The sequence below is a fragment of the Bariatricus sp. HCP28S3_A7 genome, assembly GCF_052066375.1.
Classification (GTDB): domain Bacteria; phylum Bacillota; class Clostridia; order Lachnospirales; family Lachnospiraceae; genus Allocoprococcus.
The window spans coordinates 1-56,005 of record NZ_JBQHSG010000013.1 but is presented as its reverse complement, the minus strand read 5'-3'; the positions used below and the strand labels follow the sequence as shown (position 1 = coordinate 56,005).

67 protein-coding genes (1 of these 67 cut by a window edge) are annotated in these 56,005 nt (G+C 44.1%); 52 read left to right on the top strand and 15 right to left on the bottom strand.

The annotated features are described in order from the left end of the window. From ACTNA4_RS10225 to ACTNA4_RS10185, 9 genes are all read left to right on the top strand, one after another. Window positions 1-387: the final stretch of an amidohydrolase family protein gene (locus ACTNA4_RS10225; protein WP_427806913.1), read on the top strand. It extends 912 nt beyond the left edge of the window; only the last 387 of its 1,299 coding nucleotides appear in the window; its start codon lies beyond the left edge, outside the window; it ends in the stop codon at window positions 385-387. A gap of 374 nt (window positions 388-761) precedes the next feature. After that, complete coding sequence (locus ACTNA4_RS10220) at window positions 762-1,319, top strand: CDP-alcohol phosphatidyltransferase family protein (RefSeq protein WP_441029902.1); 558 nt, start codon at window positions 762-764, stop codon at window positions 1,317-1,319. Window positions 1,320-1,373: 54 nt separating this feature from the next. Then, window positions 1,374-1,772 (top strand): hypothetical protein, encoded by a 399-nt coding sequence (locus ACTNA4_RS10215; RefSeq protein WP_427806910.1) that lies wholly within the window; start codon window positions 1,374-1,376, stop codon window positions 1,770-1,772. A 66-nt stretch (window positions 1,773-1,838) separates the two neighbouring features. Further along, window positions 1,839-2,378: a hypothetical protein gene (locus tag ACTNA4_RS10210; protein ID WP_427806909.1), complete on the top strand. Its 540-nt coding sequence runs from the start codon at window positions 1,839-1,841 to the stop codon at window positions 2,376-2,378. A gap of 33 nt (window positions 2,379-2,411) precedes the next feature. Then, window positions 2,412-2,648, top strand: a complete 237-nt coding sequence (locus tag ACTNA4_RS10205; protein WP_441025513.1) for a DUF2871 family protein — start codon at window positions 2,412-2,414, stop codon at window positions 2,646-2,648. Window positions 2,649-2,785: 137 nt separating this feature from the next. Continuing rightward, entirely contained in the window at window positions 2,786-4,366 is a 1,581-nt protein-coding gene (locus tag ACTNA4_RS10200) for a glucose-6-phosphate isomerase (protein WP_441029901.1), read from the top strand. A 195-nt stretch (window positions 4,367-4,561) separates the two neighbouring features. After that, complete coding sequence (locus ACTNA4_RS10195; RefSeq protein ID WP_441029899.1) at window positions 4,562-5,839, top strand: sugar ABC transporter substrate-binding protein; 1,278 nt, start codon at window positions 4,562-4,564, stop codon at window positions 5,837-5,839. A gap of 14 nt (window positions 5,840-5,853) precedes the next feature. Next, complete coding sequence (locus ACTNA4_RS10190) at window positions 5,854-6,720, top strand: carbohydrate ABC transporter permease (protein WP_427819943.1); 867 nt, start codon at window positions 5,854-5,856, stop codon at window positions 6,718-6,720. Beyond that, a complete protein-coding gene (locus ACTNA4_RS10185; RefSeq protein WP_441029898.1) occupies window positions 6,720-7,556 on the top strand; it encodes a carbohydrate ABC transporter permease in 837 nt (278 codons plus the stop codon). Before ACTNA4_RS10190 ends, ACTNA4_RS10185 begins: the two co-directional genes overlap by 1 nt. Before the next feature lie 45 nt (window positions 7,557-7,601). On the opposite strand, the gene ACTNA4_RS10180 is transcribed toward ACTNA4_RS10185, so the two are convergent. The 9 genes from ACTNA4_RS10180 to ACTNA4_RS10140 form a co-directional block, all read right to left on the bottom strand. Beyond that, the gene (locus tag ACTNA4_RS10180; protein ID WP_441029897.1) at window positions 7,602-8,954 is read right to left on the bottom strand and encodes a putative ABC transporter permease; all 1,353 of its coding nucleotides are present in this window, start codon (window positions 8,952-8,954) and stop codon (window positions 7,602-7,604) included. 65 nt (window positions 8,955-9,019) lie between these two features. Next, on the bottom strand, window positions 9,020-9,316 hold the full coding sequence (locus ACTNA4_RS10175) for a hypothetical protein (RefSeq protein ID WP_427806896.1): 297 nt from the start codon (window positions 9,314-9,316) through the stop codon (window positions 9,020-9,022). A gap of 83 nt (window positions 9,317-9,399) precedes the next feature. Beyond that, window positions 9,400-9,684 (bottom strand): alpha-E domain-containing protein, encoded by a 285-nt coding sequence (locus ACTNA4_RS10170; protein ID WP_427819946.1) that lies wholly within the window; start codon window positions 9,682-9,684, stop codon window positions 9,400-9,402. Window positions 9,685-9,909: 225 nt separating this feature from the next. Continuing rightward, window positions 9,910-11,388, bottom strand: a complete 1,479-nt coding sequence (locus ACTNA4_RS10165; RefSeq protein WP_441029896.1) for a hypothetical protein — start codon at window positions 11,386-11,388, stop codon at window positions 9,910-9,912. Between the two features lie 182 nt (window positions 11,389-11,570). Next, a complete protein-coding gene (locus tag ACTNA4_RS10160) occupies window positions 11,571-13,829 on the bottom strand; it encodes a glycogen/starch/alpha-glucan phosphorylase (protein WP_441029895.1) in 2,259 nt (752 codons plus the stop codon). Window positions 13,830-13,924: 95 nt separating this feature from the next. Beyond that, on the bottom strand, window positions 13,925-14,815 hold the full coding sequence (locus ACTNA4_RS10155) for an AraC family transcriptional regulator (RefSeq protein WP_427806890.1): 891 nt from the start codon (window positions 14,813-14,815) through the stop codon (window positions 13,925-13,927). Next, on the bottom strand, window positions 14,788-15,717 hold the full coding sequence (locus ACTNA4_RS10150; protein WP_441029894.1) for an AraC family transcriptional regulator: 930 nt from the start codon (window positions 15,715-15,717) through the stop codon (window positions 14,788-14,790). Before ACTNA4_RS10150 ends, ACTNA4_RS10155 begins: the two co-directional genes overlap by 28 nt. A gap of 90 nt (window positions 15,718-15,807) precedes the next feature. Then, a complete protein-coding gene (locus ACTNA4_RS10145; protein WP_427806888.1) occupies window positions 15,808-16,668 on the bottom strand; it encodes a phosphoribosylaminoimidazolesuccinocarboxamide synthase in 861 nt (286 codons plus the stop codon). Between the two features lie 102 nt (window positions 16,669-16,770). Beyond that, window positions 16,771-18,087, bottom strand: coding sequence for a Na+/H+ antiporter NhaC family protein (locus tag ACTNA4_RS10140; protein WP_441029893.1), 1,317 nt, complete (start codon window positions 18,085-18,087; stop codon window positions 16,771-16,773). A 346-nt stretch (window positions 18,088-18,433) separates the two neighbouring features. On the opposite strand from ACTNA4_RS10140, the gene ACTNA4_RS10135 reads away from it, so the two are divergent. The 6 genes from ACTNA4_RS10135 to rpsR all read left to right on the top strand — a co-directional run bounded on the left by ACTNA4_RS10135 (window position 18,434) and on the right by rpsR (window position 21,332). After that, complete coding sequence (locus ACTNA4_RS10135; RefSeq protein ID WP_427819949.1) at window positions 18,434-18,727, top strand: hypothetical protein; 294 nt, start codon at window positions 18,434-18,436, stop codon at window positions 18,725-18,727. A gap of 144 nt (window positions 18,728-18,871) precedes the next feature. After that, on the top strand, window positions 18,872-19,990 hold the full coding sequence (srtB, locus tag ACTNA4_RS10130; protein WP_441025480.1) for a class B sortase: 1,119 nt from the start codon (window positions 18,872-18,874) through the stop codon (window positions 19,988-19,990). Window positions 19,991-20,019: 29 nt separating this feature from the next. Next, complete coding sequence (locus ACTNA4_RS10125; protein WP_427806882.1) at window positions 20,020-20,214, top strand: DUF951 domain-containing protein; 195 nt, start codon at window positions 20,020-20,022, stop codon at window positions 20,212-20,214. A gap of 101 nt (window positions 20,215-20,315) precedes the next feature. After that, window positions 20,316-20,603 (top strand): 30S ribosomal protein S6, encoded by a 288-nt coding sequence (gene rpsF, locus ACTNA4_RS10120; protein WP_427806881.1) that lies wholly within the window; start codon window positions 20,316-20,318, stop codon window positions 20,601-20,603. 13 nt (window positions 20,604-20,616) lie between these two features. Continuing rightward, the gene (locus ACTNA4_RS10115) at window positions 20,617-21,051 is read left to right on the top strand and encodes a single-stranded DNA-binding protein (protein ID WP_427806880.1); all 435 of its coding nucleotides are present in this window, start codon (window positions 20,617-20,619) and stop codon (window positions 21,049-21,051) included. Between the two features lie 17 nt (window positions 21,052-21,068). Beyond that, window positions 21,069-21,332, top strand: a complete 264-nt coding sequence (rpsR, locus tag ACTNA4_RS10110) for a 30S ribosomal protein S18 (RefSeq protein WP_178037364.1) — start codon at window positions 21,069-21,071, stop codon at window positions 21,330-21,332. Window positions 21,333-21,401: 69 nt separating this feature from the next. On the opposite strand, the gene ACTNA4_RS10105 is transcribed toward rpsR, so the two are convergent. Beyond that, window positions 21,402-22,319: an AraC family transcriptional regulator gene (locus tag ACTNA4_RS10105; protein WP_427806879.1), complete on the bottom strand. Its 918-nt coding sequence runs from the start codon at window positions 22,317-22,319 to the stop codon at window positions 21,402-21,404. Between the two features lie 311 nt (window positions 22,320-22,630). On the opposite strand from ACTNA4_RS10105, the gene ACTNA4_RS10100 reads away from it, so the two are divergent. The 7 genes from ACTNA4_RS10100 to dnaB all read left to right on the top strand — a co-directional run bounded on the left by ACTNA4_RS10100 (window position 22,631) and on the right by dnaB (window position 30,549). Next, entirely contained in the window at window positions 22,631-23,557 is a 927-nt protein-coding gene (locus tag ACTNA4_RS10100; RefSeq protein ID WP_441029892.1) for a nucleotidyltransferase family protein, read from the top strand. Beyond that, entirely contained in the window at window positions 23,557-24,660 is a 1,104-nt protein-coding gene (locus ACTNA4_RS10095; protein ID WP_427819951.1) for a phosphotransferase enzyme family protein, read from the top strand. The genes ACTNA4_RS10100 and ACTNA4_RS10095 overlap by 1 nt, the downstream gene beginning before the upstream one ends. 186 nt (window positions 24,661-24,846) lie before the next feature. After that, the gene (gene galE / locus ACTNA4_RS10090) at window positions 24,847-25,866 is read left to right on the top strand and encodes a UDP-glucose 4-epimerase GalE (protein ID WP_427819952.1); all 1,020 of its coding nucleotides are present in this window, start codon (window positions 24,847-24,849) and stop codon (window positions 25,864-25,866) included. A gap of 644 nt (window positions 25,867-26,510) precedes the next feature. Further along, complete coding sequence (locus tag ACTNA4_RS10085) at window positions 26,511-26,798, top strand: hypothetical protein (protein WP_427819953.1); 288 nt, start codon at window positions 26,511-26,513, stop codon at window positions 26,796-26,798. Beyond that, window positions 26,689-28,737 carry a DHH family phosphoesterase gene (locus ACTNA4_RS10080; protein ID WP_441029891.1) on the top strand — a complete coding sequence of 683 codons (2,049 nt, stop codon included), beginning with the start codon at window positions 26,689-26,691 and terminating at the stop codon, window positions 28,735-28,737. The genes ACTNA4_RS10085 and ACTNA4_RS10080 overlap by 110 nt, the downstream gene beginning before the upstream one ends. Further along, complete coding sequence (gene rplI, locus ACTNA4_RS10075) at window positions 28,738-29,184, top strand: 50S ribosomal protein L9 (protein WP_427819954.1); 447 nt, start codon at window positions 28,738-28,740, stop codon at window positions 29,182-29,184. A 12-nt stretch (window positions 29,185-29,196) separates the two neighbouring features. Then, window positions 29,197-30,549, top strand: a complete 1,353-nt coding sequence (gene dnaB / locus ACTNA4_RS10070; RefSeq protein WP_427806872.1) for a replicative DNA helicase — start codon at window positions 29,197-29,199, stop codon at window positions 30,547-30,549. A gap of 56 nt (window positions 30,550-30,605) precedes the next feature. On the opposite strand, the gene ACTNA4_RS10065 is transcribed toward dnaB, so the two are convergent. Continuing rightward, the gene (locus ACTNA4_RS10065) at window positions 30,606-31,202 is read right to left on the bottom strand and encodes a helix-turn-helix domain-containing protein (protein WP_427806870.1); all 597 of its coding nucleotides are present in this window, start codon (window positions 31,200-31,202) and stop codon (window positions 30,606-30,608) included. Between the two features lie 193 nt (window positions 31,203-31,395). Continuing rightward, entirely contained in the window at window positions 31,396-31,566 is a 171-nt protein-coding gene (locus tag ACTNA4_RS10060) for a DUF362 domain-containing protein (protein ID WP_427806869.1), read from the bottom strand. Window positions 31,567-31,870: 304 nt separating this feature from the next. Between ACTNA4_RS10060 and ACTNA4_RS10055 the strand changes: the two genes are divergently transcribed. Next, on the top strand, window positions 31,871-33,094 hold the full coding sequence (locus tag ACTNA4_RS10055; RefSeq protein ID WP_427806868.1) for a substrate-binding domain-containing protein: 1,224 nt from the start codon (window positions 31,871-31,873) through the stop codon (window positions 33,092-33,094). 92 nt (window positions 33,095-33,186) lie between these two features. Here the strand turns inward: ACTNA4_RS10055 and ACTNA4_RS10050 are convergent, their stop codons facing one another. Genes ACTNA4_RS10050 through ACTNA4_RS10040 form a run of 3 tightly spaced genes read right to left on the bottom strand, consistent with a single transcriptional unit; the run spans window position 33,187 to window position 37,724 of the window. Further along, entirely contained in the window at window positions 33,187-34,593 is a 1,407-nt protein-coding gene (locus tag ACTNA4_RS10050) for a sensor histidine kinase (protein WP_441029890.1), read from the bottom strand. Beyond that, a complete protein-coding gene (locus tag ACTNA4_RS10045; protein ID WP_427806866.1) occupies window positions 34,590-35,294 on the bottom strand; it encodes a response regulator in 705 nt (234 codons plus the stop codon). Before ACTNA4_RS10045 ends, ACTNA4_RS10050 begins: the two co-directional genes overlap by 4 nt. A gap of 54 nt (window positions 35,295-35,348) precedes the next feature. Continuing rightward, the gene (locus tag ACTNA4_RS10040; protein ID WP_427819956.1) at window positions 35,349-37,724 is read right to left on the bottom strand and encodes an endonuclease MutS2; all 2,376 of its coding nucleotides are present in this window, start codon (window positions 37,722-37,724) and stop codon (window positions 35,349-35,351) included. 158 nt (window positions 37,725-37,882) lie between these two features. Here ACTNA4_RS10040 and ACTNA4_RS10035 point away from each other — a divergent pair, with 158 nt between their 5' ends. The 29 genes from ACTNA4_RS10035 to ACTNA4_RS09895 all read left to right on the top strand — a co-directional run. Then, on the top strand, window positions 37,883-39,217 hold the full coding sequence (locus ACTNA4_RS10035) for a S1C family serine protease (protein WP_441029889.1): 1,335 nt from the start codon (window positions 37,883-37,885) through the stop codon (window positions 39,215-39,217). A gap of 66 nt (window positions 39,218-39,283) precedes the next feature. After that, complete coding sequence (locus ACTNA4_RS10030; protein ID WP_320856181.1) at window positions 39,284-40,225, top strand: 3'-5' exoribonuclease YhaM family protein; 942 nt, start codon at window positions 39,284-39,286, stop codon at window positions 40,223-40,225. Between the two features lie 64 nt (window positions 40,226-40,289). Further along, complete coding sequence (gene rlmD / locus ACTNA4_RS10025; protein ID WP_441029887.1) at window positions 40,290-41,687, top strand: 23S rRNA (uracil(1939)-C(5))-methyltransferase RlmD; 1,398 nt, start codon at window positions 40,290-40,292, stop codon at window positions 41,685-41,687. 252 nt (window positions 41,688-41,939) lie between these two features. Then, window positions 41,940-42,845, top strand: coding sequence for a ParB/RepB/Spo0J family partition protein (locus tag ACTNA4_RS10020; protein WP_441018198.1), 906 nt, complete (start codon window positions 41,940-41,942; stop codon window positions 42,843-42,845). A gap of 97 nt (window positions 42,846-42,942) precedes the next feature. Next, window positions 42,943-43,290: a TnpV protein gene (locus ACTNA4_RS10015; RefSeq protein ID WP_441029885.1), complete on the top strand. Its 348-nt coding sequence runs from the start codon at window positions 42,943-42,945 to the stop codon at window positions 43,288-43,290. A gap of 88 nt (window positions 43,291-43,378) precedes the next feature. Then, window positions 43,379-43,675 carry a helix-turn-helix domain-containing protein gene (locus tag ACTNA4_RS10010; RefSeq protein ID WP_441029883.1) on the top strand — a complete coding sequence of 99 codons (297 nt, stop codon included), beginning with the start codon at window positions 43,379-43,381 and terminating at the stop codon, window positions 43,673-43,675. 13 nt (window positions 43,676-43,688) lie between these two features. Next, entirely contained in the window at window positions 43,689-43,931 is a 243-nt protein-coding gene (locus ACTNA4_RS10005; RefSeq protein WP_441029881.1) for a hypothetical protein, read from the top strand. After that, window positions 43,858-44,265 (top strand): hypothetical protein, encoded by a 408-nt coding sequence (locus tag ACTNA4_RS10000; protein ID WP_441029879.1) that lies wholly within the window; start codon window positions 43,858-43,860, stop codon window positions 44,263-44,265. The genes ACTNA4_RS10005 and ACTNA4_RS10000 overlap by 74 nt, the downstream gene beginning before the upstream one ends. 322 nt (window positions 44,266-44,587) lie before the next feature. After that, window positions 44,588-45,184 (top strand): TetR/AcrR family transcriptional regulator, encoded by a 597-nt coding sequence (locus ACTNA4_RS09995; RefSeq protein WP_154431767.1) that lies wholly within the window; start codon window positions 44,588-44,590, stop codon window positions 45,182-45,184. Window positions 45,185-45,377: 193 nt separating this feature from the next. Then, a complete protein-coding gene (locus ACTNA4_RS09990) occupies window positions 45,378-46,145 on the top strand; it encodes an EFR1 family ferrodoxin (protein WP_441029877.1) in 768 nt (255 codons plus the stop codon). A gap of 26 nt (window positions 46,146-46,171) precedes the next feature. Continuing rightward, the gene (locus ACTNA4_RS09985) at window positions 46,172-46,381 is read left to right on the top strand and encodes a hypothetical protein (RefSeq protein WP_441029875.1); all 210 of its coding nucleotides are present in this window, start codon (window positions 46,172-46,174) and stop codon (window positions 46,379-46,381) included. 86 nt (window positions 46,382-46,467) lie between these two features. Next, complete coding sequence (locus tag ACTNA4_RS09980) at window positions 46,468-47,595, top strand: linear amide C-N hydrolase (protein WP_441029873.1); 1,128 nt, start codon at window positions 46,468-46,470, stop codon at window positions 47,593-47,595. Window positions 47,596-47,635: 40 nt separating this feature from the next. Beyond that, window positions 47,636-48,535 carry an alpha/beta fold hydrolase gene (locus tag ACTNA4_RS09975; protein WP_441029872.1) on the top strand — a complete coding sequence of 300 codons (900 nt, stop codon included), beginning with the start codon at window positions 47,636-47,638 and terminating at the stop codon, window positions 48,533-48,535. Between the two features lie 48 nt (window positions 48,536-48,583). Beyond that, window positions 48,584-49,339 (top strand): lysostaphin resistance A-like protein, encoded by a 756-nt coding sequence (locus ACTNA4_RS09970; RefSeq protein WP_441029870.1) that lies wholly within the window; start codon window positions 48,584-48,586, stop codon window positions 49,337-49,339. Between the two features lie 6 nt (window positions 49,340-49,345). Beyond that, entirely contained in the window at window positions 49,346-49,486 is a 141-nt protein-coding gene (locus ACTNA4_RS09965) for a hypothetical protein (RefSeq protein WP_441029868.1), read from the top strand. A 62-nt stretch (window positions 49,487-49,548) separates the two neighbouring features. Beyond that, window positions 49,549-49,761: a hypothetical protein gene (locus tag ACTNA4_RS09960; RefSeq protein ID WP_441029866.1), complete on the top strand. Its 213-nt coding sequence runs from the start codon at window positions 49,549-49,551 to the stop codon at window positions 49,759-49,761. A gap of 57 nt (window positions 49,762-49,818) precedes the next feature. Beyond that, entirely contained in the window at window positions 49,819-50,139 is a 321-nt protein-coding gene (locus ACTNA4_RS09955; protein WP_441029864.1) for a hypothetical protein, read from the top strand. A gap of 49 nt (window positions 50,140-50,188) precedes the next feature. Next, the gene (locus ACTNA4_RS09950; protein ID WP_427819981.1) at window positions 50,189-50,803 is read left to right on the top strand and encodes a tyrosine-protein phosphatase; all 615 of its coding nucleotides are present in this window, start codon (window positions 50,189-50,191) and stop codon (window positions 50,801-50,803) included. A 41-nt stretch (window positions 50,804-50,844) separates the two neighbouring features. After that, window positions 50,845-51,360, top strand: a complete 516-nt coding sequence (locus ACTNA4_RS09945; protein ID WP_427819996.1) for a GNAT family N-acetyltransferase — start codon at window positions 50,845-50,847, stop codon at window positions 51,358-51,360. Between the two features lie 40 nt (window positions 51,361-51,400). Continuing rightward, complete coding sequence (locus tag ACTNA4_RS09940) at window positions 51,401-51,586, top strand: hypothetical protein (protein ID WP_441029862.1); 186 nt, start codon at window positions 51,401-51,403, stop codon at window positions 51,584-51,586. A 52-nt stretch (window positions 51,587-51,638) separates the two neighbouring features. After that, a complete protein-coding gene (locus tag ACTNA4_RS09935) occupies window positions 51,639-51,815 on the top strand; it encodes a hypothetical protein (RefSeq protein WP_427819982.1) in 177 nt (58 codons plus the stop codon). A gap of 48 nt (window positions 51,816-51,863) precedes the next feature. Further along, window positions 51,864-52,196: a hypothetical protein gene (locus ACTNA4_RS09930; RefSeq protein WP_427819983.1), complete on the top strand. Its 333-nt coding sequence runs from the start codon at window positions 51,864-51,866 to the stop codon at window positions 52,194-52,196. A 56-nt stretch (window positions 52,197-52,252) separates the two neighbouring features. Next, complete coding sequence (locus tag ACTNA4_RS09925) at window positions 52,253-52,549, top strand: hypothetical protein (protein WP_441029860.1); 297 nt, start codon at window positions 52,253-52,255, stop codon at window positions 52,547-52,549. Between the two features lie 111 nt (window positions 52,550-52,660). Next, window positions 52,661-53,851, top strand: coding sequence for an erythromycin esterase family protein (locus tag ACTNA4_RS09920; protein ID WP_441029859.1), 1,191 nt, complete (start codon window positions 52,661-52,663; stop codon window positions 53,849-53,851). Between the two features lie 33 nt (window positions 53,852-53,884). Beyond that, a complete protein-coding gene (locus tag ACTNA4_RS09915) occupies window positions 53,885-54,094 on the top strand; it encodes a DUF1697 domain-containing protein (protein WP_427819986.1) in 210 nt (69 codons plus the stop codon). Between the two features lie 19 nt (window positions 54,095-54,113). Then, complete coding sequence (locus ACTNA4_RS09910; RefSeq protein ID WP_015535374.1) at window positions 54,114-54,284, top strand: hypothetical protein; 171 nt, start codon at window positions 54,114-54,116, stop codon at window positions 54,282-54,284. Window positions 54,285-54,308: 24 nt separating this feature from the next. Beyond that, entirely contained in the window at window positions 54,309-54,776 is a 468-nt protein-coding gene (locus tag ACTNA4_RS09905) for a hypothetical protein (protein WP_427806821.1), read from the top strand. A gap of 34 nt (window positions 54,777-54,810) precedes the next feature. Beyond that, window positions 54,811-55,413: an alpha/beta hydrolase gene (locus tag ACTNA4_RS09900; protein ID WP_005337276.1), complete on the top strand. Its 603-nt coding sequence runs from the start codon at window positions 54,811-54,813 to the stop codon at window positions 55,411-55,413. Between the two features lie 115 nt (window positions 55,414-55,528). After that, window positions 55,529-56,005, top strand: a 477-nt coding sequence (locus tag ACTNA4_RS09895; protein ID WP_441029857.1) for a flavodoxin family protein, incomplete at its 3' end; no start/stop codon positions are given.

Genomic DNA, 56,005 nt, shown 5'->3' with positions numbered 1-56,005 from the left:
TTCCTGGAGGAAGGAATTCATGTTGGGCTGGGGAGTGACGTGGCTGCCGGTTCATCAGAAAATATTTTTTATGCCATGACACAGGCAATTCAGGTCTCCAAGCTCAGATGGAGAATGCTGGATTCTTCCTTAAAACCACTCACAATTGATGAAGTATTCTATATGGCCACAAAAGGAGGCGGAGCATTCTTTGGAAGAGTAGGAAGTTTTGAACCGGGATATGAATTTGATGCGGTTGTCCTGGATGACAGCCGCCTGGAGCATCCGCAGAAACTAGATGTGGGAAAAAGGCTGGAACGGCTGATTTATTTAGCGGATGACAGAGAAATTAAGGAAAAATATATAAGAGGGAAAAGTGTTTCTTGCCAAAAAATGTGGAGGTCTTAGTAGTTTCAAAATACTTCGTGAAACAACCCTGACCTGGACTTTCCTTCATATTTACTTTTTTCGCCTAAATGCTATAATATAAGTGAAACTCATTAGCTCATAACATGAACATATTTCTAAACACACAAAACATCTATAATGTTTTTAACAACATTATAGATACAAAATTAGAGTGACCAGGGAACCCGTCCCCCTAGTACACCGAATAATAAGTAACTGACACCTTGACTTGTCTGATTTTTCATCTGCAGCGTTGTCGTCAATCGACGTAGCCACCGCTACGCCTCATTCTTCCGCCTTGCATATGAAACAATCATCCTGCGTCAATGTATCAGAAACTTATTTTTCGGTGTACTAGTCACTAGGAGGATACGATGATGAAAGAAAGGAAAAAAGAACTATTTTCAATACCAAATATGCTCGGATATTTTCGTATACTGATGCTGCCGGTGTTTTTGATATGCTATTACCGGGCTAAAACAAGGGAAGAATTTACTATAACGTTTGTGATTCTGGGACTGATCTTTTTGTCAGATGCTCTGGATGGCTTTATCGCGAGAAGATTTAACATGATTACAAATTTTGGAAAAATTTTGGATCCAGTGGCGGACAAATTGGTTCAGGGAACACTTGCCCTTGCGGTTGCGCTCAGACATCCATGGATGAAAGTGTTTTTTATTGTGTTTTTGGTCAAAGAAATCTATATGGCGGTCATGGGGATTTATTTGCTGAAGGTGAAAAAAACGTTAAATGGTGCACAGTGGTACGGAAAAGTGTGTACTGCAGTGGTGGACGTTTGCATTCTGGTTCTCCTGTTTATACCGAATATTCCGGATGCGGTAGGCAATGCGATGATTGTTCTGATGATCGGGCTGGAAGTATTTGCAATCATGATGTACTTGAAATTTCATTCGCAGTTACTTTGTAAGTAAATTTGTTGTGAATCGAGCCCGCGTTTATAGACATGGAAGCAAAATAGTGGCATTATGAACATTGTTCATGTTGGAGGTAAGTGGAATGAATACGAGCATCACATCGAAGGAAGCGATTTTTCGTTTTCCGGATATGTTAGGTATTTGTTTGAATGCGTACAGAAGGGAGTCGGGGAATACCCGGATTTTTTTGCCACCCATTCAATCAGCCTTGCGAATTCGGAAAAAGGGAAAGCAAAACGCACTATGCAGCGTTATTTCACGCATATGAATGCGGGACTTTTGAATGTACTGCACGCAGATCAGGCAGTTGCCAAAGGCGCATTTTCGGAGTCATTTATTGAGGAGACGTTTGTTGGATTTGTGCTCGACAATATATTGCTTTTTCTTATACAAGGAAACGGAAACTGTGACACACTTGTTGAGATCATAAGCAGAGTTCTTTACCGGTAACATAATTCCCGCCAGATGGCGGGATTCTTTATGGAACAAAAATGAACGATGTTCAGGAGGAGATTTATGCAGGCTATTTTTGAAACACTATTTGACATTGTGTATCTGGTATCGGTGGTCACGATTGGTATCATGATGATACGCGGCAGTAAAGGGCGCAGGCAGTATACCCTTTTTGGAATGATGGCGGTCATTCTGGGGTGTGGCGATGCGTTTCACCTCGTACCGAGAGCGATTGCACTTTGCACGACGGGGCTGGAAAATTATACGACAGCGCTCGGCAGAATTGTGTTGTGTCTCATGCCGCAAAATGAATGGACCAGTGCCGAGGCACCACTGTCCTGGGGAATTTACCGGAATATTCCGTTTACCATTCTTGGTATATTAATTGTGATTTTGTTCTGTCAAAGTGCAGAGAAGACGAAGGATGAAGCGTTCCGGTTTTTGTATCTTGCTGTGATCTTTAGTTTCGCTTGTTATATTCCGGTTGTGCTGTTTGCGGATACAGTGCCGCCTGTAGGGATGCTGATGATTCCGAAGACATGCGCCTATGTCTGGGTTGTTCTGATTGGTTACAAAGCGATGAAAGGAAGCGAGAATTATTGAAAAAATATTTGAATTTTTCACTGGGATACGCGATTGCTGCTATGGCAGGAGCTGCAGAAAGTGAAAAGTTTCCGGGTATTTATGTGGATTTATAATATCGGAGTTCCGCTCACAGCGGTAATGATGTTGGTGCGCGGTGTGACACAGGTACTCGGTTTGTCACTTTCATCTGCGCTTAGCGCCTCCATTTCAGGGATTGCTGGAATTGGGCATATTTTGACCGGAGTGGGAATTGTTTTATTATTGATTTCGTTAAAGAAGACAGTATAAGGGGGAATAATATATGCATCTTGTACCTGTTAAGAAACTTGCGGCCCGCAGTCTTGAATTCAGAGCCTATTAATAGTATAATTATAAGAGTTCATGAGAATTTATAAGTCAATATCTTTATTAAGGAGGAAACTATTATGGTTACCTGGAAGAACTTAGATACCCTTGCTTCCTATCAGGAATTGGAAAATGTGGATCGTGTGAATCTGGCGGAAGTGATGAGTGGTGAAAATGGTGCAGAACGTGTAAGAAATTATAGTATACCGATGGCTGCAGGGCTTACTTATAATTATGCGGCGAAGCAGGTAGATGATGATGTATTAAACGCTCTTGCTAAACTGGCCAAGGAGGCACAGCTTACGGAGAAATTCAAAGCTCTTTATAATGGTGAAGTGATCAATACAGGGGAAAAACGTCTTGTGCTTCATCAGTTGACACGCGGACAGTTGGGTGATCCGGTAGTGGCAGACGGCGTTGACAAACGTGCATTTTATGTAGAGCAGCAGGATAAGATTGCTGATTTTGCAAATAAAGTACATGCGGGAGAGATTACGAACGCAGCAGGAGAAAAATTTACAACGGTTGTACAGATTGGTATCGGCGGAAGTGACCTTGGTCCGCGTGCGATGTACCTGGCACTTGAGAACTGGGCAAAGAAGAACGGCAAGTTCAAGATGGAAGCGAAATTCATCAGCAACGTAGACCCGGACGACGCGGCAGCAGTTCTGAATTCTATTGATGTTGCACATTCTATTTTCGTACTGGTTTCTAAGTCAGGTACAACTCTTGAAACTCTGACAAATGAATCCTTTGTGAAGGATGCTCTGAAAAATGCAGGACTGGATGCTTCAAAGCATATGATTGCTGTTACCAGTGAAACATCTCCGCTTGCAAAGAGTGATGATTACCTCGCAGCATTCTTTATGGATGACTATATCGGCGGACGTTTTTCTTCTACATCCGCAGTTGGTGGCGCTGTATTATCTTTGGCATTTGGACCGGAAGTATTTGCAGAGTTCCTGGAAGGCGCGGCAGAAGAAGACAAGCTTTCTATGAATGAAGATGTATTGAAGAATCCGGAAATGCTGGATGCACTTATTGGTGTTTATGAGCGTAATGTTCTTGGATATCCGGCAACAACTGTCCTTCCATACTCTCAGGCACTGAGCCGTTTCCCGGCACATCTGCAGCAGCTTGATATGGAATCCAACGGTAAATCCGTAAACCGTTTTGGAGAACCTGTAAACTATCCGACCGGTCCGGTGATCTTCGGAGAACCGGGAACGAACGGACAGCATTCTTTCTATCAGCTCCTTCATCAGGGAACTGATATTGTACCGCTTCAGTTCGTGGGATTTAAGAACAGCCAGATCGGTACAGATGTTGTGATCCAGGACAGCACAAGCCAGCAGAAGCTCTGCGCTAACGTAGTGGCTCAGATCGTTGCATTTGCATGTGGAAAAGCAGATGAGAACCGTAATAAGAACTTTGAAGGCGGCCGTCCGTCAAGCATTATCATCGGTGATCAGCTTGACCCGAAGGCGTTGGGCGCACTTCTGGCACACTTTGAAAATAAGATCATGTTCCAGGGATTCGTATGGAATGTGAACAGCTTCGACCAGGAAGGCGTACAGCTTGGTAAAGTGCTGGCGAAGAGAGTTCTGGCACATGATACAGATGGTGCATTGAAGGAATATAGTGATCTGCTGAATATTTAAGCATATTTTACAAAGACTTATACATAGAAGGGGGCTTTCTTAATGAAGGCTCCCTTTTGGTATTTTGCTCATTCTGATGGGAATTATGAATAGATAAAATCTATAAATAATTGGTATATAGATTTTATCTATTTGATATACGGTAAATATATTGATAGTATATATAAAAGAGATAGTCTATGGGAGGATGAAATTATGAAAAAAAGACTAATGAGCATACTGTTGATCACTTCGATGATTGGTGTCATGCTTACCGGATGTGGCGGAAAGAGCGGAAGTGGTGACAGTGAACAAAAAGAAGAGGAAGGAACAGCCAAAGAAACGATTACCTTTATGGCACCGGATTGGGCAATCCCGACGGACGATCAGCTTGCGGCTTTCACAGAGGAAACCGGAATTGAAGTTGAGATTTCTGAAGTGGGATGGGATGATATCCGCGAAAAACTGGCGACTGCATCATCAGCAGGACAATGCGCAGCGGATGTAGTAGAGGTTGATTGGTCCTGGGTAGGAGAGTTCTATGCGGCAGACTGGCTGGAACCATTGGAAGTATCAGATGCGGACAAAGCAGACATGCCTACTCTTGAGACATTTACAAAAGACGGACAAGTCCTGGCGATACCATATGCAAATGACTATCGTCTTTCATACTACAACACGAAACAGTTTGAAGAGGCCGGTATCACTGAGGAGCCGCAGACATGGGATGACGTATTGGAAGCCTGCAGAACTTTGAAATCTACCGGAACGGCAGAGTATCCGTTTGCAATCGCTTTAAATGCGGAAGAAAAGACATCAACATGCCTGATGTGGCTTGCCTATACCATGAACGGCGTTGTATGGAACGAAGACGGAACCTTCAACGAAGAATCCGTAATGGAAGCTCTTAAGTATATGGAAACGCTTGTAAAGGAAGAACTGGTTGCACCGGAAGACAAGACATCTTCAGGAATGGATGCTTACAAACGTATTTGCTCCGGAAGCGCAAGCTTTCTGACCGGACCGACTTCTTTTGTATCCAGAACAAATAATGAAGAAGAGTGCAGCGTTGTCGGTGAGATCGCGCCGATTCTTGTCCCGGGAAAAGATGCAAAAGCAACGCAGACAATGGCATTGCCGGAGGCTATTGGTGTAACAAAAACTTCAGAACACAAAGAAGCTGCAAAGAAATTTGTGGAATGGTATACCTCTGCTGATATGCAGAAGCAGTTAAATGAAACAAATAGTGCAATTCCAACACGTAATTCGGTTTTGGAAGAACTGATCAATGACGGAACGATTCAGAATGCGGGAGCAATGCTGGAACAGGCACAGTTGATCGCTTCTCCGTTCCCGAACGGTGTACCTTCTTACTATGCAGAAATGAGCAGTGCAATGTATAATGCAATCAACAAAATGGCACTCGGCGAACTTACATCAGAAGAAGCTTTCAATGAAATGGAAACAGCGCTGGAAAAGTTAATTAACGAATAGTTAGGAAATAAATAATGAAAAAAAAGATATTACCTTATCTTTTACTAACACCCATGATTCTCATCATGGGTGTATTAGTATTTTATCCGATTATTGCGACATTTTCATATAGTTTAAAGAAATGGAAACTGACGGCCCCGGGAGATATCCATTTTGTGGGAATCAAGAATTATCTTGATATAATTCAGTCGGACTCATTCTGGTACAGTATGCAGAATACGATATTTATTCTGGTCTTTGTTGTGGTCTTTACTACTTTGATCGGATATCTTGTGGCATCATTTTTGAATGTAGATGTGAAATGGTCAGGCATTTTGCTATCATTGTCTATATTGCCATGGGCGTTGCCGCCGTATGTAAATGGAGTATTGTGGAAGTTTGTATTTTTCTCCGGATATGGATTCTTGAATAAACTTTTGATAGGCCTTGGGACCACTAGTAAACCAATCGAATTTCTTGGATCGAGATGGACGCTTCTGCTGGTGATTTCCATTGTGGTGGTCTGGAGGAGCATTCCTTTTATGGCCTTGGTTTGTCTGGCGGGAAGACAGTCGATTCCGGTGGACTTTTATGAGGCGGCTAAGATGGACGGCGGAACACCGGGAATGATTTTCAGATATATTACTATGCCTCTCATGAGACCGTTTATTGCGGTGGGTATCACATCGACATCCGTAACAGCGATCAATGTATTTGATGAAATTGTTGCACTTTCAGGATATAGCGATCTGGGAAAAAATATATTGATGGAGAGCTATCTTACGACATTTACGTTCCTGAATTTTGGAAAAGGAAGTGCCATGACCTATATCGTCATGTTTTTTGCGTTGATTCTTGGAGTATTCTACTTGCGCAGCCTGAATAAGGAGGTGGAATACTAGTGAAATATGTAAAAAGAGCAGGGTACTTTCTGGAAACGATTCTGTTTCTGATATTTACAGTCGGCCCATTCGTCTGGACATTCATGATATCTGTTACACCGGATTATGCGATTTTTGCTCCGACTTCTAAAATGCTGCCGGAGAGTATTACATTTGCTAATTATGTAGAATTGTTTTCAGGAAGTCGAAGAGGAAATGCGTTTTTTAAAGGAATGTATAATTCGATGAGGGCAGTAGGTATTACACTCGTTATTGGAATCCCGATTGCAATGATGAGTGCCTATGCTTTAAGCAGGATGGAGTTCAAGGGGAGAAAGGTGATCAAGAATCTTTTCCTGATCACGATGGTGATTCCGGTAATGGCAACGATCATTCCCCTTTATCGTATGTTTACAGCAGGAAAAATGCTGGATCATATTTTCTGGCTCAGCATGGTGTATGTCAGTTCCTATCTGCCGATGGCTTCATGGCTGATATCCAACTATTTTGCGACGATTCCAAAAGAGCTGGAAGAGGCAGCTATGATAGATGGATGTGGAAGAGGAGCGGCATTTTCCCGGATCATCTTACCTCTTTCCCGCCCGATTATTCTTTCCGTGACATTGATTATGTTTTTGAATACATGGAGTCAGTTTCAGATACCGCTTATTCTGGCTTCATCCATGGGGACAAAGCCGATGGCGATTGTTGTGTCGGAATTTATGACGAAAGACTCTATTCAATATGGATTGATTGCCGCGGCCGGAATGACCGCATTGATTCCGCCGGCGCTCACAGCTATGCTGTTCAGGAAATATCTGATTTCCGGAATGATGGGAGGGTCTGTGAAGGGATAAGCGAATATGATACATGCAAAAGGCTGCCGTTTGGCAGCCTTAATTCTATTCAACAATAATTGCATTTGGATAAATCCGTTCCATTCGCTCATCTGGGAAATGTTCATCCAGAAAATATTCGAGCCCTGTCGATGCTTTCACACCTTCGGTCTGCCGGATGGAATAGCGCGCCATCGCAAGCCCGGACATGATCATATCAAAAATCATAAAGACAATCATCACCCAAGTCAAAGTTACGCCGATTTTCTTCGGAATCTTTTCAATCCAGCCTGAGAACAGCGGGTAGAGGATTTTCAGCCACACAACGGCGGCGATACCCCAGAAAAAGCAGTACAGCAGGTTGATTCGGCCACCCAGATTGAACGGGATATGGCTGTAGTCCCAGAATACCGTGCCGAAAACAATCTCAGTGAAGACACTGCAGATGTATTCGTAGGCCCCGCCGAGTATAGTGCCGAATACGAAAATATAGCTGTCGCTGCGGGTCCGGTACTGATATAAAATGGCTGTAAGCAGCACGCATCCGAGTCCCCAGACAATGCTGAACGGGCCATAAACCACACTGCTTCGGCTCATTAGTTTCCCGGCAGTGATCAGACAGAAGATGGTTTCGGTGATATCCCCCAGGAAAGCCCCGAGAAAGAACAGGCATACCAGTTTATAGAACGAGCATCCAACGGCAAATACGCCGGCTTTCTCTTTGGCTGCTTCCAGTTCACGTTCTTTCTCAAGTTTCGCCTGCAGCAGAGCTTTTTCGTCCAGATTCGGATAGGCTTTTTTCAGATGCTTCAGTGTCCAGCCGGTCAGATCTTCTCCCAGTGTGTCCGCTGCATTCTGGAGGTCTTCAGAAATCCTGTATACAATAGACGCTTTATTTACACGGGAGCGCACGGTCAGAATGCCGCTGATGGTTCCGATCAGGTCAATGCCGAGAATGATTCCGGCTATGATCAAGATCAGTTCGCCGATGCTTCTTGGGATCAGATGCATCAGATCTGTAAGAAGCGGATTGGCAAATGAAACGCAGAATACAGCGATCAGTCCCCAGAGAACTGTGTAAGGAAGTGTGACGTAGCCTCCGAACTGGAAACGCTTTCTGGAATAGTCCCACCATTTTCTATGGAAAATACGTTCTAAGACAAAACCGGTTCCAATCGTTACGAAGAAAGAAAGGACGGTTCCTCCCAGAAACAGAAAGAACAGATTGCTTTTCAGCTCCGACAGAAAGACCGCAAATAGTAGGGCGCTGATACCGTAGGACGGACAGTAGGGACCGAACAGAAAACCGATATCGACAAACTTCTTCTCTCTTACAGCAGCCGCGGCTGTGCCAAGCGCCCATCCTGCCAGGGAATACAGAATAAAAAACCATAGCAGTTCATACATTGAATAACTCATCTTTTGTGCCTCCATTTCTTCCTATCACTATAGCAGAAGAGAGAAGGAAGTGCAAGAAGCGGTGATTAACGTTCCTCCCGAATCAGTTTAAGAACAGCGGTATGTTCATAAGTCATTGCCTCATCGTGGACAAAAGCGACTGTCCCATGCACCGGAGCGCAAAGTGTGCTGCGCACCGTGCCAAGATATGGATCATGGATCCGTGCAAGAACTTGCCCTTTTTTGATTTCATCACCGGCTTTTACGAAAGACTCAAAGAAACCTGCATCCGCCGCCCGCACCGGTATAAAGTCCTCGCTTTCGATGACCTGTGAGAGATATCCGTTCTTTCCGTTGTAGCGAATGATGTGCTGCTTGGACATAAAGTTCAGGATGCCCTGCAGTGGATCGACGATCTGACCGATTTCGTCTCCCTTCCGGACAAAACCGCCATGAGAGCGTGTCTTTACGAAAATGCCGGATCATCTGCAATACCCCAGAACGCGAGGATATTGTCCATGACTTTTTGAAGCTCGATAAGAGGTGACTGTGAAACGCGCGCCTTGTTCAGCTCATAAACTGCAAGCTGAATATAAGAAAGTGTTTCGCTTCCGATGGATTCGCGCAATGTGATGCCATTGTCGTACGCGCGCATCAGATTGGAATAAATGGAATTCATATCATCTGCGTCAAAGCAGTAACGCTGGATGAAATTCTCGCTCATGGAATACGTTATTTTTATAAATACCAAACTTGACACCATACCGGGCGAGCAGTTCGTTTACCGTATCGGTGTGCCTGTAAAGATCCATTTCCTGCATAATTCTCCTCCTCCTTTGTAATTCCTAATAGAAAAGGCGCTTTGCATAATTATGCAAAACGCCTTTGTTTAATACAACTCTTATAGTACCGGAGAATGCCGGGAGTCAATCTGTTTTTTTCTTTTCTTATAATTTGGCAAAAACTGGTCGTTTCTTTATTCCTGAAGATCATGAATCAGGGCGTTGATCTGCATGCGGGCTTTCGTACGCTGCATGCCGTCGCAGTATTGTTCCGCCATACGCAGAAGATGTTCACGGCAGGCGGTTACGATTTCCGGTCTTTTCAGCTCTATGATCAGCGTCGGAGCAGTATTGCGGACAAGAAGAGCCATTCCTTCTTTTTTGACGAAGAGATTGTAATCATGTCTGGTGTCCGGTTTAGAAGGAATGAAATAGTAATTTTCATAGGTATCCATCAAGCGAAGAATGTTCTTTAAATGAAGCACATAGGTTTCCGGGGTATACATAGACTGCCCGCCGTATGTTTTGTAAGGCGCTGCAATCGGAATCATCCCGGAACGAATATCCTTCGGGTCGGACAGCTCGCATATGTCGATAAAAGGGGTATGCTTCAAATGCTCTTCAAAAGAGGATAGTTCGTTTAAATTCTTTTCATAAGCAGTCTTCCATAATACATGATCGGTCTTATCTCGAAGCTGTTCCAGAATCTCTCTCGGGATTGTAGTTGCTGAAATAGGAAAGACTTTCTGGACGATGGATCCCGGCTGTGAAAAGAAATCCTCAAAACAATCCATAAGTTCTTCCGAAGTGTTGTGTACAGTCAGTGCCGGCTGGCAGAGGGACAGATAATCGTTATACTGTCCGGTGTATGCGTAAACGAGAGACGGATTGGTGGTAAGTAGTGTGATTGGGTTGCTTGTCATCCCGACACACGTAGAGAAGATTGCAAAATGACCGGGCAAAACGATCATGGAATGACGGTACAGATTATCGCGCAGTCGGGGATAATAATATACCTTCGTCTGGCCTGTTACATAAAGCGGAAGCCAGTAACGCAGAGATTCGACATAACGATTCATAAAATTGATAGATGGCATGATCTGGCATATCGTGAAGCCTCTGGTGATAATTTCCATTAAGCTGGACTGAAGTTCAAGGGTGAAGGAATAGTCCTCGAACAGCCATTCCAGATTGTCGTCATAAGCAAACAGAATCGTAGAAGGTTGCTCAAGCGTTTGCATGAGGCCGAGTAATCGATGAATGGCTTCTCTTTTTCCGCTGTTGCCATAAAAATATTCTGTTTCATCATTAGAAGACGAAATGTGGTTCGATGCTGAAATGTTGTGTTTTGGTTCAGGGACAGCCGGAGTGTGAGATATCCTGCTCAGTGTATTTTCAACAATATCGTAATCATCGGAAAGCCATTTAAAGATATATTCAGCCAACGCAGATGAGGGCATGGAAGAACGCAGAATACTCTGCTCCAGCATTTCAGAAAGCGCATGACGCTGAAAGTCAGCTACACAGTGTTTGGAAAAGAAATCAGCCATACGTGAAATGTGCTCGCGGTTTCGAGGCATTCCCCGTTTTCCTGTGCGAAGAAGGCTGATCAAAGAGCGATCCACCGAAATGGCGGCCGCAAGTTCTTTGTTTGAAGTCTGTGTGAGATTCATTAGAAAATTCAATTTATCCGAAAATAGTATAGTAGTACCTTCCGATTATAATTGTATTGTATCAAAATCGGGGATCCTGTGCCAGTGATTTGACGAGAATTTGTCAGATTATTAAAACGAACAATAACAAGCGCGGATCCGTGTAAAACACATTCAGTAGGATCCGCGCTGCTTTGCATTTCTTAGTTCAAATGCCAGATATCTTTGTTATATTGTTCAATTGTTCTGTCAGATGAGAAAAATCCGGCTTTCGCAATATTTACCAACATCATTTTGGCCCATGCAGTTCTGTCGCTGTAATCGGCGAGCATGCGTTCTTTGGTTTCGGTGTAATCGTTGAAATCAAGAAGGGTCATGAACCAGTCTTTGTGAACCAGCTCATCGTGAAGTCTGGTCAGGTTTTCTTCATTTCCAATCTTTTTCATTTCGTCTCCAACGATGAAATCCACACATGTCTTGATGCGTTCGTCAGAAGAGTAGATTGCGTAAGCATTGTAGTCACTCTTTGCATAGTGCTCAATCACAGCCTCGCTTGATTCTCCGAAGATATAAATGTTCTCAGGGCCTACAAGATCGCTGATCTCTACATTTGCACCATCCATGGTTCCGAGTGTGACAGCACCGTTCAGCATGAACTTCATATTTCCGGTTCCGCTCGCTTCTTTTGATGCAAGTGAGATCTGTTCGGAAATATCGCAGGCCGGAATTAATTTTTCGGCAGCGGTTACATTGTAGTTTTCCACCATAACGAGTTTTATGTATGGAGCAACTTCCGGATCGTTTGCAATCAGCTCCTGCAGGCAGAGGAGAAGATGAATAATGTCTTTTGCAATTACATAAGCCGGAGCAGCCTTTGCGCCGAAAATGAAAGTGATTGGCTGTTCGGGTTTGTTGCCTGCCTTAATATCCAGATATTTATTAATGATGTACAGAGCATTCAGCTGCTGGCGTTTGTACTCATGCAGACGTTTGATCTGAATGTCGAAGATGCTGTTTTCGTTAATTTCGACACCGGTATTTTCCAGAATAAAGTCTTTGCATACTTTCTTCGCATTTGTTTTGATTTCAAGAAGTGTATTTAAAACATCTTCGTTTTCTTTGTATTTCAGAAGGTTCTCGAGAGCGGAGGCATCTTTCTTATAATCTGTACCGATCAGGCTGGAAATATAATCGCTCAGTGCATGATTGCAGTGAAGCAGCCAGCGACGGAAAGTGATTCCGTTGGTTTTATTATTGAATTTTTCCGGGTAAATATCATAAAAAGCTTTTAATTCACTGCTTTTCAGGATTTCCGTATGAAGCGCAGCCACACCGTTAATTGAGAATCCATAATGAATATCCATATGTGCCATATGAACCAGATTGTTTTTGTCGATGATGGCAACGGCTTCCTGCGGATACTGCATCTTGACACGTTCATCCAGGCGGCGGATGATCGGCATCAGGTGAGGAACAACTTCTTCCAGATAGCTGATTGGCCATTTCTCCAGTGCTTCGGCCAGAATCGTGTGGTTGGTGTAAGCACATACGTGTGTCACGATATCGCAGGCTTCCTCGAATTCAATTCCCCTTTCGGTAAGGAGACGGATGAATTCCGGAATGATCATACTTGGATGTGTATCATTGATCTGGACAACAGCATAGTCTGCAAGATCGTGCAGGTTACATCCTTTACTTACTGCTTCATCGAGGATCAGCTGTGCAGCGTTGCTGACCATAAAATACTGCTGGTAGATCCGCAGTTTTCTTCCGGCATCGTCGCTGTCATCCGGATAGAGGAATAAGGTCAGATTGTGGAGAATATCATTTTTGTCAAATGTAATTCCATCGTCGACAATACTTTCCTCTGCGATGTCGATATCAAAGAGGCGCAGACGGATGGATTTGTTTTGATATCCGGCTACATCAATGTCATATAAAGATGATTTGAGCATAAAGCCGCGGTAAGGAACCATATAGGAAATGCCGGTCGGTGTTAACCAGCTTTCGTCTGTCAGCCATGGATTTGGAGTTTCTTTCTGCAGGTGGTTCTCGAATACCTGCTTGAAAAGTCCAAGGTGATAATTGAGACCGATTCCTTCACCCGGAAGTCCAAGTGTGGCGATGGAGTCAAGGAAGCATGCCGCCAGTCGTCCAAGGCCACCGTTTCCGAGAGATGGCTCCGGTTCCACTTCTTCGATTTTTGAAATAGATTTGCCATTTTCTTCAAGGAATTTTGCAACCTCATCATAAATACCGAGATTGATCAGGTTATTGGAAAGCAGCTTTCCAATCAGAAATTCTGCAGAAATATAGTAAATTTTCTTTTTGCCATCCTGATAGCCTTTCTCAGAAAGTGCTTTTTTTGTATAAACTAATAATGCATGGTAAATTTCTTCATCTGAACACTGTGAACAGTCTTTTCCAAACATGTCAAAAATTAAATTTTCTAATGATTTCATTGTTGTATCTCCTTTCAGGGGTAAATGTCTGTTTACTGTGTATGTATAGACTATAGCACGCCCTGAAAGGTGAAAAATACAACAAAATTGTTCTGTTATGACATGTTCTTGCGAAATTTGTGGGGAGAGATTCCGTTTGCCTGCTGGAATTTCTTGATGTAGTAGCTTGTGTTGTTAAATCCGCATTCCAGCGCGATTTCTGTGACGGAGTCATCGGAATGCAGAAGAAGCGTCTTTGATTTTTCCAGACGTAGGTCATTGATATATTCAATCAGAGTTTTTCCGGTATACTGGCGGAATAGTTTCATGAAATAGTATTCGCTGTAGTTGGAAAGCCCTGCCAGTTCTTTGGCATTCAACGGTTCATTGTAATGTGAGTTGATGTAGTCCAGCACATTTTTTATAGAAGAAAGACTCTTATTCTGCTCAGCGTGGTCTGAGGTGATGATGTAATTTCCTGCGAGCATTTCATAGAAAAATGCGTAGAATAGTGCCTTGAGACGTACATAATAATAAGGTTCCTTTTTGTCAAGGCAAGAGTGGATTTGACCGAAAATCTCCATAAGGCGGTCGTAGCCGGAGACATCCGGCGTGATACGATGAACAAATTCCGCCTGATTTGCCGCCAGCGGAGCGATTAGACGCTCTTGACATAAGTCCCCGGCGGTTCCTGCAAGATAATTCAGATCAAAAACAATGCTTTTATAGTAGAGGATGTGGCGTGGATCCGTTTTCATGGAATGCAGGACCCCACGGTTCACAATCAGCAGATCACCTTCTCTGACACGGAGTGCCTCTCGGTTTAACCGTACCAGTCCGCTTCCGGATTCGATGAAGATAAATTCCATTTCTTCATGCCAGTGCAGGTAGAGAGAACGGAAGATCTCGCAGTTGTCGGTGTAGGTTTCTACTGGTAGTTCAAAGGATCCATGAGAGCCGAGCTCTTTTAAAGTATTGTCTACCTGCTGAGAGATGGTTCCTGACATAATTGCTCCTTTCTGTCACTTGATCGGCGGTATTTCAAAGGTGTCATCTGATATTGCCTGTGAAATAACCGGATGAAATATGAGTGATTTTCAAAACCGGTATTTTCAGAAATTTCAATCACGCTCAAATCGGTGGTAAGAAGCAGTTCGCACGCTTTTTCCAGACGATAATGGTTCATGTATTCAACCAGAGTCATTCCGGTAAATGACTTGAAGAACTTTGTAAAATAAGAGACACTGTAGCCGCAGAAATCAGCGGCTCCCTTAAGAGACAAGGGACTCGCATAATTCGAGTGGATAAAAAGAAGTAGTTCTTTTATCTTTTTAATCTGGGTGAGCTGTGAATGGTCGGGAGGAGCATGTAATGTTCGCCCTTCCAGTGATTCGAACAGCCAGAAAATCCGGTAAAGCTGAGACTTCACGAATAGTTCGTATCCATGGGAGGACTCGGAGATAGTCTGTGTAAGGGAAGTCAGTATCTCGGAAATCCGGTCGTGCTGTGGATGGTTGGAAGGAATCCGGAAAGGAAGGGAAATCTGCTCGTCCAGATAAGGCTTTATATATGTAGTGTAACAGTAGTCGGAAGGCGAATCTTGTCCCAACATCTTTAGATCAAATAAAATACTGAAGTACTCACAGGTTTCTTCATGGAGTTGTTCAATGGCGTGCAGCATCCCGGGAAGGATTGGCACGATATCCCCTGTGTGGACAGTAAAAGGCACTTTGTTCAGTGTAACGGTACAGCATCCGCTCTGAACAAACATCAATTCCATCTCATCGTGCCAGTGCATAGGGCAGGAATACAGGGAAACCGGAATTTGAAAATGATAGACAACATAAGGGAATTCCAGCGTTCCATGTTGTCTGTATTCATAGAGAGAGGAAATGTGCGTATCTGACATGATTCAAGAACCTCCTTTTATTGGTGTAAAAATACGAGAATCTTCCATATTATGTTACAGTGGGAAGATTCTCGTAATGTTTCTTATATATTAAAGTGTTTTGCCTGTAAGCATTTCGTAGCTCTGCAAATATTTATCGATTGTTTTCTGAACAATCTCATCCGGAAGAGTCCAGTCATTATCCGGATTCGCTTTCAGCCAGTCGCGGGCAAACTGTTTGTCGAAGGAGGGCTGACTATGGCCTGGTTCATATCCTTCAGCAGGCCAGAAACGAGAGCTATCCGGAGTCAGCATCTCATCACCGATCACCAGATTTCCTTCTTCATCCAGACCGAATTCAAACTTGGTGTCTGCAATGATGATTCCGCGGTTTAGTGCATAATCTGCACATTTCTTATAAAGTGCAATAGTGTTGTCACGAAGCTTTGCGGCATATTCTTCCCCTTTTCCCGGGAAATATTTTTCCAGATGAGTAATACTTTGTTCATAAGAAATATTTTCATCATGGTCACCGATCTCGGCTTTGGTAGATGGTGTGTAAATAGGTTCCGGAAGTTTATCGGATTCTTTTAAACCTTCCGGAAGTTTGATTCCGCATACGGTTCCGTTTTCCTGATAGCTTGCCCAGCCACTTCCGGTGATATATCCACGCACGATACATTCAATCGGGAGCATGTTCAGTTTACGGCACATCATGCTGTTACCGTCAAACTGTGGCTGCTGGAAGTATTCCGGCATATCCTTTACATCTACAGAAATCATATGGTTTGGAAGAATATCCTGAGTCAGATCAAACCAGAATTTGGACATCTGAGTCAGAACAGTTCCTTTCTTGGTCACTGTGTTGTTCAAAATCACATCAAAACAACTGATACGGTCTGTTGCAACCATAATCAGGCTATCGCCGTTATCATAAATCTCACGGACTTTTCCTTCTTTGATAGGTTTCATTTTTCTACACCTCGCTAAGTTGAAATTAATATGTATTCTACTTAATAGATAAACAGATTTTGAAACAAAATGCAATCCTATTTTGAAATTTTGTGCAATCCGTTATCTATTTGTATCCCGTTCCGGAACAAGAAAGATAAACACCAGGGAACTGATCAGCAGAAGATAGGGGTAATAAAGATTCGGCATAATGTCAAATGCTGAAATCTCATATCCTAGTCCTGCAGCTGCCGAGATTGCCACAAGCATCTGTGCACCGTATGGGATAATCCCCTGGAAGACGCAGGAAAATGTATCCAGTATAGAAGCGGCATTTTGGGGAGAGATCTGATAATCTTCAGCCATTTCGCGCGCAATCGGGTTAGCCATGACGATTGCCACGGTATTATTTGCGGTGGCAATGTCCATTGCACCAACAAGAAGCCCCATGCCAAGCTTTCCGCTTTTCCTGCTTTTGAATATGCGTTTGACCAGACCGAGAAGGGCGGTGAATCCTCCGTATTCGTGAATCAGAGCACAGAGGGTGGCAACGAGGATAGCGACCATGGTAGTCTCATACATGCTGGAAACACCGTCTCCCATGTGGCTCAGAAGTTCTGTGGCCTTTGTGGTGCCTGTCGCGAGCATGATGACGGAGCCGAATGCAATGCCAATCAAAAGGACAACAAATACATTGATGCCGATGATTCCACCAATCAGGACGAGCAGATAAGGAATAACCTGGATCAGGTTGTAATCGGTATGAAAATTCGTAGATCCTGCATGCCCTGAGGTGCGGATAAAGAACACGAACAGAGTGATTAACGCCGCAGGAAGGGCAATGGCAAAATTGGCACGGAATTTGTCTTTCATTTCACAGCCCTGTCCATTGCAGGCGGCGATCGTGGTATCGGAAATGAAAGATAGGTTGTCACCGAACATGGCACCGCTCATGACAGAACCGATACAGAGTGGTGCGGCAAAACCGGAACCTTCAGCTACGGCGAGAGCAATCGGTGTGATTAAAGTGATCGTTCCGACGGAGGTTCCCATGGCAAGAGATACAAAACAGCTGACTATAAAAAGTACAATAACTGCATAGCGCGCGGGAATCAGTGAAAGCAGAAAATAGGCAACGCTTTCAGCACTGCTTCTGCCGACAACACCGACAAAAATTCCGGCGGTCATGAAAATAAGAATCATAGTGATGATATCCTTATCCCCGACTCCTTTTGCCATGACCTTCAGCTTTTCATCAAAACTCAGTTTTGGATTCTGAAGGCAGGCGACCAGAAGAGCAGCCAGAAAACAGACTACTATGGGAATATTATAGAAGCCCATTGTGATATGCAGCCCGTATTCAAAAAGAATTCCCAGGCCTAGATACATGATCAGGAAGACTCCGATCGGAAGAAGTGCTTTCCAATTTCCTTTTTTCATATAAAATCTCCTTTTTTGTGTTTTTGCGCAATACACCAATGGTGTAAGGCAACGCTATGCATAAGTATAACATATCTATACGAAAATGGGGAAAAGAGTTGAAGCAAAAAAATCTGTAGTGATATAATGATATTTCAGAAAGAAACAAAACGAAATATCAACAGAATGATGCCGAAAATATATAGATTAAGGGAGCATGTGATATGCTCCCTTAAATTATGTATTGAAATTAAGAATATCAGCTGCGTTTAATAAAGGTAGTCTGACATTTCGGACAGCGAATTTCAATCTTGCCCTTTCCTCTTGGAACACGGATTTTCTGTTTGCAGGAAGGACATTTATAGATATGATGCGTCTTACGCTGCTTGAAAAGTTTTTTTTGGTTCCACCAGAAGTTCCGAATGCCTGCGGTCGCTTTCAGAAAAGATTGATTCTCGGAGGATCTCTTGTAAATGTTTCTGGAGAACATTCTGAAATAAGTATAAATAAGTATTACCAACGCCAGATAGTACAAAAAGTTCCATCGAAAAAAGCCGGAAAGAAGAAACATGATAATTCCGGTCCACATCATAAATCTTCCAAAAGAATCGACCCCATAGCGACCATACATAAAACGCATAAATTTTTCTTTCATTTCTAATCATCCAATCTTTATAGTAGTGTTGTGGTAAAAGGTATATTATTATTTTACACAGACTTTCTGTGGAATCAATAAACTTCTTATTAAAAAAGTCTAAAAAGTGTGTTATACTTCTGGTTATAACAAGATTCCCGGGAGGCAGTAATGGAAGAAGAAAAAAATAGGGAAATAAAAAAAGAAGATATACAGAAAGAAAATAGAAAAAAGCGTCCGGAAGGGGCAGGAGAAGAACGTCGTAGGAAGCGTCCGGAAGGAGCAGGAGAAGAACGTCGTAGGAAGCGTCCGGAAGGAGCGGGAGAAGAACGTCGGCGAAAACATTCGGAAGGTATGATGAATGAACGCCCGAAAAGACGCCCGGAAGGAATGAACGAAGAACAGCGTAGAAAACGTCCGAAAAAAGAGTATGCGGAGCATACCGGCATACAGGAAAAAGAAATGCAATCAGAGCATATGGCTGGAAAAAGCACGGGACACAAAAAGAAAACGCACAGAAGAGGCCCAAGGAAACGGCACAGTAAAGGCTCAAAGGCGGCTGGAGTTATCAGCAAGATCATTTTGATTATTGCTCTGGCAGTTTTTGCATACTCAGCTTATCAGTTGTTTGATATTTATTATGGATATCACAAAGGAGAAGCAGAATATGACGAAATTGAGAAAACGGTTGTGAGCATTGATCAAGAGGAAGCGGATCGTTATCAGGTGGACTTTGACGCGTTGAAGGAAATCAACCCGGACGTCGTGGCATGGATTCGTTTCGATGAACCTGCGATTATAAATTATCCGGTAGTTCAGGGAAAAGACAACAGTGAATATTTGTCGAAGACGTTTAAGGGGTATGAGAATACGGTTGGAACGATTTTCGTTAATGTGGATAATAATCCGGATTTTACTGACAGAAATACAATTATTTACGGACATCATATGAATAACGGAACGATGTTTAATGAACTGGATGAATATGAAAGTGAAGAGTTCTGGAAGAAATATCCTTGCTTTTATATTTATACTCCGGATGGCGCACAGCTGAAATATCAGATCTATTCTGCGGGCATTGTAAAAGATATAGCTGAGAATTATACATATGAATTTGCGGATGATGAGGCGTTCCGGTCATTCCTTCAAATAACAAAAGAATCCAGCTTTTACGATACAGGTGTGGAACCGGATCTGGATTCCAAAATTGTAACGCTTTCAACCTGTACAAAGGCGAATAATGATGAACGTTTAGTCGTTCACGGGATGCTGGTTGAGGTCAAAAATTAGGAAACAAAATTGAAAAACAGGAGGAGAAGATGGCTATAGATGTAAAATTCGAAGTGGGAGACATCATCCGGATGAAAAAGCCACATCCCTGCGGAAACTCGGAGTGGGAGATCTTGCGCGTGGGAGCAGATTTCCGGCTGAAATGCCAGGGATGCGGACATCAGGTGATGGTTTCCAGAAAACTTGTGGAGAAAAATACAAAAGAAATTAGAAAAAAAGCTTGAAACGTGTGTTGATTTATGGTATCATACCAACTTGTGATATACTATTTTTATCCTTGTTCCCGGCGAATCCGGGAGCCAGAGACCATAAGGAGGTGCAGGACATGAGCAAATATGAATTAGCAGTTGTTGTCAGCGCAAAACTCGAAGACGACGCCAGAGCAGAAGTTATCGAAAAGGTGAAAGCACTTGTAACACGTTTCGGCGGTAACGTAACTGACGTTGATGAATGGGGAAAGAGAAGATTAGCTTACGAAATCCAGAAAATGAAAGAAGCTTATTACTACTTTGTCCACTTCGAATCTGATACAACTACACCGGGCGAAGTTGAGAAGAGAATCCGTATCATGGACGGTGTAATCAGATATTTATGCGTGAAAGACGAAGCTTAGAAAGAGGCAGCGTATGAATAAAGTGGTTTTAATGGGACGTTTGACAAGAGATCCTGAAGTAAGATATTCACAAGGTGAGAATGCTCTCGCTATTGCAAGATATACATTGGCTGTAGACCGTAGATTCAAGCGTGACGGAGAACAGAGTGCAGATTTTATCAACTGTGTTGTTTTCGGTAAGAGCGCAGAATTTACAGAACGTTATTTCCGTCAGGGAATGCGCGTTACGGTCTGCGGACGAATCCAGACCGGAAGCTATACCAACAGAGATGGTGTGAAGGTCTATACAACAGAGGTTGTTGTTGAGGAGCAGGAATTTGCAGAAAGCAAGAATGCGAGCGGCGCACAGTCTTATCAGAACGCCCCGGCTCCGGCACCAAGCGTAGATGCTGGTGACGGCTTCATGAATATTCCGGACGGAATTGATGAGGAATTACCTTTTAACTAGGAAAGGAGATGTGCAAAATGGCATTCGAAAAAGGAAACAGACCAGATTCTCCGATGAAGAGAAGAGGCGGACGCAGAAGAAAAAAAGTTTGTGTATTCTGTGGTAAAGAGAACAACGAAATCGATTATAAAGATGTAGCAAAATTAAAGAAATATGTTTCTGAAAGAGGAAAGATCCTTCCGAGAAGAATCACAGGAAACTGTGCAAAACATCAGAGAGCTCTTACAGTAGCAATCAAGAGAGCAAGACATATCGCTTTAATGCCATACGTTCAGGATTAATTAAAATATTAAGGCTGAATCTCGGGAAATTTTCCGGGAATTCAGCCTTTTTGTTTTGCGTGTATTCGGTTAATCATCAAAACTGCCGCCTGCCATGGCCTTGATCGAAGAGGCATATTCGGAAGGAGTCATCCCGGTGATTTTCTTAAACTGCCGGGAAAAATAATGAATCGAAGTATAACCGAGCTGTTCGGAAATCTGGGTGAAGTTCATGTGATTTGTTCGGATCATCTGCTTGGCCACATCGATTTTCATGGATGAGAAGTATTCGATGACTCCCTTGGAACATTTTTCGCGGAAAATCTTCTGAAGCTGCGAACGTCCGATCAGATTATCGCGGCAGATCTGCTCTATGGTCACATGCGAGTGAATATGGGCTTCCAGATAATTTACCACCCGGTTGAAAATCTCGGTATCGCTCCGGCTTGTGGTTGACTTGGGAGGGAGTTTTGGGAAATTTTTCTTAAAAACAATCGGATTGGTATTATGGCGGACCAGATGAATCAGCAGGTGCTCCAGATCAAGTCGTATCATCTGTTCTGCCCCGAAAGAATTTGGTGTTTTCTTTTCCATATGCTGCAGATACGGATTATCCAGGCGACACGCGAAGCAGTCTCTTGCTTCGATGATCGTATCTGCCAGAAGGTTTCGCTCCAACTCATCAATTCGCAGGATCTTACCGGCAAAAAAATTCATGGCTGGCGATTTCGATGCAAATGATACCACGACCAGATTGGGGGCAGAATCACCGGTTGCCTTTACTGCGTGGAACTCATTGGGCTGATGGAAAATAATATCGCCCTTTTTTAGCAGGTGGTAGGTCGTTTCCGTAATGACACCGACTTCTCCTTTGTCTACATAGAGAAACTCCCAGAAATTGTGGGATTCACCTGCAAAAGAAAAATTATTCATGTACTCAAAATAATGAACAGTGTATAATTCATCAATATGAATGGAATCTTCAAGTTGTACGCCAATATAACCCATATATTGCCTCCAGTGTGACGGTGCGAATGATAAATAATCAGAGTCATTGAACCGAAATATATATTCTCAATAAGTATATTAAACCAATGCTCGGAAAAAATCAATCATAAGTGGCTGATAGTGCAAAATGATAAAAAGATAATACAAATGAATTTTTCACATATGTGCAAATAATCGGAAATAATCTATATATAAGGATATAATAAGACAAATTTAGAGATTGATTATATAAAGACGAAAGAGAGAAAAAGTTATATTATGGACTTAGTTAAAGTAAGTAAAACGAAAATAAAAGTAGGGAGAGATGGAAAATGAAAAAACCAGTATTAGTAATCATGGCGGCAGGAATGGGAAGTCGTTACGGTGGACTCAAACAGATTGATCCGGTAGATGAGCAGGGACATATCATCATGGACTTCTCCATCTTTGACGCAAAGCGCGCAGGCTTTGAAAAAGTTGTTTTCATTATCAAAAAAGAAAATGAAGCAGATTTTAAAGAGGCTGTCGGAAATCGTATGGCAGAGCAGATGGAGGTTGCTTATGTATATCAGGATCTGCACAATATTCCGGAAGGATTTGAAGTGCCGGAAGGACGTATGAAACCGTGGGGAACGGCTCATGCGGTTCTGAGCGCGATCGATGAGATAGACGGGCCATTCGCTGTAATTAATGCAGATGACTACTATGGAAGAGATGCGTTCCAGGTTATCTATGATTATCTTGCAACTCATGAGGATGATGATAAATATCGTTACACGATGGTAGGATATAAGCTGGAAAATACGGTTACGGACAATGGTCATGTGGCACGTGGAGTGTGTGATACGAATGAGGCCGGAGAACTGGTACGCATCACAGAAAGAACACGTATTGAGAAGAGAAACGGTGGAATCGCTTATTCTGAAGATGATGGAGCGTCATGGACCGAACTTCCGGGAGATACACTGGTGTCTATGAATATGTGGGGATTCACACGCAGCATTCTAGATGAAATCAAGGCTGGATTCCCGGCATTTCTGGAAAAGGGACTTGCATCAAATCCGATGAAGTGTGAATATTTCCTTCCGGCTGTCGTAAGTACACTTCTGGAAGAAGGACGTGCAACGGTTGCAGTTCTGGCTTCTGCAGATAAATGGTATGGGGTGACTTATAAAGAAGACAAACCGGTTGTAGTTCAGGCAATTAAGAAAATGAAGGCAGAAGGACGTTATCCTGAGAAACTTTGGGGGGAAGCATAATGGGAAAAGGAAAAATTGATGAAGCGATAGGCCAGTTCCGGTATGAAGGCGTGCTGATCGATGAAAGACCTTATGGTAGCGGGCATATTAATGATACATATCTGTTGACATTTGAAATCGCAGAAATGGGAACGATCAAGGTTATTTTACAGAGAATGAACAAGAACATTTTCACAAAACCGATAGAACTTATGGAGAATATCCTGAACGTGACTTCTTATCTGCGCAAGAAGATTATTGAAAACGGAGGGGATCCGGACCGTGAGACACTGAATGTGATCCGTACCGTTGATAATATGCCATATTTTGTAGACTCTGAAGGTGAATACTGGAGATCCTACAAATTCATTACGGATGCAACCAGTTACGATCAGGTAGAAAGTCCGGAAGACTTTTATCAGAGTGCAGTCGCTTTTGGTAATTTCCAGAGACTCCTTGCAGAATATCCGGCAGAAACGCTTCATGAGACGATTGAAGGATTCCATGATACAAAAGCAAGATTCCAGGTATTTAAGAAAGCGGTGGAAGATGATGTATGCGGACGTGCTGCTTCTGTACAGAAGGAGATTCAGTTTGTTCTGGAGCATGAACATCTGGCAAATGTGTTCGCGGATCTGCTGGAAAAGAAAGAGATCCCGCTCCGTGTTACGCACAATGATACGAAGCTGAACAATATCATGATTGATAACAAGACAAGGAAAGGCATCTGTGTAATCGACCTGGATACGGTTATGCCTGGACTTGCCATGAATGATTTCGGTGATTCGATCCGTTTCGGAGCGAGTACAGCTACGGAAGATGAACAGGATCTTTCGAAAGTTTCCTGCGATATGGAACTCTTCGATCTCTATGCAAAGGGATTTATTGAGGGTTGTGGAGGTAAACTGACAGAGAAGGAAATCGACCTGATGCCAACGGGCGCTATGGTCATGACCTTTGAATGTGGTATGCGTTTCCTGACCGATTACCTGCAGGGGGATACTTATTTTAAGATCCATCGCGAAAATCATAACCTGGATCGCTGCAGAACTCAGTTCAAGTTGGTTAAGGATATGGAAGCTAAATGGGATACCATGCGTGAGATTATTGATAAGTACAAATAAAGATAGAGAGCCCGTGCTTGTCCGGCAAGGGCTTTTATCTTATATAAAAGGATGGGCGTTTAGTAAAACGACCAATATTTTTAGTAAATATAATTGAAAAATTTAGTAAAAAGTATTCCCTATTTCAGAAAAGTATGATATAGTAAGTTTAGAAGAAATGATTCGAACATATAGGAGGATTAGATCATGGCAATTTTAGTAACGGGTGGAGCTGGATTTATTGGAAGTCATACATGCGTAGAACTTTTAAATGCAGGCTATGACGTAGTTGTTGTGGACAACTTATGCAATTCTTCTGAGGAAGCACTTAGACGTGTGGAGAAGATTACCGGGAAAAAGGTAACTTTCTATCAGGCAGATATCAGGGATGGAGTTGCGCTGGATGAGATTTTCTCAAAAGAAAGCATAGATTCCGTTATTCATTTCGCCGGACTGAAAGCAGTAGGTGAGTCTGTAGCAAAACCGTTGGAATACTATCAGAATAACATCGGCGGAACGCTCACTCTTTGTGAAGTGATGCGCAATCATGGCGTTAAAAATATTATCTTCAGCTCTTCAGCTACTGTTTACGGAGATCCGGCATTCATTCCGATCACAGAGGAATGCCCGAAAGGAACCTGTACCAATCCATACGGATGGACAAAATGGATGCTTGAACAGATTCTGACAGATTTGCATACTGCAGACCCGGAATGGAATGTAGTGCTTCTTCGCTACTTCAACCCGATTGGAGCACATAAGAGCGGTCTGATGGGAGAAGATCCGAAGGGAATTCCGAACAATCTGATTCCGTATATCACTCAGGTTGCTATCGGCAAGCTGGAGTGCCTCGGCGTATTCGGCGACGATTACGATACACATGACGGAACCGGCGTGCGTGATTACATCCATGTTGTAGACCTTGCAATCGGCCACGTAAAAGCACTTAAGAAGATTGAAGAAAAAGCCGGTGTATGCGTGTACAATCTTGGAACCGGAACCGGATATTCCGTATTGGATATGGTTCATGCATTTGAAAAAGCATGTGGAAAACCGATTCCTTACCAGATCAAAGCAAGAAGACCTGGCGATATCGCAACCTGCTATTCTGATGCAACGAAGGCAAAAGAAGAACTCGGATGGGTTGCAGAGCGCGGACTCGAAGAAATGTGTGAAGACTCATGGAGATGGCAGAGCCAGAATCCAGATGGATATAATACAAAATAATAAAAAGTGTTTTTTTGAATAAGGGACGCCCGAAGAAGGGCGCATAGATTGATAGCGAACGTCGTGACGCTGCGGTGAACTAGTTGCTAACGCAGACTAAGGTGCTCGGGAATGCCCTCGCACCTAAGACTGCGTAAGCACCGGATTTCACCTCCGCTAAGCACGACTGGATTGTTCGATATCAATCTATGCGCCCTTCTTCGGGCTGACTTTTTCAAATGGGGAGGGAACTCTGAGAAGTCGCGGAGAAAAGAGGGGACATTACGTAGCATTTTATGGATTTTTTGGTGTGTGCCGTAACATGTGCTGAATACTACGTGCTAATTAACAATTGTTGTACTATTTGCCGTAAATGCTTATGATTTTGGCTATCGGAGCAGCCACGGAGGTGGAATTGTGGTGTTGGATACATGATGGCTTGAATTAGATGAGTTCATTGTGTGGATTATATAGACCATCCTGATACCAAACAAAACTTCACGCCAGCACACTAGAATAAAGATACAAAATCATTTCTACTTCCCTAAACAAAAGAAAGGTGTTATAATGTTCAAGTAGGCAATGAGCCGTGCGAAAATCAGAGATAGCAAGATGCCTGCTGGCAGGCAAGCTTGCGGGCTATGATTTTCATAGGGCGAAAGCCCGTGAGCGAAAGAACGAAGTTCTTGAGCTTGGCACGGCGGGGAAAAACCAAACGAAAACCAAAAGTGACAGACTGCCTGCTGGCAGGCAAGCTTGCGGGCTATGATTTTCATAGGGCGAAAGCCCGTGAGCGAAAGAACGAAGTTCAACCAGTACAGCTGATTATGAGGAATGACTATTATGAAGCAGGATATCAAATTACAAGGACAATTAAAATTTTATATGCAGTGGCCGTCAATCATGACGCTATTTCTGATAGCGATGAATATCTGGATTTTCTGGATCGATAAGAAAGCCGGAATCGTCATGGGCGTATTTGTTCTCGTGTATGCTGCGTGTGTGACTGTCATGTACTTTTACAGTAAATCGCTGGTACTGGCGGACATGGTGGAGTTCGCTGCGCAGTACAGCGTAGTCCAGAATACACTGTTAAAGGAATTGTCTATACCATATGCAATATTGCAAAGTGATGGTAAGATTATCTGGACCAATACACAGTTTGACGATGTGTTGGGAGAAGAAAAGAGAAAAGATGCGTATTTGAGCAGATATATTCCGGAACTGAACCGAAGTGCTTTCCCGAAGGAAGAAGGGGAGACGGTCAATCTGGAATTCGGTTACAAGGACAAGGATTATCAGGCAGAAATCCAATATGTATCTGTGGAGGATTTTAATGAATCTGAACAGTTGCTGGAATTTCCGGAAGAGAAGGAATATTTCGTTGCAGTTCATTTGCAGGATGTAACCGAATTGAATGCTTATATTCGTGAAAATGAGGAACAGCGCCTTGTTGCCGGACTGATTTACATCGATAATTATGATGAAGTGATGGAGAGTGTGGAAGAGGTTCGTCAGTCTCTTCTGGTGGCTCTGATCGACCGTAAGATCAACCAGTATATTGCAAATCTGAATGGTATTGCAAAGAAGCTGGAGAAAGATAAGTATTTTATTGTAATTAAGAAGGAAAGTTTCAATCGGATGGAAGCGGATCGGTTCTCGCTTCTGGACGATGTGAAGAACGTAAATATTGGAAATCAGGTTCCGGCTACGCTCAGTATCGGATTGGGACTGAGCAAGGACACATATTCGGCGGGGTATAACTATGCCCGCGTTGCAATTGATTTGGCTCTTGCCCGTGGTGGTGATCAGGCAGTTGTAAAAAATTGCAAAGGAATTACTTATTATGGCGGAAAACGTGAACAGACTTCCAGAAATACGCGTGTGAAAGCCCGTGTCAAGGCTGAGGCACTCCGGGAGTTTATCATTGCAAAAGAGCGTGTGATCGTTATGGGGCACAAGATACCGGATGTAGACTCTTTTGGCGCAGCAATCGGAATCTATTGTGCGGCATCTGCGATGGAGAAGAAGGTCAATATCGTGTTGGATGATATTTCGGTAACATTACGGCCATTGTATGAAGCATTTTCTAATAATACAGCATACCCGGAGGATCTGTTTGTCACCCCCCGAGAGGCGGAGGAACTGGCGGATGAAAATACGATGGTTGTTGTAGTGGATACGAATAAGCCAAAGATGACGGAATGCGAACGGCTTCTTCGCATGACGAAGACGATTGCGGTTCTGGATCATCACCGCCAGAGCGATGAAGTGATTGAAAATGCGGTTTTGTCTTATATTGAGCCGTATGCTTCTTCTGCCTGTGAAATGGTTGCAGAGGTTTTGCAGTATATTGCAGACGATTTGAAGATGACTGTGATGGAAGCAAACAGTCTGTATGCAGGTATTCTGGTTGATACGAATAATTTTATGAATCGGACAGGAGTACGTACATTCGAGGCGGCAGCATATTTGCGAAGATGTGGAGCGGATATTACCTATGTTCGCAAACTTCTCCGGGACGACATGGCTTCTTATAGAGCGAAAGCATCGGTTATCAGCAGTACAGAAGTTTACAGGGATGTTTATGCAATCGCCAGAGGAGAACATCTGGGAATTGAAAGCCCGACGATCATTGGTGCACAGGCGGCAAATGAACTTCTCAATATTGAGGAAATCAAAGCGTCCTTTGTACTTACTGTATATAACGGAAAGATTTATGTCAGCGCAAGATCGATTGATGAGGTAAATGTTCAGATCATTATGGAACGACTGGGCGGAGGCGGACATATCAATACAGCCGGGGCGCAGTTCGAACATACCGATATGGTGAAAGCAATCGAGACACTTAAGAAAACAATTGATATTATGATTGAAGAAGGAGATATCTAGATGAAAGTTATTTTAATGCAGGACGTGAAGTCTCTTGGGAAAAAAGGAGAAATTGTAAATGTAAATGACGGATATGCAAGAAACTTTATTTTACCGAAAAAGCTTGGGGTTGAAGCAAATGGAAAGAATTTGAATGATCTGAAGCTGAAAAAGCAGAATGAGGAAAAAGTTGCTCAGGAAAATCTTGATGCTGCAAAGGAACTGGCAGCAAAACTTGGAGAAGGTAAAGTAGAACTGAAGATCAAAACCGGGGAAGGCGGCAAGACATTTGGTTCTGTTTCATCAAAGGAGATTGCAGTTGCTGTCAAAGAGCAGATGGGAATTGATATCGATAAAAAGAAAATTCAATTAAAAGAATCGATAAAAACACTTGGAATGCATCTTGTGCCGGTAAAATTGCATCCGAAAGTAACGGCAGAGCTGAAAGTACATGTAGGAGAGGCATAGGGGGAGCTGTGAATGGATGAAGCGCTTATCAAGCGGGTACCGCCGCACAGTATAGAAGCAGAACAGTCTGTTGTCGGTGCTATGCTGATGGACCGGGATGCGATCACAACGGCTTCCGAGATTATTTGTGGAGATGATTTCTATCAGACCGCTTATGGAGTGATCTTTGATTCGGTGGTGGAGTTGTTCAACGAAGGAAAGCCTGTTGATTTGATCACGTTGCAGAACCGTTTGAAAGAGAAGGATGTTCCTGAGGAAATCAGCAGTCTGGAATTTGTGCGGGATCTGCTCGCTGCTGTGCCGACTTCGGCAAATGTGAAGTATTATGCGGAGATTGTTGCTGAAAAGTCAACACTTCGCAAAATGATCAAGATGAATGAGGAAATCGCGAATGCCTGTTATCTGGCTAAGGAACCGGTAGAAGCGATTATGGAACGGACTGAGAAAAAAGTATTCGAACTGGTTCAGAATCGAAATAACGGGGATTTCGTACCAATCAAGCAGGTTGTATTAAATGCATTGGAGAAAATTGAAAAATCTTCGAAAAGCAAAGGTACGGTTACCGGAATCCCGACGGGTTTCATTGATCTGGATTACAAGACATCCGGACTTCAGCCGTCCGACCTGATTCTGGTTGCAGCCAGACCGTCTATGGGAAAGACGGCATTTGTCCTGAATATCGCGCAGCATGTTGCGTTCAGGCAGAATAAAACCGTAGCTATTTTCAGTCTCGAGATGTCAAAGGAACAGCTGGTAAATCGATTATTTTCTTTGGAATCCTATGTGGATGCACAGCTTCTGAGAACCGGTAATCTAAAAGATTCCGACTGGGAGAAGCTGATCGAGGGTGCAGGAATCATCGGACGATCCAATCTGATCATTGACGATACTCCTGGAATTTCTATTTCGGAAATGCGTTCCAAATGTAGAAAATACAAACTGGAACACAATCTGGAACTGATCATTATCGACTACCTGCAGCTTATGAGCGGAAGTGTAGGAGGAAGAAGTGAGTCGCGTCAGCAGGAAATTTCCGACATTTCCCGTTCACTGAAAGCTCTTGCGAGAGAACTGCATGTTCCGGTTATTTCGTTATCACAGCTCAGCCGTGCGGTAGAGCAGAGACCGGATCATCGTCCGATGCTCTCGGATCTTCGTGAATCCGGGGCGATCGAGCAGGATGCGGATGTGGTTATGTTTATTTACCGAGACGATTACTATAATAAAGATACAGAACATGTGAATGAGGCAGAGATCATTATTGCCAAGCAGAGAAATGGTCCAATCGGTACGGTTACACTGACCTGGCTGCCACAATACACGAAATTTGCAAATTCACAGAGAAAACAGGATTATGACGAGTAAAAAGATTGCACCGTGGTGCAATCTTTTTGTGTAAGTGCCTAATATGAAAATAAGATTTAGGTTTCTCCAAAGATTTTGTGCAGATATCGTACAGGAGCAGGTCTTGCTGCCTCGCGTCGACTATTCTGCTGTTGCCGGATCAAGTGATCCAGTTTTCGAAACCGGTCTTCTTCCTGGCGCTCTTTCGCCTGAAGAAGAAAATCCATGTTTTTGTTTACTTTTTCAGAGACACTTCTGGTAATGAGTTCTTCCAGAACTTTATTGTTTCCGGTAATGATTTCCTGTACTACTGCGCGAAATGCAAGAGTTGGGTCCTGGACGGGAGTGCCGGTACCGCTTTCAGAAGGAAGTGGCTCAGAGGTTCGGCCTTTAAGATCCGGATCTTCTTTGGGGTGATTATTTTTGGCTTTCAGTATTTCCCGGGTACGAATCAGGTCAGGAATTAATCCTTTAAGATCCTTTAGTTGTATACCCTGATTTTTCAGTTCTTTGATACAGCAAAAAAGCTGTATATCCTCCTTCGTATAGTGTCGATGCCCCATATCAGTGCGTCCGATCGGGAGATTCAGTTCTTCTTCCCAATAACGCAGGACGTGGGATTCCACGCCTACTTGTTTTGCCGCTTCTGATATCATATAATGAACGTCGCCCATACGATACCCCCTTATTCTATTAATGACCTTCAGAAAACAAAAAAGTTTCTGAAGCTAGTACATGTAACACTTACATTGTAGCATAGAATATTGAAAATGGAGGAAAAATCGTTCGACAAATCCTGCAAAAAAGGCAGCGGATTCTAAAATCCACTGCCTTTTACTTTGCTACATCAGAGTTGCAGAAAGCTGATTATTCAGCGCTGATAGCTCCTGTAGGACAAGCTGCTTCGCAAGCGCCGCAATCAACACAAGCGTCAGCGTTGATCTGCATATGATCATCACCCATAGCGATAGCTCCTACTGGGCATTCGCTTTCGCAAGCGCCACAGCTTACACATTCATCAGAAATTACATGTGCCATAGTTATGTATCCTCCTTTTATATAAAAGTTTTGCTGTTCAGCATGATTCTATTCTAATACATCATTCGTAAATATACAAGGGAATTTATGCTTTAAATTATGAACATTGCATAACCTTGCTCATGTTTTTGTAAATTATGCATAGAATCTTTACGAAATCTTAAGAAAAAATTTCTCCCCATTTTTAGGGTTTTGGTGTATAGTGGTTAGTATATGAACAAGCGGATTTGCGGTTCTGCCGAGTCGAACTTGATATTTACACGAAGAGAAAGAATACTGGACAGACGAAATGGAGCGAGGTTATATGAGAAAACGATGGAATAGTTTAGCTGTGATCTTGTGCGTATCTTTGTTTGTAATGGGATGCAGTGAACAGGCGCAGAATACTGGAAATGACAGCAATACTGCTACGAATAAGACAGAAGTGCAGACCAATGAAAAGCAGAGCAATCTGGATGTATTGCAGCCGATGGCTTATGGAAATGTACAGGGGCTTACGCTTGAGAAGGGAACAAGCATTTCCATTATTGGAAGAGGCAGTTCATCTGCTTATTGGACAGAAATCAAGGCAGGAGCTCAGAGAGCCATTGATGATATGAACAGTATGTTGGGATATAAGGGTGATGATAAAGTCAAGCTGACGTATTCTGCACCGGCGATGGAAGATGATGTGGATGACCAGGTAAATATTCTGGATGAAGAACTGGCACGCTATCCGTCAGCAATAGGAATTGCGGCAGTTGACTCTGGGGCCTGTGAAGTACAGTTTGATCTGGCGGCTGAAAATGGAATTCCGGTAGTAGCATTTGATTCGGGGACAGATTATCAGGATATCGTATGTATGATCGATACAAATAACATGGAAGCAGCGGCCATGGCGGCGAATAAGCTTTGCGATATGATTGATAATGAGGGCGAAGTAATTGCTGTGATGCATGATAACAAATCAACCTCAGCAAAAGAGAGAGAAGAAGGATTCCAAAATACGATTCAGCAGAAGCATTCGAATGTGCAGGTGGTAGAAAAGTATCACCTGGATGATCTGGAAGATTTACAGAAGCAGATTGAACTGGAACAAAAAGAAGAAGATAAGACAGAGGACAATGGCAGCAGCGAGCCGGAGAAAGATGGTGAAGACAGTGATACTCCGGACGTGGACGAGGCTGCTGCAAGTATGACTCAGGAAGATGCAGTGAAGTATATATTGGAAAAACACCCGGATGTGAAGGGAATCTATACAACGAATGAAACGACGGCAAAACTGGTACTCAGTGTTCTGGAGGAGTTGGATGGAAATGATGTCAAAGTGGTCAGCTTTGATGGCGGAAAGGAACAGCTGGAGCGTCTGGAAGAAGGTTCATTGGATGGCTTGATTGTTCAGAATCCATACGGAATCGGTTACGCTACAGTCGTAGCCTGCGCACGCGCGATCCTCAGCCAGGGCAATGAAGCAGAAGTGAATGCAGGATTCACCTGGGTGACAAGAGATAATATGGACAGCGAAGCAATTCAGAAAATGATGTATTAACAATCAGAGAATCAGTCAGACATGATTAGCTATAGGAAAACCCGCCGTATCAAGACTCAGCGAGAAGCTGGATCGGGATACGGCGGGTTTCTTTATCCTTTCTGCAAAGAGAAAATAAATTCAGTTCCAACGCCTTCTGTACTGATCACGTTGATGTTTTCATTGTGAGCCTGGATGATTTCTTTTACGATGGAAAGACCAAGTCCGGTTCCTTTTTTGTCTTTCCCCCGTGAAGCGTCTGTTTTATAGAAACGTTCCCATATCTTATTCAGACTGGATCTGGGAATGCCGATTCCGTTATCTTTTACAGAAATGAACACTTTTTCTCCGCGCTCAGTGGTTTCGACGGTAATCGAGGAATCCGTGCCGCTGAACTTAATTGCATTGTCCAGAAGGTTGTAGAGTACCTGTTCGATTTTGCGTTTGTCAGCATAAACATGCAGTTTGCGAGAAGCAAACAGAAGCTCAATCGTAATTTTCTTTGCCGTGCAGGTCCCTTCGAAGGATTCGGCTGTGTTTCGTATGACTTCATGAATATCGAAAGATGTCTTATCCAGAAGAAGGTCTTTGGTGTCAAATTCGTTCAAGGTGAGCAAATCTCGGGTGAGATCTGTCAGACGTTCCGTTTCGAACAGAATGATCTTCAAGTATTTATCCTGCATTTCCGGAGGGATTGTGCCATCGGCCATGGCTTCCACGTAACCTTTGATGGAAGTCAGAGGGGAACGGAAATCGTGTGAGACATTCGCCACAAATTTTTTCTGGTAATCTTCCATATCTTTTAGTTGAGAAGACATGTAATTCAGGGAAGCGGACAGGTAGCCCATTTCATCCTGAGTATCAACCGGAATCACGACGTCCAGATTGCCGGAAGCATATTGCTTGGCGGCATCCGTGATTTTACAGAGCGGACGGTAGATGAAAAAATGTATTCCCATAAAAATCATGAAAGACAACAAATATACAACTAATACTATAATTGCGGTGTTCCGGGTAATGATGGAACGACTTTGATCTATGTCGCGATAAGGCTTATGGATCAGCAGATACCCCTTGGTAGAAAATTTCTGTGTTACAGGTGCGATCACAGTGATCATTTTCTGATCAAAATATCCGTGATAATCACCAATCAGATACTGACTGCTTCCCGCTTCAGCCGGATCAAAATCCTCAATGTAAGAAGGAATATAGGAAGCATCTTCGCTTTTGGCAGATGCGATCATGTTTCCTTCTTTGTCAACAAACCAGATCGTTGAATCCAGATAAGAGCGCATTCCGTTCAGCTGTGTGTAGACATCCGCGGTAGAAATCTGTTCCGAAAAATATCTTGGAAGATAGTCGGAGGTGACCAGATTCGCCTCCTGATATAAATTTCCCGATATCTCACGTTCCAGATAACTGGAAGTCAGTGTCGATGAAAGTGCACTTACCGTAAAAAGACTCAAAAATCCGAAAATAGCATATAAAAGCACAAATTTCATGTAGAGAGTACTTTTCATTCTTTCACCTCGAATTTATAGCCTATGCCCCAGACCGTGCTCAGTCTCCAGGACGGATGGTCCTTTATCTTTTCACGAAGACGTTTGATGTGTACGTCGACCGTGCGGGTATCTCCGATGTATTCATATCCCCAAATCTGATCCAGAAGCTGTTCCCTGGTAAATACCTGATTGGGAGAAGAAGCAAGAAAATACAGAAGTTCCAGCTCCTTCGGCGGCATGTCAACATTTACACCGTCCACCATGACGGAATAGTTGGTAAGATTGATCACGATGCCGGGGTATTCCACACATTTTCCACGGTCCGGAGTATTTTGTTCCGATTTTGCAGGGTGATAACGTCTTAAAACAGCTTTGATACGTGCGACCAGCTCTTTGGAATCAAAGGGTTTGAGTACGTAATCATCAGCTCCGAGTTCCAGACCGAGTACTTTATCGAAAACCTCCCCTTTTGCAGAGAGCATGATGATCGGTGTGCTGGATTTGCTGCGGATTTCACGACATACCTGATAGCCGTCAATTCCCGGAAGCATGAGATCCAGAAGAACTAAGTTCGGATGGTAGCTGTCAAACGCAGTCAGAGCATCTTCACCATCGTGTACCATCATTGTGTCAAAGCATTCCTTCGTCAGGTAGAGAGAAATCAGCTCTGCAATATTTTCATCATCATCTACAATTAAAATTTTCTGTTTTGTTACCATGATTTATGTCCTTTCAATGAGATAGCATACCTGTGGTTTACTGTTCGCACAGTCTTATTTGAATTCTACAATCGTTACACCGGCATCTCCCTCGCCAAATGCTCCGAGACGGAAGGATTTGACATGCTTTTGACGGCGCAGATATTGATGGATGCCATTGCGCAGTGCACCGGTTCCCTTTCCGTGTACAATGCGGACCGGGCTTAAATGGGCAAGATACGCATCATCCAGGTATTTGTCGAGTTCAGCAACGGCTTCATCCACCGTTTTACCGAGAAGATTAATCTCGGAACTGATGTGCATGGATTTGTTCATTTTCATTTTGCCGCTGGAAGTACGCCGCATCTGTTTTGCGGTAATTGTCAGTGGTTCTTCAATGATTTCAAGGTCCGACATGGATACCTGGGAGCGCAAGATTCCCATCTGTACGAAAAGATTACCTTTTGCGTCAGGAAGGGAGCTCACTGTTCCGGTAAGATTCATACTGAGTACCTTGACGGAATCTCCGAGGTGGAAATCAGAAGCCTTGTGCTCCTTTTTCGGTTTTGCCGGTTCGATACGGGAAGAATTCTGTGTCTTTGCCAGTTGTTTACGGATGCGTTCCCGTTCTTTCTCCATCTCGGCAGCAGACACATTTTCCTTGCCGAATTTGCGGAAATTTTTCATAGTCTCATCGGCAAAATCCTTCGCTTCTCTTACAATAGCGCTTGCTTTTTCGTTGGCTTCCCGGAGAATCTTGTCGCGCTGTGCGTCCAGTTTATCCTGCTTGATCTTCATTTCGGATTTCATGCGTTCCATCTCCCGACGGTAGGAAGCAACTTCATCCCGCTCTTTTTCAATGGTTTTGCGGCTTGCCTCCAGATCGGTCAGCAGATCCTCAAAGGATTCGTCCTCCTCACTCAGACGGCTTTTGGCATCCTGAATGATGTAAGAGGGGAGTCCGAGCTTCTCAGAAATTGCAAACGCGTTACTCTTTCCGGGAATTCCGATCAGTAGATGGTAGGTGGGACTTAAGGTTTCAACATCGAACTCGCAGCAGGCATTTTCCACGCCCGGTGTCGAGAGTGCAAATACCTTCAGTTCGCTGTAGTGTGTGGTAGCCATGGTGCGAATTCCCCGATTATGCAGATAAGACAAAATTGCAATGGCAAGTGCAGCACCTTCTGTCGGATCTGTTCCTGCGCCAAGCTCATCGAAAAGTACCAGCGAATCTTCATCTACGTGTTTCAAGAACGATACGATGTTCGTCATGTGGGAAGAAAACGTACTCAGAGACTGTTCGATGCTCTGCTCATCCCCAATATCCGCGAAAACCTGCCGGAATACAGAAAGTTCTGAACGGTCAAGTGCCGGAATGTGAAGTCCGGCCTGCCCCATCAGAGTAAACAGCCCAACCGTTTTCAAAGAAACCGTCTTGCCGCCGGTATTTGGTCCTGTGACGATGAGCAGATCAAAAGTATCTCCTAACGTAACACTGATCGGCACAACTTTTTTCTTGTCAAGAAGAGGATGTCGACCCTCACGGATTCGGATTCGCCCTTTTGTATTAAAAGTGGGACGACTTGCGTTCATATCCAGTGCCAGAGCACCTTTTGCAAAAATCATATCCAGTTCGGTCATGACGCGGTAATCGGTGCGGATCTCTTCGGTATATTCAGCCACATCCGCACTGATCCGGGCGAGAATGACCTGAATTTCCTCCTGTTCCTGGGCATAAAGCTCCTTCAAATCGTTATTCAATTTTACAACCGCCATTGGTTCGATGAACAAAGTAGAGCCGGTAGAGGATTGATCGTGGATCATGCCCTGTACCTGACTGCGGTACTCTGCTTTCACCGGAAGGCAATACCGGTCACCACGCATCGTGATGATGGCATCCTGCAAATAGGAACGAAGTGAGCCGTTTAACAGTCCGTTTAATGTGGAATGGATTTTGTCATTCATTCCAGAAATGCTGCGGCGTATCTGCTTCAGCTTTGAACTGGCATCATCGCTGATTTCGTCTTCGCTGATAATACAACGATCAATTTCGGCGCAGACCGGGGCAAGCGGAGAAATCTGTTCAAAGTATGCATCCAGGCAATCCGCGCATTCTTCCACAGTATCGTGTTTGCCGTAAACCTTCGCCCGTGCTGCCACTTTCAGAAGCTTTCCGATTCGAAGAAGTTCCGCTGCATTTAACGCACTGCCGATTTCCAGTCGTTTCAGGGAATCGGTCACAGCATAGCATCCGCTGAAAGAAAGATGACCTTTCTTGATGATTCGGGTAAATGCCGCGGCAGTCTGTTCCTGGGCGGTTTCAATCGCTCCGATGTCAGTCATCGGTTTCAGCTTCTGACAGGCCTGTTTTCCTCCCGGGGAGGAAGCATGTTCTGTGAGCATATTAATGATTTTATCAAATTCAAGTTTATATAAAGTTTTCTTATTCATAATTACACCTCATATTTTATCTGTTTCTATTCTACAGTATTTATATTGGAAATGAAAGTGAAAAGGATAAATTTATTATCATTGAACATTGAAGCAGAATCATGTATACTACTAAAGAGAGCATTGAACGAAACGCTTTGAATTGAAGGAGAAATAACATGTTCAAAAAGCGGGATGAAGATCAGAAAGTGCAAGAATCTATGTCACAGAATCCGGAAGCGTCCGATCATGAAGAAGAGGAACATTATTCTTTTCTTCAGGAGACGTTTAAAGATGAACAGATGACTGGGAAAAAGCTAAGAAATATAATCTGTAAAACAGCAGGCAAAGGCTTGATATTCGGTCTTACTGCCTGTCTGGCATTTTGTGCGGCAAGACCGTGGGCAGAAGTTATTTTTTCAGGAAAAAGCGGCACCGTTTCGATTCCCGAAGATACGGATGAAGATGTGACGGAGAAGGATCCGACGGGGGAAGGAGAAGGAGACGTACAGCAGGAAGAAGCGGTTACATATCCTGCCCTGACGGTCGATAATTACCGGGAAATGAGCCGGGCACTCTATCAGGTGGCTTCTCAGGCAAACAAATGTGTCGTGGAGGTCAGTGCAGTAAAGAATGAGGATAACTGGGAAAATATTGTCTATGATGATGTGAACAGTGTTTCCGGCACCATTGTATGGGAGAATGCACTGGAAATCATAATTCTGGCACCTGCGAGAATCATGAAGGATGCCCAAAGCCTGAATGTGACATTTTCAGACGGTGTAACGTATCCGGCATCACTAAAGAAACAGGATCGAAATCTGGGAATGGCAGTATTCTCTGTTGAACGAAGGTTGCTTTCCAGTTCGACAGCAGGGCAGATTGTCGCGGCAACGCTTGGAAACTCCAACATTGTAGGAAAAGGAGACCCTGTAATTGCACTTGGCAAACAATTTGGATACGCGGGAGGTACCGGATATGGCATTATCAGTTCTGTGAAAAACCGGGTGGCCGTGGCGGACGGTGAGTACAGGCTGCTTACGACTGATATAGCGGCAGCTCCGGGAGGAAGCGGAGCTTTGTTTAATACGAATGGGGAAGTTATCGGGATTATCGATCAGAAGATTACCGATAATGAAAGCATGAATCTGGTTACTGCTTATGCGGTTTCTGATTTGAAACAGTATATAGAACAGCTCTCCAATGGGAAAGCAATTCCATATCTGGGAGTAAAGGGAGTAGAGGTACCTGACAGTGTTGCAGAGACGGATGGAATTCCGGAAGGCATTTACGTGAAGGAAGTCGAAGCAGATTCTCCGGCAATGAAAGCAGGAATTCAGAGCGGAGATGTGATCGTGGAGCTGAATAAGAATCAGATATCGACGGTCTCCGGATACGGAAAGCGTCTGATGGAATGCGAAGTCGGGCAGCAGATCAAGGTGAAGGGAAAGCGCCAGGGAGCTTCCGGATATGTGGATGTAGAATTTACTGTCACAGTAGGAAGCAAAGAATAAGATTGCCATAAGAATATGGCACCGGATGGGTCCGGAAAGTTTAAAGAAGTTAGAAAGAGGATAGACATGAGATACATCAATACATTACACGAAGGCGAGACAATTAGAACAATTTATCTTTGCAAAGGAAAAAGAAGCGCAGAGACGAGAAATGGGAAACCATACGATAATCTGATGCTGCAGGATAAGACGGGAACTCTGGATGGAAAGATCTGGGACCCGAATTCCAACGGGATTGCAGATTATGATGAGAAAGACTTTGTGGAAGTGTTTGGTGATGTGATCAGTTATAATGGAAATCTGCAGCTGAATATCAAACAGCTCCGAGTTGCAGGAGAAGGAGAATATAATCCGGTCGATTATATGCCGACCAGTGACAAGAGCGTGGATGGAATGTACGAAGAATTGATGCGCTACGGTGCACAGGTTAAGAATCCATATTTACAGCAGATCATTCAGTATTATTTTGTTAAAGATGAAGCATTTATCAAGAGATTTAAAGGCCATTCAGCAGCAAAGACAGTACATCATGGCTTTGCAGGAGGTCTTTTGGAACATACACTCAGCGTTGTGAAAATGTGTGAATACATGGCTGGGGCGTATTCCATTTTAAGTAAAGATCTGCTTTATACGGCAGCTATGTGCCATGATATCGGAAAGACTCGGGAACTTTCTCCTTTCCCTGATAATGACTATACAGATGACGGTCAGCTTCTGGGACACATTGTGATCGGTGTGGAGATGATCGATGATGCGATTCGCGAAATACCGGATTTCCCGAAAAGACTGGCAAGCGAACTGAAGCACTGCATTATCGCACACCACGGCGAGCTGGAATACGGATCTCCGAAAAAACCGGCACTTGCAGAAGCGGTGGCACTTAATTTCGCAGACTGCACAGATGCAAAGATGCAGACACTGACCGAGATTTTTAAAGATAAGAATACAACAGACTGGCTGGGATATAACAAACTGTTTGAATCGAACCTGAGAAAGTCCAGCATTTAACAAGAAGCAGAAGGGACGGAAGAAATATCTTTCGTCCTTTATAGATTGGATGAAGGAGAACATCATGTTAAAGAAAAATGATATGGCAGTTGTGACAATTTCGGATATGGGAGTGGATGGCGAAGGAATCGGAAAAGTAGATGGATATACACTTTTTGTAAAAGATGCCGTAATCGGAGATGTTGTAAATGTAAAAGTGATGAAAGCAAAAAAACAGTACGGTTACGCCCGCCTGATGGAAATCGTGGAGCCGTCTCCATACCGCACAGAACCGGTTTGTTCGGTCGCAAGACAGTGCGGCGGCTGTCAGATTCAAAGCCTTTCCTACGAAAAACAGTTGGAATTCAAGAAAAATAAAGTAAGAGGAAACCTGATCAGAATCGGTGGATTTGAAGAAAAACTGATCGATCGGATCATGGAGCCGATCGCGGGAATGGAAGAACCATTTCACTATCGCAATAAAGCCCAGTACCCGATTGGAAAAGACAAAGAAGGAAACTTGATTGCCGGATTTTATGCAGGACGCACCCATCAGATTATTTCCAATCACGATTGCGCACTTGGAGTTCCGATCAATCGTGTGATTCTGGAAAAAGTGCTGGCATTTATGAAAGAAAACCATATCAGCGCTTACGATGAGACTACCGGAAAGGGGCTTGTGCGCCATGTGCTGATCCGGTTTGGATTTATCACGAAAGAAATCATGGTCTGCCTTGTAATTAATGGAACGAAGCTTCCATGCGCTGAAAAACTGACCGAATCCCTGGCTCAAATCCCGGGAATGACCAGCATTACCTATAACATTAATTGTGAGAATACAAATGTAATTATGGGAAATGAAATTCGTTTACTATGGGGACAGGAATATATCACAGATTATATCGGAGATGTAAAATACCAGATTTCCCCGCTTTCTTTTTATCAGGTAAATCCGGTGCAGACGAACGTGCTGTATGGACAGGCGCTGGAATACGCCGGTCTCACCGGAAACGAGACAGTGTGGGACGTATACTGCGGGATTGGGACTATTTCGCTCTTCCTTGCACAGAAGGCGAAAAAAGTTTATGGTGTCGAAATCGTACCGCAGGCAATCGAGGATGCTAAGAGAAATGCCGAAATCAATGGAATTCAGAACGCAGAATTCTATGTCGGAAAAGCCGAAGAAGTCCTGCCGGATTATTATGCCGCGTATGCCAAAGAGCATCCGGGAGAAAATGCACACGCAGACGTAATCGTGGTGGATCCGCCGCGGAAAGGGTGCGAAGAGAGCGTGCTTTCGACCATGGTAAATATGGGACCGGACCGGATTGTGTATGTGAGCTGCGATTCTGCGACGCTGGCGAGGGATTTGAAATACCTGTGTGAGAATGGATATGGACTCGAGAAGGTGCGGGCGGTGGATATGTTTCCTATGACGGGGCATGTCGAGACCGTATGTTGTCTACATCGGGTGAATTCGTAGAAGTCCTTTGTTTTAGGCACTTTGCGAGATATATGAGTTTCGCACCTACAGGTAAACAGGGACGAAAAAAGCAGATTATGGACGGAATCGAGGTATCGGTAGTTCTGCATCTGGTATGAGTGGACACATGAAAAAGAAAATTTCATTTTTATTTGAATATCGTTAAAACAGTCAAAAGGACGCTTGTTTTTCAGAATTTCTGAGAGGTAAGAGTCCTTTTCTTTTATTCAGATTAAATGGAGGATAATTGAGATGACAAAGAAAAGAGTAATGTGTTCATCAAAGGATTACGAGTCGGGTGCAGGTATTGTTCTGGTAAAGGTTTCAGAACTTCATGATTTTAAAGACCATCCTTTTAAGGTGGAGCAAAATCAGAAATTGTTTGAATTACGCCAAAGCATGGAAAAGGAAGGGGTTTTGGTTCCGCTGTTAATCCGCCATAATACGGATGGTGACGGTTATGAAATTATCGCAGGACACAGAAGAAAGGCGGCAGCCATATGGGCAGGTATGGAAGAAGTGCCAGCCATTATCCGTGATTTGGACGATGACCAGTCAATCATTGCGATGGTAGACAGTAATCTCCAAAGAGAAAAAATTCTGCCGAGTGAAAAAGCATTTGCCTATAAGATGCGACTGGAAGCAATGAAACATCAAGGCAGAGTAGATGATATGACTTCGGACCCATTGGGACCGAAGTATATGGAAAACAATCGCAGCAATGAACAGCTTGCCCGGATGGTGGGGGAAAGTGTGACACAGATTAAAAGATATATCCGTCTGACAAAATTGATTCCAAAGATTTTGGATATGGTTGACCGGGAGCTGCTTGCAATTCGTTCAGCGGTGGAAATTTCCTTCCTGACGGAAGCAGAACAGTATGAACTTCATGCTGTGATGGAACTGGAACAGTGTGTCCCAAACATTTCGCAGGCGAACCGGTTAAAGCGGATGAGCCAACAAAAATGTCTTGATATGGATATGATTTACGAAATTTTGGAGGAAATCAAGCCGAACCAGAGGGAACAAATCAAAATCCCACTTGAGCGGATCGGAAAGTATTTCCCGGCAGATTATACGCCGGCTCAACAGGCAGACTTGATTGAAAAGTTACTCAAAGGGTGGGCACAGAAGAATAGGAAAAGTAATGTGCATTAGGTATTATAGAGAAAGACTTTTTCCAATTTTTGGGAGAAAGTTAACGTCAGACGATGGTGACGCAATATATGATTACGAAATGGAGTGTGAAGAAGCTATGGAACTGAATTATAGGAATGTAAACGGATATTTGCTTCCAGAACTGGAGTATAAATCCGGAGAACAGATGACACAACTTGGAAAATATGGATTTCTCCGCAGAGATTATTTGAAAAATCATAAATGGGCGAAATATCAGGTAATGCTTTTACAGGACACAATAGGAGAACATCTTCTGGAGATTGACCAGGCGGCAAGGAAACGGGAAGAGATTATCCTGAGAGAGCTGGAAAAAAGTGATCCATTGGCAGAGAAAGGGGTTGACCAGATGGCTTGGGTAAGGGCTGCTAACAAACACAGAGCAATCGCAGAGGAAATCATTTTAGAAGAACTGATTTACGTTTAATGAAATAATAAATAAACAGAATAAATGAAGGAAAAGGCACAGGTCATGAAAATTGATTTGTGTCTTTTTTCATAAGGAGGTGAGGAGCTTGGCACAGATTTTTCGTGTGGAGAGAACTAAGAATTATACGGTAATGAGTAATCACCATTTCAAGAATAAGAATCTGACATTGAAAGCGAAAGGCTTATTGTCGCTGATGTTAAGCCTACCAGACGATTGGAATTATAACATGCAGGGACTGGCAACATTGAGCAGAGATGGAATTGATTCTGTTCGTTCCGCAATTAAGGAATTAGAGCATCATGGATATGTGGAACGTCACAGATTGCGTAACGAATATGGCTTTTATGGAGATACCGAATTATTATCCGGGAAGTTCCATTAGGAGAAGAAAATGATTGAATGGAGATGAGAAGAGCCTAAAGGTGGATAGTCCAATTTGGGACAAGAATGCAAGTGTAGCCCTGGATCAGACGGAGCAGGCAGAGAACGAAAAGAAGCTCCGCACCGTTTATGGTGAAAAGCATAGCCGATTTCAGGAACTGGAGGCACTCATCCAGGAGAAGAATGACACGAGGGAAATCGGCAGACGCAGACGGTCAGTACATGGTTTTGAAATTCTGGAGCTACGAGACCTTTGATAAGGATGCCGTCAATCAGATGAAGGTTGGAGATGTCCTGCTCCTGCGGGGAGAGCCACGAAGGATTGATGCACTGAAGCGCAGCGAGAACAGCCTCGGGGAAACCACCTGTGCGGATATCAACGGCGACATGGCAGAAGATGGCATCACGCTGGCGGCGGATTTCCTGTATGCCGATCATTCCTCGGTGGCAAATCCCGGAGACCCGGAGCCGGAATGGGCCAGAAGCGATGCTGCTGCCTTCCCGGATTATATCGCAGGCAGAGAGCTGTATGGCAATAATTCCTACGCCCAGATTCGCGGCGGAGGACTTGCTGAGTTGAACATCGAGTAGGTGCCGTAAATAGAAAATGTGATTCAGGTCATCCCCGGAATATCATCTTCTGATCAGATGGTATTCCGGGGATTTTTGCGTTTTGGAATGCGTGCTCACAAAACAACACAACTGCATATTCTGCTGAACAAATGTCTTTGTAACCCCTCATGAATGAGGGGTGGGGCGTTGAAGTGTCGGAGACACTTTTTTGTATCGTTAATATTGAACAACAAGGATGAAAACTTGCTGTGATTCGTTTTCATGACATATTGACTTCCTAACGAATATTAGGTATAATATTCCTAACGACTATTAGGAATATGAAGATTGGAGAAAAGAAATGGAAAAGATAAAAACAAAGGACAGAATTCTTTTCGCAGCGCTTGATTTGTTTTCTGAAAAGGGATATGACCAGACATCCATTGATTTAGTTGCAGAAGCTGTGGGAATAAAAGGTCCATCCATATACGCACATTATAAGGGAAAGGAAGATATTCTCGATTCCCTGATTGCCATGATGGAACATAAATATGACGAGAATTTCGGAAATAGCTCTCATTTGGATAAGATTCCGGAATCACTGGATGAATTCAAGGAAGATTGTCTGAGACGAGTTGGATTCACAATGAAGGATCCGCAGATACAAAAGGTCAGAAGATTTTGTACAAAGGAGCAGTATAGAAATGAAAAGATTGCGGCACTTACATCAAAGCACCAGCTGACCGGAAATCAGGAAATGTATGCTCTGATGTTAGAAAAAATGATGGAAAAGAATTTGATTCGCAGGTTTGATGCCAATCTGCTTGCTCTGGAAATCGTAGCACCGGTAACAGTGATGATAGAGATTGCAGACCGGGAGCCTGACAGGACGGACGAAATGTGGACGCAGATAGGTGTGCATCTGTCACATTTTGTTGAAATTTATGGGATGAAGTAAGTTGATCGTACAAACCATCACCAGTGAACAGATGAATGACAGAAAATTACGGAATGTGTAAAAGCAAATATAGGCATTGTGTAGATGAAAATGAAAAGATATTATGACACCACTTTATGCAATTTCAGCAGTATGTTTTTGGGTAACCGCACTGTAAAAAAGCAATTTCCCATTTAAGGAAGGAGATGCGTTCATGATTGGAATCTATTTTAGCGGAACTGGAAATACAAAACATTGTGTCGAAAAGTTAGTCAAACTGTTGGACGCGTCTGCTCAGAGTTTTCCGTTAGAACATACAGAGATGATTCAAATATTGACAAAGCATGACATCATTGCGCTGGGCTACCCGACGCAGTTTTCCAATGCCCCTATCATAGTGCGTGATTTTATTAAAAATCATTCTTCTCTATGGAATGGGAAAAAGGTCTTTTGCGTCAATACGATGGGGCTTTTCAGCGGTGATGGAACAGGATGTACGGCTCGAATTTTAAGAAAACGCGGGGCGACAATACTCGGCGGTTTGCAGATCAAAATGCCGGATTCCGTCTGCGACAGCAAACTGCTGAAGAAAACGCCAGAGGAAAACCGGGAGATCGTACGTCAGGCCGACCAAAAGATAGAAGCTGCCGCACGGCAGATCAAGCAAGGAAACTACCCCCAGGACGGGCTGTCCTTCTTTTCCCACCTGAAGGGACTTTTTGGACAGCGGCTGTGGTTTTACGGCAAGACGGCGGGATACACAGACAAGCTGAAAATCAGCGAAAAATGCGTGGGCTGCGGGCTGTGCGTCTCTTTATGCCCCACGAAAAATCTCTCCATGCGAGACGGGAAAGCCACCGCGCAAGACCGGTGTACCATGTGTTACCGCTGTATCAGCCGCTGCCCCCAAAAGGCCATCACGCTGCTCGGGGACGAGGTAATAGAGCAGTGCCGGTTTGAAAAATACGGCTCTGAGGAGTGAAAGTGCATGAGGGCGGAAAGCGGCTTATGGATAGAAAAATTGGGATGTCGATGCGTTTTCGGATGAGGGCAATGAAAAGCCGGTGTGTTTGCAATTTCAAGAGACGAGTGGCTCACCGGAGAATCAAAATTTGCGAGGATATGAAAATGGAGTATAGAACACTATCCGTGGATGAAGCAGAACAATTCTGGAGTTTGATGAAACAATTGGATTACTATATGGCAAGGGTAAGATAAATTCTCGTTTACACGACAATGACTTACGATATAAGCAGGTACAGAATAAAATGATAAATGCGCCCCGATGGGTAAGGAAGGAGTATATGAAAATGATCGTTTCGGAAAAAGAGCTTTGTAAATCGAACGAAGCGGACTCGTCTTCCTCGGAAAGACTTGGAAAGGCGATAATCGCGCTTCTTGTTATTGCGGCTGTGCTGATTGTAGCCCTTGCGGGAGCGTGGACTATGTTCGGCACCCAGCTCACGGCGGCCATGACCATCGAGAAGCTGGATGATCATCTGTGGAGTATGGAATATAAGGGAGACTATGGCTTCGATGGCTTTCTGGGGCAGGGCGGGGCAAAAAGCGACGCCGAGATGGGAGACTGCATCGCCTCATTCCTCTCTCACGGCTTCTGGAAGCCGGACATCTCCACCGCCGGGGGAAACTACGGCTGCTCCACCGTCGCGGTGACAAGTCCCGACGGTGCGGCCCTCTTTGGCCGCAACTTCGACTGGGAAGAATGTGACAAAATGCTGGTACATACCATCCCCAAGAATGGCTATGAGTCCATCGCCACCTGCAATTTGGACTTCCTGGGCTTTGGGGAGGACTGGAAGCCCGATGGAAGCATGGGCGATAAGTTCATGGCGCTGGCTTCCGTCTACGCTATCCTGGACGGCATGAACGAAAAGGGCCTGTGCGTGGCTGATCTCATGGTGAGCCACGAGGAGGGTGTAGACCAGAATACCGATAAGCCCGACATTACCATTGTCTCCGGTCTGCGGCTGCTGCTGGACAAGGCGGCGAATGTAGAGGAAGCGTTGGAATTGCTTTCGCAGTATGATATGCACTTTTCCCTGGGCCGCGCCCAGCACTTCTCCCTCTCCGACGCTGCCGGGCGGAGCGTGGCGGTGGAGTGGCAAAACGGCGAGATGGTGGTGACGGACACCCCGGTGGTGACCAACTTCTATCTCCACGGGGACGACGGCACCTCCGGAAGTGGACAGTCCTATGTGCGTTTTAACACGCTCACCCAGCGGCGGAATGCGGCAAAGGGCGTGATGACCGCCGAGGAAGTCCGCACCTCGCTGGCGGCTGTGGCACAGAGCAACTTCCCCGGCGAGAACGGCGGAGAGAAAACCTGCTGGAGCTGCGTCTATGACCAGCCGGAAATCGTAAACCGGCTGATCGAACAGCTGGCTCAGCGGGCGAAGTGTCTGGAGGTTTGATTTTACGAAATCAGTGACTGAAAAGAGAAGGTGTAAGCGAATGTGGAGTTACATAGCGGGGGGAGTATTCCTTGCCCTGGCAATGTATTTCATTGTCCAGGGGATACGATGCGGTGCGGCGGTGAGGGAAAGTAAAAACCGTCTTGCCGCTTACAATGCCCAGACGGCGGCATTAAGCTACGGCGAAATAACCTATGTCGATTCGGGTGAGGGCGAGGTGATTTTATCCGTCCACGGCATTTTCGGCGGCTATGACCAGGCTTATGACACCTGTAAGGACTTTTGCTCCGACTATCGGATCATCGCTCCCTCACGGTTCGGATACCTGGGAAGCGACGTTTCCGGCGACGGAACGCCCGCCAGGCAGGCGGCGGCCTATGTGGAGCTGCTGGACAAGCTGGGCATTGACAAGGTGCACCTTCTGGCCACATCGGCAGGCGGCAGCGTCGCGATCCGATTTGCCCTTGATTATCCCCAGCGCACGAAGGGTCTGATTTTATACTGCTCCGCCATGCCGCCTGTGGAGAAGCCGGAGAAATATGCCGAATATGCCGGACCGCCCCCGTTCCTGTGCAACGATTACGTCATGTTCCTGTTAAGCCCTATGTTTGAGCCGATCATGGGGATGGAGCAGTCCACCATTTACAGTATGCTACCCATAAACGACAGAAAAGTCGGCGTGATACTGGACGCTTCCGTTACCAACCCCGATATGGCGAGGGACTTTGGGGAGTATCCGATTGAGGATTTACAGGTCCCCACGCTGATTTTCCACGCAAAGGACGATAAGCTGGCAAGCTACATCGAAACGGAGAGGGCGGTAGCAAGATTCCCAAATTGCACGTTCATTTCCTTTGAAAGTGGCGGGCATTTGCTGACAGGACACGCAGAGGAAATCAAAGAAGCGGTTTCCGATTTTGTGGAAGACAGATCGCATTGACAGAACTTCTTTTGGCACATTGCCGGGGAATGGGACAGGAGGCTCAAAATGAAAATGAAACGGAAAGACAGAATCGTACTGAAAACCGCCGGGGCAATGCTTGTGCTGCTGTTGTTCTTTTTCGCGCAAGGAGCAATCGTGGTGATCACGGGAATAGAGGGCATTCCCTCCGCGCTGATCAGGGGTGCTGTAATCTGGGGGCTTGTGATTATCACATTGGCGAATTCCATCATCCGATACAAAGGAATCTTAAAGCTGGGATTTCGCAGTGCGGAAAAAGGGGCAGCGAAGAGAATGCTCTATTTTTCGCCGCTTTTGCTCATTGCCCTTTCCCCTTTTACGGCGGGAATAAACTTTAACGGTGGTGCGGCATTGATTTTAGCAAACTTGTTTTTGACGCTTGGAATCGGTATGGCGGAGGAAATCTTCTTTCGGGGCATCATCTGCGGCCTGTGGTTGGAGCGCGGCGTGGGAAAGGCAATGATAATCTCATCTGTTCTATTCGGGTTCAGCCATCTCCTGAACATAGCTGGCGGTGCAGAATTGGGGGAAACAGTTCTCCAGATCTGCTTCGCTCTGGTCTACGGGATGGTATTTGCCCTGATTTTCGCTGAAAGCGGCAGTCTTCTCCCCTGCGTACTGCTCCACGCTCTGCATGACTTCTGTTCCTTCATCAGCGGGGAGGCTTCCGCTCAGTTTGAGATATTTCTGGGTGCGGTACAGTTTATCGTCTTGCTGGTCTATTTCCTCTATCTGTTCCGAATAACTGCTCGCAAAAGGGAACCGGCTATGAAAGGCAGGTGAAAACCGATGAAAAAGTATCAGGTCATGTACTATGCGGGAGCTGCGATCAGCCTGCTGGTGGGGCTGTGGCACTTTACCGTGCCGTGGATGTTTGGCTGGGATTCCTATATCCCCTATGAGACATTGGTGGTCCCATCAATTATGTAAACCTGTGCTTTTCCTTTTTGCTGTCTGGGCTGAGCCTTACCGTGATCCTGTGGGGCAAAAAGGTGTTTGCAGGAAACCCGGAGGCGTTCTATCTCTACGGCTTTTTGCTGGCCCTTTGGATTTTCCGGGTGGTTGTGGCGGCGATCTATCCCTGCCCGCCGGAATCAAATGTGTGGATGTCCTACGGGCAGCTGAGCGGCTCTGTTCTGGTATGTCTTCTGCTGCTTGTACCGTTTATCCGAGTGGCCTGCACAAGGAAGAATCAAAAAAAGTAACAGGTTGCCTTGCGCTTTGCTCATGGCTAAAACAAGATTCATTTGAGGAGTTGCATAATGAAATATCCGATGGAAGAACTTCTCCCTTATTCCCTGCTTGCCCTTTTTGTGCTGGCAGTGTTTTACGGCATATATTATGCCAAGATGCTGGCGCAGAAGCGCCGCGGCATCCGGACGCGGCAAATCGGACAGCGGAAAGAAAAGTCCATTCACACAGTGGAACTACTGATGAGCATGGCCACGCTGGGCGTTGTGATTGCACAGCTTGTGTCCATAGCGTTAGGCTGGAGCTGCCTTGCGGCAAACGCTCGCTTTACCGGCTTTGGCACTGGGATGCTCGTCGGACTGCTGGTCGGTATGTGCGTAAAAAAATTGTGAGGAGGATACCAATGAATTTTTGCCAAAAGGAGGATTGGAGGGCAACCGTATGGGTTCTTTGCTGAAATCAACGAGGAATACGAGAGCGCTTCCCACGGGAACCTTGCGGTATATCAGAAGCGATTATCCGGGGTGCCTTTCGGATGAAGAAGTCAGCTGGCTGCGAAAAAATGGCGTTACTACAATCATTGACCTGCGAGATAAGACTGAATATGCAGAAAAGCCATGCAGACTTGAGACGGAAAGCGGGTTTACCTACTATCATCTGCCTGTTACCGGGGGCGGAGCCGTACCAGAATCTCCGGATTCTGTTGCCGATGCTTATGTCAAGATGATAGATGGACAGATGGAGCGGATCATTTGTGCCATTGTGAAGGCGGAAAGCAATGTGCTGTACTTTTGCGGCGCGGGAAAAGACAGAACCGGCGTGGTTTCCGCGATCCTGCTGAAACAGCTCGGATTCAGCGACAGCGTGATCATCGAGGATTACATGAAAACGAAGGACAACCTATTGGACTTCCTGAAAGCGTTCGCTGCGGAGCATCCGGAGGTAAACATTCATACCATTCTCCCAAGAGAGGAGAATATAAAAAAGGTTTTGGCTGCCCTTTCCCAAATCGAGGAGAAAGCGCAAAGCGTTTTTACCGGAGAAGCGGATATATAGAAACGAAATATCGGATCAAACCTGGAGGTATATAAGTGAGTATGGAGAAAAATGCACCGTTTATGATTACGCAGGCGCGGCCGGAGGACGCCGCCGCCCTGCTGGACTATTTGAAATGCGTCGGCGGAGAGACGGACAATCTCAGCTTCGGCCCGGAGGGCGTACCGCTGGATGTAGAGGCGGAAACGCAGTATCTGGCCGCGCAGGTCGCTTCAAAGGACAATGTGCAGTATCTTGCCTGGGCGGACGGTCAAATCATCGGAGATGCCAGTTTGAACCGCAAGCCGAGGCGCATGAGCCATCGGGGCGAGTTCGGGATCAGCGTGCGAAAAGCCTATTGGGGCTACGGGGCCGCCTCCGCGCTCATGGAAGCCGTTCTTGCGTTTGCTGTGGAAAACGGCTTTGAGCAGATCAATCTGGAGGTCCGAAGCGACAATCTCCGCGCCATCCGGCTCTATGAGAAGTTCGGCTTCCGCAAGCTGTGTACCTTCCCGGCCTTCTTTAAGCTGAACGGGCAGTACATTGACTTTGATCTGATGAACCGGGACATGCGCTAAGCAGTCATGAGTAAGATTTTTTGAAAGAGGAGAAAATGAAATGAAAAAAATATTGAATAAACTTTTCATCATAGCAAGTTTAGGTTTGATCGTAGCGGGTGCAATCTTTCTGTGCGTCAGCATTTTTGACGGAAATGAGACCACGACACCATTGGCAATCGCATTGGCGTGCATATTGCTGTCAAACCTTTTTAATGTGATTCGGATGAATATGGATAAGAAATAGCAACTTGATCATGTTCAATCAAACCAAATCTGAATCCTGAAAGGAAACCATTATGAAACAGCAAAAATTTTTCGTTATTGTTATAACCGTCTGTGCCCTCCTGCTATCTCTGGCCGGGTGCGCATCCAGCTCCGCCTTTGACGGCAGCAGCGCAAAGAACGCGGATTCCTACCACTTGGATGTCAAAATCATGAACGGCACGGATACCCACACCCTGGAGCTGAAGTAGGGTGATACGCTCAAAATTTTATTCGAGACGGTGAAAGGGGCGCTGGAGATGAAGATTACGTCACCGGATGGAACATCGCTCTATCAGGGAGACGGAACCGTGACGGAATTTACCGTGGAGGCTCCTGTGGACGGTCCCTACGCAATCGTCGTTGCGGGGCAGAATGCAAAGGGCAGGATCCACGTTGATGTGGAAAAAGTGCCTGCGAGTACGGAACCGGCGGAGACACCGGAGCCGTCGAATTCCACTGTGGAAGAAGAAATCCTTCCCGCTGAGGCTCCTACCAGGGAAACGACGGACACCTCCGTTTCCATCGCGCCACCGGTGCAGGAGCATAATAATCCGGATGCCGTGACAGCGGAACCGGTACATATTCGCTGAGTGGCGATATTCTCTCCGCCGACATGACCAATGACTTTGACCAAAGCTCCATGAAAATGGAGTTTACGGCTGAGAAAACGGATGACGGGACTTTCCTGTACACAGAATATAAGGGGCTCTTGCTTTGCTGGTCGCAGGGCGAGGGCGAAACAGGAAAGGGTGGAGATGATGAAGCTGAGTCGGGTTATCCGGGAGCGGATGTGGTAGAACTTGTGAATCTCCGCGGCGACACGACAACGGTATATAAATTAGCGGACGGCACCTATATGGATTGCATTGAACGCCGTTTTATCTATAACGGTACGGATACCTGGACCGACGAGGACAGGGGGAGTGGAAATTGTAAGTTTTGAAAATGTAAATATCACATGTCCTGAACATACACATATTGAGCCGTGTGTGATATTAGGTGTCAAATTTTTCGAAATTATAAGCGTGAAAAGATGAGAGGAGTTGGCTGACGTATGAAAAAAGATCATTCAAAAAAGCGATATATTGGAAAGATAATCGTGGCGTTTCTATTTGGAGCTGCAATCATGGCATTCATAAGATATATATCTTATGGGGGCATGAACTCCGGAACACAGGTAAATAATGAAGAATTTCTGAAAGTTGCAGAGGGAATCGATGATATTGCGATACCGGAAAATGTAAAGATATTCGCTCTTGGAGAGGCGACCCACGGAAATAAAGAATTTCAAGAATTAAAGCTTGATTTGTTTAGAAAAATGGTCGAGGAATATAACTGCAAGGCCTTTGCCTTAGAAGCAGATTATGGTGGATGCTTATTGGTAAATCAATATATACACGGTGAGGGGAAATTTACGGAAGATGATGCAGTGAAAGCACTTGCTTTTCATATTTACCAGACGGATGAAATGAGGGCATTGATTCGCTATATGGCAGATTATAATCAACAGGCAAAACCGGAAGAGATGTTAAGCTTTTATGGGTTTGATATGCAAAACTCCGACTTGGATCAAAAATGTGTAGATGAAGCGTTTTCAGAACTTAAGATGCAGTATACCGATATGGAAGATGCTGCGGATACTTTAAAGAATATACCGGGGATGGAAATGTATGCGCAGGCAGCGAGATGTTATCTGCAAAATCAGGAGCTTAGTAATGCGTCAAATGTAGATTATGCAAAAATAAGAGATCATTATATGGCTGAAAACATCGACTGGATTTATGAGCATGTTCAGAAAGGAAACGAATCTATGCTTATGATTTCGGGGCATAACGGACATGTGGCAAAGAAGAGTACATATACTACATTCATGGGTGAAGAACTGTTTGATAAATATGGTGATGATTATTTTGTCATTGGCACAGATTTTTACAAAACAGAATGCAATTTGCCTGGAAAAAATGGAAAAAGAATTACGCGAAAATTTTATTCTGCTGATCCTTTGGCAAATACAGCGTATGCCCTTGGGATGGATATGACGTATCTTGATTTTGATAAACTGCAAAAATCAGAAAAAATAAAGAACATTATCAATCAGAGTATGCTGATGGGATCACTCGGAGAGGGTTATAGCTTTTTGAATAAGATCTTACCAAATAGCTATAGAATCAATGATGTCCCAGCAGAATTATATGACGGAATGATTATTGTGATAAATGCGACACCAACAGATATAAAGCATTAATGAAAAAATATGGAGGGAGGAACAAATGATGATATGATACAGAAAAGGTTTGGCTTGGATATTCCGGTTTTTGTTATTTTGCAGGAAAAGTTAGAAGATATATTAAGCAAGGCTCCCGATTGGTGGGGAACATCTGACAAAGATATATACGATAATCTAATTTTTGTGATGTCTCTTGCTACCGCTGAAATCATTGCGGAGAAAATTGGAGAACCGACAAAAGAATTGGAACAGAAACTTTGAATTTGTGGAGGAAACAAACATGGAAGATAATAAATCAATGACTGTCAAGAAAACGGTAAAATCAGGAATAACTTTTGGAAGTGCATTAGCTATGGTTATTAGTTATACAACGTGGAAGTCTGTCGGCTGGGCGATTTTTCATGGATTACTTAGTTGGGTGTATGTCATATATTTCCTTTTGCGCTATTAAATCGGGATTTCAGGAGGTGTTTTTATGCCACAAATGAATAAGGGAGGAAAATTTATTTTCGGGAAATCACTCATTCGGACGGATGGAACATTGCGGATTCCACCGCAGGCAATGGAAGAATATCACATTGCAGATGAAGGAAAAGCATATCTTTTTACCGGAAGTAAGATTACCGGTGGCTTCTGCGTCACCCGGAAAGGCCTTTTGCATCCGTCAAAACTTGGTCACATTTTGGACGATACTCCACCGTTGCTTGACTACTCAGCAGGTTCTGGCGAATTTATCAAATACAAGGGGCGTTCCTACTGCTGGGTAGAGATTTCACAGGAGGGGCAAATTCTTCTTACGAAGAAAATGATGGATTTTTTGAAGGTGAGACCCGGAATGGAGCTGCTCTCTATCCGCAGTAGCGACATCGCGTTTACGATGGGAGCTAAAGGACCGCTATTGGAAAAAGCAGAAAACTATGATGGTGAAATTCCGCTTTTTTAAGTGTAACAATTTGAATTTGTGGAGGATAACTATTGTGGATAAAGCAGTTATTTATATACATGGAAAAGGTGGTAATGCTGAAGAAGCTATTCATTACAAACCGCTCTTTAGTAATTGTGATGTGATTGGTCTCGACTATACTGCACAGTTTCCATGGGAAGCAAAAGAAGAATTTCCATTACTTTTTAATTCAATTTATAGAAACTACAAGACTGTTGAAGTAATTGCCAATAGCATTGGAGCGTATTTTGCTATCAATGCCTTATCAAATCAGCAAATAGAGAAAGCATATTTTATTTCGCCCGTTGTAGATATGGAAAGGCTTATTGCTGATATGATGATTTGGGCAAATGTTACAGAGGATGAACTCAAAGAGAAAAAAGAAATTCAGACAACCTTTGGAGAGACTCTTTCATGGGATTATCTTTGCTATGCAAGAGAAAATCCTATTATATGGGAAATCCCAACGCACATTTTGTATGGTGAAAAAGATAATCTTACCGCTTATGGAACGATATTTGAATTTGTACAGAGGACTAATTCAACACTTTCTATTATGAAAAATGGAGAGCATTGGTTTCATACGGATGAACAAATGAAATTTCTTGATGAATGGATAATAAAATCTTCCAAATAAATTCAAGTTTACAGAACTGAATCAAAAGAGCTCGAAGGAGCTCTTTTTCCTTTTTTATAATAGTATCATTATGGTATAATAGAGACATTAAAATCGGAAGTTGGAGGATACACGCATGAAAATTGTAATCATTAATGGAAGTGCCAGAAAAGGAAATACGCTGGCAGCAATCAATGCATTTATAAAAGGAGCGTCAGAAAAGAATAAAATTGAAATCATTGAACCCGACAAACTCAACATTGCACCATGCAAGGGATGTGGTGTCTGTCAATGCTCTAAGGGATGCGTCGATAAGGATGATACAAATTCTACCATTGATAAAATTGCTGCCGCAGATATGATTCTTTTTTCTACACCAGTTTATTGGTGGGGAATGTCAGCACAATTGAAACTTATCATTGATAAGTGCTACTGCCGTGGATTGCAGTTAAAAAACAAAAAAGTTGGCACAATTGTTGTAGGTGGTTCTCCCGTAGGCAGCATCCAGTATGAGCTGATTGATAAGCAGTTTGACTGTATGGCAAAATATCTTTCATGGGATATGCTTTTCAAAAAATCATATTATGCAACAGCCAGAGATGAACTTGAAAAA

Excerpts from the sequence above, each read along its gene's own strand:
- ACTNA4_RS10220 (WP_441029902.1), top strand. The coding sequence starts at position 762 with ATGATGAAAGAAAGGAAAAAAGAACTATTTTCAATACCAAATATGCTC.
- ACTNA4_RS10215 (WP_427806910.1), top strand. The coding sequence starts at position 1,374 with ATGAACATTGTTCATGTTGGAGGTAAGTGGAATGAATACGAGCATCAC.
- ACTNA4_RS10210 (WP_427806909.1), top strand. The coding sequence starts at position 1,839 with ATGCAGGCTATTTTTGAAACACTATTTGACATTGTGTATCTGGTATCG.
- ACTNA4_RS10200 (WP_441029901.1), top strand. The coding sequence starts at position 2,786 with ATGGTTACCTGGAAGAACTTAGATACCCTTGCTTCCTATCAGGAATTG.
- ACTNA4_RS10195 (WP_441029899.1), top strand. The coding sequence starts at position 4,562 with ATGAAAAAAAGACTAATGAGCATACTGTTGATCACTTCGATGATTGGT.
- ACTNA4_RS10190 (WP_427819943.1), top strand. The coding sequence starts at position 5,854 with ATGAAAAAAAAGATATTACCTTATCTTTTACTAACACCCATGATTCTC.
- ACTNA4_RS10180 (WP_441029897.1), bottom strand. The coding sequence starts at position 8,954 with ATGAGTTATTCAATGTATGAACTGCTATGGTTTTTTATTCTGTATTCC.
- ACTNA4_RS10175 (WP_427806896.1), bottom strand. The coding sequence starts at position 9,316 with ATGTCCAAGCAGCACATCATTCGCTACAACGGAAAGAACGGATATCTC.
- ACTNA4_RS10165 (WP_441029896.1), bottom strand. The coding sequence starts at position 11,388 with ATGAATCTCACACAGACTTCAAACAAAGAACTTGCGGCCGCCATTTCG.
- ACTNA4_RS10160 (WP_441029895.1), bottom strand. The coding sequence starts at position 13,829 with ATGAAATCATTAGAAAATTTAATTTTTGACATGTTTGGAAAAGACTGT.
- ACTNA4_RS10155 (WP_427806890.1), bottom strand. The coding sequence starts at position 14,815 with ATGTCAGGAACCATCTCTCAGCAGGTAGACAATACTTTAAAAGAGCTC.
- ACTNA4_RS10150 (WP_441029894.1), bottom strand. The coding sequence starts at position 15,717 with ATGTCAGATACGCACATTTCCTCTCTCTATGAATACAGACAACATGGA.
- ACTNA4_RS10145 (WP_427806888.1), bottom strand. The coding sequence starts at position 16,668 with ATGAAACCTATCAAAGAAGGAAAAGTCCGTGAGATTTATGATAACGGC.
- ACTNA4_RS10140 (WP_441029893.1), bottom strand. The coding sequence starts at position 18,087 with ATGAAAAAAGGAAATTGGAAAGCACTTCTTCCGATCGGAGTCTTCCTG.
- ACTNA4_RS10135 (WP_427819949.1), top strand. The coding sequence starts at position 18,434 with ATGATGCGTCTTACGCTGCTTGAAAAGTTTTTTTTGGTTCCACCAGAA.
- srtB (WP_441025480.1), top strand. The coding sequence starts at position 18,872 with ATGGAAGAAGAAAAAAATAGGGAAATAAAAAAAGAAGATATACAGAAA.
- ACTNA4_RS10125 (WP_427806882.1), top strand. The coding sequence starts at position 20,020 with ATGGCTATAGATGTAAAATTCGAAGTGGGAGACATCATCCGGATGAAA.
- rpsF (WP_427806881.1), top strand. The coding sequence starts at position 20,316 with ATGAGCAAATATGAATTAGCAGTTGTTGTCAGCGCAAAACTCGAAGAC.
- ACTNA4_RS10115 (WP_427806880.1), top strand. The coding sequence starts at position 20,617 with ATGAATAAAGTGGTTTTAATGGGACGTTTGACAAGAGATCCTGAAGTA.
- rpsR (WP_178037364.1), top strand. The coding sequence starts at position 21,069 with ATGGCATTCGAAAAAGGAAACAGACCAGATTCTCCGATGAAGAGAAGA.
- ACTNA4_RS10105 (WP_427806879.1), bottom strand. The coding sequence starts at position 22,319 with ATGGGTTATATTGGCGTACAACTTGAAGATTCCATTCATATTGATGAA.
- ACTNA4_RS10100 (WP_441029892.1), top strand. The coding sequence starts at position 22,631 with ATGAAAAAACCAGTATTAGTAATCATGGCGGCAGGAATGGGAAGTCGT.
- ACTNA4_RS10095 (WP_427819951.1), top strand. The coding sequence starts at position 23,557 with ATGGGAAAAGGAAAAATTGATGAAGCGATAGGCCAGTTCCGGTATGAA.
- galE (WP_427819952.1), top strand. The coding sequence starts at position 24,847 with ATGGCAATTTTAGTAACGGGTGGAGCTGGATTTATTGGAAGTCATACA.
- ACTNA4_RS10080 (WP_441029891.1), top strand. The coding sequence starts at position 26,689 with ATGAAGCAGGATATCAAATTACAAGGACAATTAAAATTTTATATGCAG.
- rplI (WP_427819954.1), top strand. The coding sequence starts at position 28,738 with ATGAAAGTTATTTTAATGCAGGACGTGAAGTCTCTTGGGAAAAAAGGA.
- dnaB (WP_427806872.1), top strand. The coding sequence starts at position 29,197 with ATGGATGAAGCGCTTATCAAGCGGGTACCGCCGCACAGTATAGAAGCA.
- ACTNA4_RS10065 (WP_427806870.1), bottom strand. The coding sequence starts at position 31,202 with ATGGGCGACGTTCATTATATGATATCAGAAGCGGCAAAACAAGTAGGC.
- ACTNA4_RS10060 (WP_427806869.1), bottom strand. The coding sequence starts at position 31,566 with ATGGCACATGTAATTTCTGATGAATGTGTAAGCTGTGGCGCTTGCGAA.
- ACTNA4_RS10055 (WP_427806868.1), top strand. The coding sequence starts at position 31,871 with ATGAGAAAACGATGGAATAGTTTAGCTGTGATCTTGTGCGTATCTTTG.
- ACTNA4_RS10050 (WP_441029890.1), bottom strand. The coding sequence starts at position 34,593 with ATGAAAAGTACTCTCTACATGAAATTTGTGCTTTTATATGCTATTTTC.
- ACTNA4_RS10045 (WP_427806866.1), bottom strand. The coding sequence starts at position 35,294 with ATGGTAACAAAACAGAAAATTTTAATTGTAGATGATGATGAAAATATT.
- ACTNA4_RS10040 (WP_427819956.1), bottom strand. The coding sequence starts at position 37,724 with ATGAATAAGAAAACTTTATATAAACTTGAATTTGATAAAATCATTAAT.
- ACTNA4_RS10035 (WP_441029889.1), top strand. The coding sequence starts at position 37,883 with ATGTTCAAAAAGCGGGATGAAGATCAGAAAGTGCAAGAATCTATGTCA.
- ACTNA4_RS10030 (WP_320856181.1), top strand. The coding sequence starts at position 39,284 with ATGAGATACATCAATACATTACACGAAGGCGAGACAATTAGAACAATT.
- rlmD (WP_441029887.1), top strand. The coding sequence starts at position 40,290 with ATGTTAAAGAAAAATGATATGGCAGTTGTGACAATTTCGGATATGGGA.
- ACTNA4_RS10020 (WP_441018198.1), top strand. The coding sequence starts at position 41,940 with ATGACAAAGAAAAGAGTAATGTGTTCATCAAAGGATTACGAGTCGGGT.
- ACTNA4_RS10015 (WP_441029885.1), top strand. The coding sequence starts at position 42,943 with ATGGAACTGAATTATAGGAATGTAAACGGATATTTGCTTCCAGAACTG.
- ACTNA4_RS10000 (WP_441029879.1), top strand. The coding sequence starts at position 43,858 with ATGACACGAGGGAAATCGGCAGACGCAGACGGTCAGTACATGGTTTTG.
- ACTNA4_RS09995 (WP_154431767.1), top strand. The coding sequence starts at position 44,588 with ATGGAAAAGATAAAAACAAAGGACAGAATTCTTTTCGCAGCGCTTGAT.
- ACTNA4_RS09990 (WP_441029877.1), top strand. The coding sequence starts at position 45,378 with ATGATTGGAATCTATTTTAGCGGAACTGGAAATACAAAACATTGTGTC.
- ACTNA4_RS09985 (WP_441029875.1), top strand. The coding sequence starts at position 46,172 with ATGGATAGAAAAATTGGGATGTCGATGCGTTTTCGGATGAGGGCAATG.
- ACTNA4_RS09980 (WP_441029873.1), top strand. The coding sequence starts at position 46,468 with ATGAAAATGATCGTTTCGGAAAAAGAGCTTTGTAAATCGAACGAAGCG.
- ACTNA4_RS09975 (WP_441029872.1), top strand. The coding sequence starts at position 47,636 with ATGTGGAGTTACATAGCGGGGGGAGTATTCCTTGCCCTGGCAATGTAT.
- ACTNA4_RS09970 (WP_441029870.1), top strand. The coding sequence starts at position 48,584 with ATGAAAATGAAACGGAAAGACAGAATCGTACTGAAAACCGCCGGGGCA.
- ACTNA4_RS09965 (WP_441029868.1), top strand. The coding sequence starts at position 49,346 with ATGAAAAAGTATCAGGTCATGTACTATGCGGGAGCTGCGATCAGCCTG.
- ACTNA4_RS09955 (WP_441029864.1), top strand. The coding sequence starts at position 49,819 with ATGAAATATCCGATGGAAGAACTTCTCCCTTATTCCCTGCTTGCCCTT.
- ACTNA4_RS09950 (WP_427819981.1), top strand. The coding sequence starts at position 50,189 with ATGGGTTCTTTGCTGAAATCAACGAGGAATACGAGAGCGCTTCCCACG.
- ACTNA4_RS09945 (WP_427819996.1), top strand. The coding sequence starts at position 50,845 with ATGGAGAAAAATGCACCGTTTATGATTACGCAGGCGCGGCCGGAGGAC.
- ACTNA4_RS09940 (WP_441029862.1), top strand. The coding sequence starts at position 51,401 with ATGAAAAAAATATTGAATAAACTTTTCATCATAGCAAGTTTAGGTTTG.
- ACTNA4_RS09935 (WP_427819982.1), top strand. The coding sequence starts at position 51,639 with ATGAAACAGCAAAAATTTTTCGTTATTGTTATAACCGTCTGTGCCCTC.
- ACTNA4_RS09930 (WP_427819983.1), top strand. The coding sequence starts at position 51,864 with ATGAAGATTACGTCACCGGATGGAACATCGCTCTATCAGGGAGACGGA.
- ACTNA4_RS09925 (WP_441029860.1), top strand. The coding sequence starts at position 52,253 with ATGGAGTTTACGGCTGAGAAAACGGATGACGGGACTTTCCTGTACACA.
- ACTNA4_RS09920 (WP_441029859.1), top strand. The coding sequence starts at position 52,661 with ATGAAAAAAGATCATTCAAAAAAGCGATATATTGGAAAGATAATCGTG.
- ACTNA4_RS09915 (WP_427819986.1), top strand. The coding sequence starts at position 53,885 with ATGATACAGAAAAGGTTTGGCTTGGATATTCCGGTTTTTGTTATTTTG.
- ACTNA4_RS09910 (WP_015535374.1), top strand. The coding sequence starts at position 54,114 with ATGGAAGATAATAAATCAATGACTGTCAAGAAAACGGTAAAATCAGGA.
- ACTNA4_RS09905 (WP_427806821.1), top strand. The coding sequence starts at position 54,309 with ATGCCACAAATGAATAAGGGAGGAAAATTTATTTTCGGGAAATCACTC.